We start from the raw sequence: 56151 nt of genomic DNA, 5'->3' as shown, positions 1-56151 counted from the left end.
GATCTGGGTTGTATCGGGCGTATTGCCCAGTGTCACCTGCTCCCTGGCTGAAGCTCCCTGCACGAGTGGCTCACTGACCTGGATGTGGGTGAGCCATTCCTCCATGTAGTCTTGAGCCTTGATGAAATAGTCCTCTTCCAGCCCATCCGGGCTGGCCATCTGCTTTTTGATCTTGTCGATCAGCTCATCCGAAACGTACTGCTTCATCTGCGCAACATCATCGGTCAACGGATCTTTTCCAGCACTGAAGCTTTGCAGGTACCCGCTATAGAAAGCTTCGGCCACGGGCTTGGGGGAGCTGGCGCAGTCGGCGAAGGCAACAGGGGGATGAAAAACCGCTGCGGCGAACAGCAGGGAAAGCCACTTTCTCATGGTTGTGTCCTTACAGACTCGTTGGGATTGGGCGAGGCGTGGGGCATCCGCCGAGCCCGCTCAGGCGCCCGATAGATTGAGCGCTTTGGGGAAGGGCAGTCAATGGACGGCTTATGGGTTGGCGCGGGAATGGTCCGCCTGCACCGGGCTGGCAAGATGGAGCGACCGAGCTGGGTGCAGTGGTCAACTAATACCGGACACCTCGATAGGTGATTTTGACGCCATCGGGGAGGGGAATGCCTGAAACCCCCGCAATAGCCGGGCTATCAAGTGGTTTTATGGGGCAGGATTATTTCAGGCATTAAAAAGCCGGCTTGTGGCCGGCTTCTCGGGGACGGGCTTGGTTTATTTTTGGTAAACCGTACCAGCCTTCAAAACGTACACCCGGATCTTGCGTCCGGCTGTGGGACTTGGCGAGAAAATCATCTGCCTTGTCGGTGCGATCGGACCAGCACAGGGCGGGTCGATGCAAATGTGGGGCGCAGCATACTGATTTTTGTGGGAAATTCCCAGCGTGAAGTGCCGCCCAGAGCGTTGTGCTACTAAAAAGTGCGGTGTGGTATCAGCAAAATGGTACAGGTGGCCGTCGCTTGTTCAGCGTGGACCACCAGAAGACCCAGCCGAGGATTTCGATGTTTTGTTCTTCGATCTGTTTGGCGCTGAAGATTTCGTCGGGGTAGCCATTGCTGTTGTGGCTGCGCAGTCGCAGGGCGCCGGAGGGCAGGCGGTGCAGGTATTTGATTCGCAGCATGCCGGCGTGTTCGAGGGCGTAGATCTGGCCGTCGACGACCTGGGTCAGGCTGCGGTCGATGGCGAGGGTTGAGCCGTCTTCGATTTTTTCCGACATGCTGTCGCCGACCATGGGCACGCAGATGGCTTGGGCCGGTTCGACCTCCAGGCTCTCGAGGTGGCTTCGCGGCAGGCGGATGAACTCACCGGGGATTTCGACGACCTCGGTTTCGCTGGCGCCAGCGGTAATAGGGACTTCTTTATACAGCGGGATTTCTACATCGAGCGAATCGATATTCACGGTGTACACGCCGCGTGTTTCTTGTGCGTCGAAAACGTTGCCGGTCTGATCGGCCAGTTGGCCCGGGCCTGGGCGCCTGGGGCCTTCGCCGTTGAGCAGCCACAGGCTGTTGACGCTTAACAGGCGGGCGATTTCGTCCATGCGCGGATAGGGGACGCCGCGGATGTACCAGTTGTTCACGTGCTGGGGCTCGACGTTGCAGAAAGCCGCGAATGCCGTCGGGGTGATGTTCACCTCTTTCAGGAGCGCTTTGAAGCGTGGGCCGCATTTGTGCTTTTTCATGAATACGGAGTTTACGGGCCGGGGTGGCTGGATTAAATAAACAACCGGATCAATCTTCGCGGGAATATTCTGCTGTGGTGAAGGATATTGTTAGTTCATATTAAACATGTCTAAACGTTAGACTTTGTTTCATTAAACGCACTGTTTAAGTTGATGTTTTAACGCTCATAAAAAAACCCCGGATAACCGGGGTTTCTTCAAGAGGTCAGTGGCATTCAGCCAATGCCGTCTCAGCCTTTATAGGCAGCAACCGACTTCATGATCGCGGCGCGAGCGGCATCTGCGCCGTCCCAGCCTTCGATCTTCACCCATTTGCCTTTTTCGAGATCTTTGTAGTTCGCGAAGAAGTGCTCGATCTGCTGAATCAGCAGCGCTGGCAGGTCAGTGTATTCCTTCACGTCGACGTACAGCTGGGACAGCTTGTCGTGTGGAACAGCGATGACTTTAGCGTCGCCGCCGCCGTCGTCGGTCATGTTCAGGATGCCGACTGGACGCGCGCGGATCACCGAGCCTGGAGCAACCGGGTAAGGGGTCACGACCAGCACGTCGAGGGGATCACCGTCGTCAGCCAGGGTGTTCGGGATGTAACCGTAGTTGGCCGGGTAGAACATTGGGGTGGCCATGAAACGGTCAACGAACAGGCAATCGCTGTCTTTGTCGATTTCGTATTTGATCGGCGCGTGGTTGGCCGGAATCTCGATCGCGACGTAGATGTCGTTCGGCAGGTCTTTGCCAGCCGGAATCTTGCTGTAGCTCATTGGGCGGTGCCCCCGTAAGTGGCCAAATGACTTGGCCGGATTGACCAAAAAGTGGCGGCGATTATAGGCATATTCCGTCGCCTGCGCCACGTACCAGAGGTCGTATAGACCCAGGCAGGAAGCTAGTCGTGTGCCTGATAGCCCGGATGGGTGGCTTGCAGTTGCTCGAGCCTGGCCAGCGGGTCCTGGCGGTAAAACAGCTGCAGTTGCTGATAGACCTGTGGATAAGTTGCGTGCAGCAAATCCGGGGCGCTGAAGAAGTATTCGCTGGTGACGGCGAAGAACTCGGCCGGGTTTTCCGCCGCGTAAGGGTCGATGGCGGTGTTGGCGTGCGGATGGCGATCCAGTTGGCGATTAAGGTCGTCGTAGGCGTGTTGCATGACTTTCGCCCACTCACTGACGCGCATGTCGCTGTGCAGCGGCGGCAAGCCGTTGGCATTGCCGTTGAGCATGTCGAGTTTGTGCGCCAGTTCGTGGATCACCAGGTTGTAGCCTTCCCAGCCCCCACTGGCCATCACGCCCGGCCAGGCCAGAATGATCGGCCCCTGTTGCCAGGCTTCGCCGCTGTGCTCGCCGTTCCATTCATGCTCGACGCCACTGGCATCGCGATGGCGCTGCGGGCTGAGGAAGTCGTCGGGGTAGAGCACGATTTCGTGGAAACCCTGATACCAGTTCAAGTCGCCCAGGTGCAGCAACGGCAATTGCGCCTGAGCGGCGAGCAACAGGCGTTGTTCCTGGTGCAGTTCGACGCCGGGCAGGCAGGTCAGGTGTTTTTCTTGCAGAAAGAGCACGGCGGCTTCGCGCAGCCAGTGGTCTTCGGCCTCGCTGAGGCCGTCGAGGAAACTCAGGTGTTGGCGCACCCGCTGCCAGGTTTCATCGGCAACGGGGTGCTTGGCCAGCGTACGCCGGCGGCGCCAGGCGTTGAGGAACCACATGGACGCTCAGCGCGACGCGGCTTTGGAACTCGCGTTGGCCAGGCGATTGCGGATCACCCCAATGATCATCGGTACCAGCGACAGCAGGATGATGCCCACTACCAGCAACGACAGGTTCTTCTTGATGAACGGCACGTTACCGAAGAAATAACCCAGGGTCACCAGGCCGCCGACCCAGAGGATGGTGCCGAACACGCTGAAGGCGAAGAAACGCGGGTAAGGCATTTTGCCTACGCCGGCGACGAACGGTGCGAAGGTCCGGATGATTGGCAGGAAGCGCGCCAGGGTCACGGTCTTGCCGCCATGCTTGTCATAGAAGTCATGGGTTTGTTGCAGGTAGTCGCGACGGAAGATCTTTGAATTCGGATTGCTGAACAACTTTTCGCCGGCTGTTCGCCCGACAAGGTAGTTGGTGCTGTCACCGAGAATCGCCGCCAGCATCAACAAACCGCCCAGCAGCACCGGGTCCATGCCGCCACCGGCCGCTACCGCGCCGGCGATGAACAACAACGAGTCGCCCGGCAGGAAAGGCATCACGACCAGGCCGGTTTCGCAGAAAATCACCATGAACAGGATGGCGTAGATCCATGGCCCGTAGTTGGTCACCAGCAAATCGAGGTAGACATCGAGATGCAGGATTAAGTCGATCGGGTTGAAATCCATGGTGGGCACCTGTGGTAACGACCCGACTCAGCAGGCCTGTGCGAATATTTTGGAAAATTGGGCTACAGGGCTGTGGAGTTTTTCTTACAACCCGTGAGGTTCGTGATTATACGGACTGAAAGGTGAAAAGCGTGTCGAGTTTGTAGCGAGGGATTTCCAAGGGGAATTCTGGGGTGCCGGCAACTCACATAGATCCTCGTGGCGAGGGGGCTCGCCCCCGTTCGGCTGCGAAGCAGTCGTATTCAGGCAGCGCTATTTATCTGTCATACCGCGAATTCAGGCCCAGGGAGCGCTTCGCACTCCAACGGGGGCGAGCCCCCTCGCCACAAGAGCCCGCCTCACCACAAATAACTCAGAGCTCTTCGCTGATCGGCAAAACGTAGTTCTTGAACTCGGTGTCTTCGCGAAAACCGATGGATTCGTAGGTTTTCTGCGCAATTTTGTTGTCGCTGCTGGTCGAGACGCGCATGCGCACGGCCTGGGTTTCCTTGGCCATTTTCTTTGCGGTGCGCATCAGGTTGTCGGCAACCAGTTGCCGGCGGGCATCTTCGGCGACGTAGATGTCGTTGAGGATCCACACGCGCTTGAGCGACAGCGACGAAAAGCTTGGGTACAGCTGACAAAAGCCCAGCAATTTGTTGTCGTCATCATCGGGCAGGGCCAGATAGATCACCGACTCCTTGCGCCGCAGGCGCTTTTCCAGAAAGGCCCGGGACGAGTCTGGATAAGGCAGCGAGCCATAAAACTCGCGGTACTTGACGAACAACGGCGTCAGAAGGTCCAGGTGCTCGAGGGTTGCTTGAGTAATCCGCATGCTAGGCCTCAACTTTCAAGTAGATAGGGCGGCAGTTTCCAGTGGATACGACGGCAATCGGTTCACTGCTCGGGCAGCCGTTGGTCGACTCTGCCTGAAAGCGGATCAAAAACGCAATTCCAATACGGGTCAGGCATCCGGCAGGCTCAGTAGGAAATTTCCTTTCATATCAGCGTCATCTTTAGACCCAATAGTCTGGACCTTGGCTTCATCTTTCAGGTTAACCCCCGACAACTGCCGTCGACAGGCCTCGCGCATCAAGTACAGCAAACGGTGTGCCGCCATGCCATAGCTCAAACCTTCAAGGCGGACATTGGAAATACAGTTGCGATAGGCGTCCGTCAGGCCGACCTTTGGATTATAGGTGAAATACAAACCGAGACTGTCTGGCGAGCTGAGTCCAGGGCGTTCGCCGATCAGGATCACGACCATTTTTGCGCCGAGCAATTCGCCGATTTCGTCAGCCACGGCGACGCGACCCTGTTCCACCAGAATCACCGGCGACAATGACCAGCCTTCGGCGTGAGTCTGTTCTTCCATGCGCGCCAGAAACGGCAGGGTGTGCCGGTGCACCGCCAGCGCCGACAGGCCATCGGCCACGACGATCGCCAGATCAACGCCGCCCGGGTTGGCCAGCGCGTGTTCGCGCAGTTTTTGCGCGGACTCGTCACTCAACTTGCGGCCCAGGTCTGGCCGTTGCAGATAACTGTGGCGATCGCTGGCGGCGCTGTGCAGCAGCAGGCTGTCGCGTCCGCGCTCGGCCAGTTGCTGGCTGAGCCCGACATGATCGAAGGGCAAGTGCACGGCATCGCGCGCCTCGGCGTGGGCGTACTGGAAATCCAGTTGCGCGCTGGTCGGCATACTGGTGCCGGTACGACCCAGGGCGATGCGTGCCGGGGTCAGGCGGCGCAGTCCCAGCCAGGGGTTTTGCGGATCGACGGTTGGTTTATCCATCAGCAGATTACTCATCCCAGTTGCGCCATGGCCTGGCGGAAGGCCGGCGGCAGGTTGTTGCCGAAGTGCACCTTGCCGTCACCTTGGGTGAAGATGCCCATATGTGCCAGCCACCGCTCAAACTCGGGTGCCGGTTTCAGGCCCAGGGTCTGGCGCGCGTAGAGCGCGTCGTGGAACGAGGTGGTCTGGTAGTTGAGCATGATGTCGTCGGAACCGGGGATGCCCATGATGAAGTTGATCCCGGCTACGCCGAGCAGCGTCAGCAGGGTGTCCATGTCGTCCTGATCGGCTTCGGCGTGGTTGGTATAGCAGATGTCGCACCCCATCGGCACCCCGAGCAACTTGCCGCAGAAGTGATCTTCGAGGCCGGCGCGGATGATCTGTTTGCCGTTGTAGAGGTATTCCGGGCCAATGAAACCGACCACGGTGTTCACCAGAAACGGCTTGAAGTGCCGCGCCACGGCGTAGGCGCGGGTTTCGCAGGTTTGCTGGTCGATGCCGTGATGGGCATTGGCCGAGAGCGCGCTGCCCTGGCCGGTTTCGAAGTACATCAGGTTTTGCCCCAGGGTGCCGCGATTGAGGCTCAAGCCTGCTTCATACCCTTCCTGCAGCACGCTCAGGCTGATGCCGAAACTGGCGTTGGCCGCTTCGGTGCCGGCGATTGACTGGAACACCAGGTCCAGCGGCACGCCACGGTTGATCGCCTCGATGGAGGTGGTGACGTGGGTCAGCACGCAGGCTTGGGTCGGGATTTCGTAGCGCTGGATGACCGCATCGAGCATTTCCAGCATGGCGCAGATCGAGGCGATGCTGTCGGTGGCCGGGTTGATGCCGATCATCGCGTCGCCGTTGCCGTAGAGCAGGCCGTCGAGAATGCTCGCGGCGATGCCGGCGGGTTCGTCGGTGGGGTGGTTGGGTTGCAGGCGGGTCGACAGGCGCCCGCGCAGGCCCATGGTGCCGCGAAACCGAGTCACCACGCGGATCTTCTGCGCCACCAGCACCAGGTCCTGCACGCGCATGATCTTCGACACGGCAGCGGCCATTTCCGGGGTCAGACCAGGGGCTAGCGCGCGCAGGCTCTGCTCGTCGGCCGCATCGCTGAGCAGCCAGTCGCGAAAACCGCCAACGGTCAGGTGGCTGACGGTCTCAAAGGCGCGGGCGTCGTGGGTGTCGATGATCAGCCGGGTGACTTCATCGGATTCGTAAGGAATCAGCACTTCTTGCAGGAAATGCTTGAGCGGGATGTCAGCCAAGGTCATTTGCGCGGCGACCCGTTCGCCATCGTTCAGGGCGGCGACGCCGGCCAGAAAGTCCCCGGAGCGTGCCGGGCTGGCCTTGGCCATGACTTCCTTGAGGCCATCGAAACGGTAAGTCCGGGCGCCGACGGTATGGGCAAATGCAGCCATGAGCGGTGTCCTCTTGAATCTGTAAGTGATGACCCGTAGGAGCAAGGCTCGCCCGAGATCGGATCGCCGCGATGTCTCTGTCAGACCGCGGTGAAGCTATCGCGGGCAAGCCTTGCTCCTACGGGTGTTGCATTGTTTCAGGGCGGGCGCCGGGAAAACTGCCCGGCGCCGGTGCGACTCAGATACCCGTAAGCATCGCATCCGCCGGGGCGTCGAAGCGCTGTTTGGCGGTCAATTGGAAGTAGATGAAGCCGGCGACCATGAAACCGAGGAAAATCATCCCGATCAAGGTATTGAACCAGGCCATCGCCACCAGGCAGACCACCGCCAGGAACAACGCGATGCCCGGCACGATCGGATAACCCGGGGCGCGGAAGGTGCGCTCCAGCAGCGGCTCGGTTTTGCGCAGTTTGAACAGGCTGAGCATGCTGATGATGTACATCACGATAGCGCCGAACACCGACATGGTGATCATCGCGGCGGTCAGGGTCATGCCTTGCAGGTTGACCAGTCCGTCACTGTAGATCGCCGCGATGCCGATCACGCCGCCGGCCAGAATTGCCCGATGCGGGGTCTGGAAGCGCGAGAGCTTGGCCAGGCCGCGAGGCAGGTAGCCGGCGCGAGCGAGGGCGAAGAACTGGCGCGAGTAGCCGAGGATGATCCCGTGGAAGCTCGCCACCAGACCGAACAAACCGATCCACACCAGCATGTGCATCCAGCTGGAGTTGTTGCCGACCACGGCTTTCATGGCCTGAGGCAGTGGATCGTTGATGTTCGCCAGTTGGCGCCAGTCGCCCACACCGCCGGCCATCACCATCACGCCGATGGCCAGGAACACCAGGGTCAGGATGCCGCTGACGTAGGCCCGTGGAATGGTACGTTTCGGGTCCTTGGCTTCTTCGGCAGCCATGGCCGCGCCTTCGATGGCGAGGAAAAACCAGATGGCAAAGGGGATCGCTGCAAAGATGCCGGGGATCGAGGCGACCGTGAACTCATTGGAGCCGGACCAGCCGTTGAGCACGAAATTGCTGAAGCTGAAGCCCGGTGCAACCACGCCCATGAACACCAGCAGTTCGGCTACCGCCAGAACGGTCACCACCAGTTCGAAGGTCGCGGCAATGCTGACGCCGAGAATGTTCAGGCCCATGAACACGAAGTAGGCGCCGACCGCGGCGAGTTTCGGGTCAAGATCCGGGTATTGCACGTTCAGGTAGGCGCCGATGGCCATCGCAATGGCCGGTGGCGCAAAGACGAACTCGATCAGCGTGGCGATCCCGGCGATCAAGCCGCCTTTTTCACCAAAGGCCCGTCGGCTGTAGGCAAAGGGCCCGCCAGCGTGGGGAATCGCGGTGGTGAGTTCGGTGAAACTGAAGATGAAGCAGGTGTACATCGTCGCCACCATCAACGCGGTGACGAGGAACCCCAAAGTGCCTGCGGTGCCCCAGCCGTAACTCCAGCCGAAGTATTCGCCGGAAATCACCAGGCCGACGGCAATGCCCCATAGATGCAAGGTGCCGAGTGTGGGTTTGAGCGTTGTTGAAGAAGTCATAAGTCCTCTCTGTTTTTTATTGTTCGATCTGTTGGACTTTCGGGTGTGGCGGTTTGGGTGGATCGACGCTGTTCACGCAGCGGGTAATCTGTCGAACGGGCACGCAAGGCCCGTGCCAGAGCGGCAGGGCAATGTAGGTTGTGTCAATGAAGGCGCCATCGCTGGCAAGCCATGCTCCTACAGGGGGGTGTGATTTGTAGGAGCAAGGCTTACCCGCGATAGCTGTTACGCGATTTCGCGCGGGGTTAGAAGAAACCCAGTGGATTGATGTCGTAGCTCACCAGCAGGTTTTTGGTCTGTTGGTAGTGGTCGAGCATCATTTTGTGGGTTTCACGGCCGACACCGGACTTCTTGTAACCACCGAACGCGGCGTGGGCCGGGTACAGGTGGTAGCAGTTGGTCCAGACGCGCCCGGCCTTGATCGCCCGGCCCATGCGGTAGGCGCGGTTGATGTCGCGGGTCCAGAGACCGGCACCAAGGCCGAACTCGGTGTCGTTGGCAATCGCCAGGGCTTCGGCTTCGTCCTTGAAGGTGGTGATGCTCACCACCGGGCCAAAGATTTCTTCCTGGAACACGCGCATTTTGTTGGTGCCCTTGAGCAGGGTCGGCTGGATGTAATACCCGGTCGCCAGGTTGCCCTCGAGTTTTTCCACCTTGCCGCCAGTCAGCAACTCGGCACCTTCGCCTTTGGCGATTTCCAGGTACGAGAGGATCTTGTCGAATTGCTGCTCGGACGCCTGGGCGCCGACCATGGTGTCGGTGTCCAGCGGGTCGCCACGTTTGATTTGCAGGACCTTCTTCATCACCACTTTCATGAAGTCGTCGTAGATCGACTCTTGCACCAGTGCGCGGGACGGGCAGGTGCAGACTTCGCCCTGGTTGAAGAACGCCAGTACCAGGCCTTCGGCAGCTTTTTCGATGAAGGTCGGTTCGGCTTGCATGATGTCGGCGAAGAAGATGTTCGGCGATTTGCCGCCCAGTTCCACAGTGGACGGAATGATGTTTTCGGCAGCGCATTTCATGATGTGCGAGCCGACCGGGGTTGAGCCGGTAAAGGCAATTTTGGCAATACGTTTGCTGGTGGCCAGGGCTTCACCGGCTTCTTTGCCGAAACCTTGCACGACGTTCAGCACGCCAGGCGGCAGCAGGTCGCCGATCAGTTCCAGCAGGACGGTAATGCCCAGCGGGGTTTGCTCGGCGGGCTTGAGCACCACGCAGTTGCCGGCGGCCAGTGCCGGGGCAAGTTTCCAGGCGGCCATCAGGATCGGGAAGTTCCACGGGATGATCTGCCCGACCACGCCCAGCGGTTCGTGAATGTGATAAGCCACGGTGTTGCCGTCGATTTCCGCGGCGCTGCCTTCCTGAGCGCGCAGGCAACCGGCGAAGTAGCGGAAGTGGTCAGCGGCCAGCGGGATGTCGGCGTTGAGGGTTTCACGCACGGCTTTGCCGTTGTCCCAGCTTTCGGTGATTGCCAGGACTTCGAGGTTTTGCTCGATGCGGTCGGCGATTTTCAGTAGCACCAGCGAGCGCGCCTGAGCAGAAGTGCTGCCCCAGGCATCGGCGGCTGCATGGGCAGCGTCCAGGGCTTTTTCGATGTCTTCGGCCGTGGAGCGGGGGAATTCGGCAATTGGTTGGCCGTTGACCGGGGAAGTATTGGTGAAGTACTGACCTTTGACAGGCGCGACGAATTCGCCACCGATGTAGTTGCCGTATTTACTCTTGAACGAAACGATAGCGCCTTCAGTACCTGGGTGAGCGTAACGCATGGTGAGTATCTCCTTGGCTTTTGTGCTTATAAGGGAGTACGCGCAGTAAGCGCTTGAGAAGCGTAGAGCAAAGGTCGGGCCAGTGCTTTGCGGATCAGGTAAATCAAGGGCTTACGGTTTTTTTGAGGGGGTGGTGGTACAGAGCCTGTGACAGATGTGGTACAGGCCTTGTGACAGTTTGTACCGCTTGTGGCACAGCCTGTGACCGGGCGGTCTTGCCAGCATTGCAAAGCAATCGAGGCAGGAGGATGCTGGGCGCCACAAGGTGGTGACAGTCCTTCATTGGGCCCAGCACAGTGTTCGGAGAGAATAATAAAAAATGCACAGCAACCATTTGAGTCGCCATGCCCAGCAAGTCTTGACCGTGACCCAGGGCAAATCCCATTTGCACGGTCCCGGTAGCGATCCGTCCATCGCCCGTTCCTGGCTGCGTTGTCTTGAGGACTATCACCTCGACCCGGCCCTGACCATGGCGCCGACGGTGCTTGAACACGGTCGTGTGCTGGAGAGTCGCGAGCGCTTGCAGCAAGTCCTGCAGATTGCCGGTGGCGAAATGACCAGCCTGCATCAACAACTTTCCGGTGCCGGACACGCCGTGCTGTTGACCGACGCCCGCGGGGTGATCCTCAACTGTGTCACCGCGCCTGCCGAACGGAAGATTTTCGAGCGTGCCGGCCTGTGGCTTGGCGCCGACTGGAGTGAAGCCTGCGAAGGTACCAATGGTATCGGCACCTGCCTGGTGGAGCGGCAGTCGCTGACCATTCACCAGGATGAGCATTTTCGGGGACGTCATACAGGGCTGACCTGTTCGGCGAGCCCGGTGTTCGACCCGCATGGCGAACTGCTGGCGGTACTCGACGTTTCGTCGGCGCGCCACGATGTCTCGCGTCAGAGCCAGTTTCACACCATGGCGCTGGTCAATCTCTCGGCGAAGATGATCGAGAGCTGCTACTTCCTGCGTTACTTCGACAATCAATGGCTGCTGCGCTTTCACTTGCAGGCCGAGTCGGTCGGGCTGTTCAGCGAAGGGCTGCTGGCGTTCGACGGCGAAGGGCGGATAAGTGCGGTCAATCAGAGTGCGCTGAACCTGCTGGGGCATATTCGTGGCGGGTTGCTGGGTCAACCGGTCGAGGCATTTTTCGATTGCTCGCTGGACGAACTGCTGGGGCGTGCGAGCGTTAACGCCGCGGCCAGTTGGCCACTGCGCACTCGCGATGGGCGGGTGTTGTTTGCGCTGTTGCGCGGCCAGCCGCGTAACGTACCGACCCCGGTGCTGCAACCGCCGCTCATTGCCGAACGCCCGGTTCTTACGGGTATTTGTCTGGGGGATGAAGGGCTGCAGGCTGATTTTCGCAAAGCCTTGCGGGTCTTCGAACGTGATGTGCCGCTGTTGATCAACGGTGAAACCGGCTCAGGTAAAGAAGCCTTCGCCAAGGCCGTGCACCAGGCCAGTCAGCGCGCCGACAACGCCTTCGTTGCGCTGAACTGTGCAGCGATCCCGGAAAGCCTGATCGAGAGCGAACTGTTCGGCTATCGCGGCGGCAGTTTCACTGGCGCACGCAAAGAGGGCATGCGCGGCAAGTTGCAGCAGGCCGATGGCGGCACGCTGTTCCTCGACGAAATCGGCGACATGCCGCTGGCGTTGCAAACCCGACTATTAAGGGTGCTGGAAGATCGGCAGGTGGTGCCGATCGGTGGCGAGCCGCTGCCGGTCAACGTGCGGATCATCAGTGCCACTCACCGGAATTTGCTCGAACGGGTGCAGGACGGCAGTTTCCGTGAAGATTTGTATTACCGCCTCAATGGTCTGGAAATCGCCTTGCCAGCGTTGCGCGAACGCAGCGACAAGTCGCAGTTGCTGGACTTTTTGCTGGCTGAAGAGTCGGGCGGGGAGGCGGTGCTGATTGACGCTGCGGCGCGACAGGCGCTGCTCGACTACGCCTGGCCGGGTAACGTGCGGCAATTGCGCAATGTGCTGCGGACCCTGGCTGCGTTATGCGATGACGGACGGATCCGAGTTGAGGATTTGCCGGCGATTATTCGCCAGGCTCGACCGGCTCCAGTGTTGGCGCAGGTGGAAGAGGTGTCCGAATATCCGCTGGACGATGCCGAACGCCTGGCGTTGCTCAATGCCCTGGAGCAGCAGCGTTGGCACATGACCCATACCGCGGAACAACTGGGAGTCAGCCGCAACACCCTCTATAGAAAACTGCGCAAGCACGGAATAGCCCGTTAAACCGCACGGAGCACACTTTTGTGGCGAGGGAGCTTGTCGGAACGCCGCACCGTCCCGCTGGGGCGCGAAGCGGCCCTAAAAATGGGACTGCTACGCAGCCCAGCGGGAGCAAGCTCCCTCGCCACAGTGGTCGTGGTCATCTCACTAAAGAGTGCGATTTTCCCCTCCCTACGCTAACCTGCCTCGATGTTTTACGAGGTTGACTATGCACATTCATATTCTGGGTATTTGCGGCACTTTCATGGGTTCGATGGCGGTCCTGGCCAAAGAGCTGGGCCATCATGTGACGGGCTCCGATGCCAACGTCTACCCGCCGATGAGCACTCAGTTGCAGGCGCAGGGCATCGAGCTGACGCAAGGCTATGATCCAGCCCAACTCGATCCGGCCCCGGATCTGGTGGTGATCGGCAATGCGATGTCGCGCGGCAACCCGGCGGTCGAATACGTATTGAACAAAGGCTTGCCGTACGTCTCCGGTCCGCAATGGCTGGCCGACCACGTGCTGCAAGGCCGCTGGGTGCTGGCGGTTGCCGGCACTCACGGCAAGACCACCACCAGCAGCATGCTCGCCTGGGTGCTGGAACACGCCGGCATGAGCCCGGGCTTTTTGATCGGCGGCGTGCCGCAGAACTTCTCGGTATCGGCGCGTCTGGGTGAGACGCCGTTCTTCGTGATCGAAGCCGATGAATACGACAGCGCCTTTTTCGACAAGCGTTCGAAATTCGTTCACTACCGTCCGCGTACCGCGATCCTCAATAACCTTGAGTTCGATCACGCCGACATCTTCCCTGATCTGCCGGCCATCGAGCGACAGTTCCACCATTTGGTGCGGACCATCCCGAGTGAAGGCCTGGTGATCCACCCGACCACCGAACCTGCGTTGCAGCGCGTGATCGAAATGGGTTGCTGGACGCCGGTGCAAACCACCGGCGCCGGCGGGCAGTGGCAGGTCAAGTTGCTCAGCGAAGACGGCTCGAAGTTTGAAGTGATGTTCGAAGGCGTCGCCCAAGGCGTGGTCGAATGGGACATGACCGGCCAGCACAACGTTGCCAACGCCTTGGCCACTCTGGCGGCCGCGCGGCATGTAGGCGTGGTTCCGAGTATGGGCATCGCTGCCTTGAGCGCGTTCAAGAGCGTCAAGCGGCGCATGGAAAAAGTCGCTGAAGTTCACGGCGTCACCATCTACGACGACTTCGCTCACCATCCGACCGCCATTGCGACCACCCTTGACGGTCTGCGCAAACGCATCGGCGACGCCCCGTTGATCGCGATCATCGAGCCGCGTTCCAACTCGATGAAGCTTGGCGCGCACCGTGACGGTTTGCCGGAAAGCGTGGTCGATGCCGATCAGGTGATCTGGTACGCACCGGCCAACCTCGGCTGGGACTTGCCCGCCGTTGCTGCGCTGTGCACCGTGCCGTCGATGGTCTGTGACTCGCTGGATGGCATTATCGAGCAGGTGAAGAGCCAGGCTAAACCCGGCACCCACGTGGTGATCATGAGCAACGGCGGCTTCGGCGGCCTGCATGGCAAATTGGCCGAGGCGCTTAAATGAGTAACGGTCCGGATCGCATCACGCTGGCCATGACCGGCGCTTCCGGCGCCCAGTACGGTTTGCGCCTGCTCGATTGCCTGGTGCGCGAAGACCGCGAGGTGCACTTCCTGATCTCCAAGGCGGCGCAACTGGTGATGGCGACCGAGACCGACGTCACGCTGCCGCCGAAACCGCAGATGATGCAGGCCTTCCTCACTGAATACACTGGCGCGGCTGCCGGGCAGATTCGGGTGTATGGCAAGGAAGACTGGATGTCGCCCGTGGCCTCGGGCTCCGGCTCGCCGGCCGCGATGGTGGTGGTGCCGTGCTCGACCGGGACCTTGTCGGCGATTGCCACAGGTGCCTGCAACAACCTGATCGAGCGCGCCGCCGACGTGACCTTGAAAGAGCGTCGGCAGTTGATTCTGGTGCCACGCGAGGCGCCGTATTCCAGTATTCACCTGGAAAACATGCTCAAGTTGTCGAACATGGGCGTGACCATTCTGCCGGCCTCGCCGGGTTTCTATCACCAGCCGCAGACCATCGATGATCTGGTGGACTTTGTCGTGGCGCGGATTCTCAATCTGTTGAACATCCCGCAAGACATGCTGCCGCGTTGGGGTGAACACCATTTGAGCAGTGATGAATAAGCTATTGAGTCTTCTGCTCGCCCTGCAATTGGGCGGTTGTGCCACCGCACGCACATTGGACGCGGCCAAGCCTGGCGCACCAGTGGTGTACTCGGGGATGCGCCTTGACCTGTACGCGCTCGACGGCGGTTGCTGCGCCAAGGATCGTTTTGGCGCCGAAGCACCGAGCTACCCCGGCCTCGACCTGCCGGCCAGCGCGCTGCTCGACACGCTGCTGTTGCCGCTATCGGTGTTGACGGTGTTAGGGGTAGGGTTTCAGGCAACTGGCGGGTTGTAAGGGCTGACACAATCTTTGTGGCGAGGGAGCTTGTCGGAACGCCGCACCGTCCCGCTGGGGCGCGAAGCACCCCCAAAACTTGCCGCCGTGACTCTTCAGGCAAATCAAATTGACCGGATTACGACTGCTGCGCAGCCGAGCGGGAGCAAGCTCCCTCGCCACAGGGAACCGCGTAGCATCGAAGGTTACTTACCGAGCTTGCGCAATTCGTCCGACTCGACAATCCGCAAGCCATCCTGTTCTTCCAGCGCCAGGCGCCACATGGCGCGGGCCAGTTGGCAGGCTTCGATGCCGTGGTATTTGCCGGGAATCAGTTTGGACAGCGGGCCTGCCAGTTGTTCGGCGAGTCGCGGTTCAAGGCGATCTCCCAGTAGCAGGGAAGGTCGGCAGATAGTCAGTTGCGGCCAGTTCTGTGCGCGCAATGCGTATTCCATCTCGCCCTTGACCCGGTTGTAGAAAACCGAGGATCTGCGGTCAGCCCCCAGGGCGCTGATCACGATCAAGTGCCGTGCGCCCATTTCCCGTGCACGTTTGGCGAACGCCACCACCAGGTCCAGATCGACTGCGCGAAAGGCTTGTTCGGAGCCGGCCTGTTTGATCGTCGTGCCCAGGCAGCAGTAGGCAATGTCGACGCGGCCACTGAGTTGGGGGAGAAGCACCGCCGGATCGCCAACCGGGTTTTCCAGATGAGGATGTTCCGCCAGTGGTCGGCGTGACGGTGCCAGTACGCGGCTGATGGTCGGTTCGTTGAGCAGCCGATCAAGTAAGTGTTCACCGACCAGGCCGGTGGCTCCAGCGAGCAATACATGCTGAGGCGTCAAGTACATAATGTTTCCCCCTTGATACTGTTTCAGCTTAGTTGCTCTTTGCTTCCTTGCTGGTTAATGCAGCACTTTGCAGTGCCTTGCGTGCTTGTTGCTTGCGCAGTAATTGCCAATGCGCCAACACCCCTTTTGGCGCCCAGATCTGTGGTTCCGATGCCTCGAAGCTGTCTGCCAGTTCACGCTCGGCGACCGTGGCCTTGGCCAGTTTGAATGCCTGCTCAAGATCGTCGGTCTGGTTCAGTGCCTGAACGAACAACGCGTCGCCGAAGTAAGTGAAGTCAGCTTCCTCCGAGCAGCCGAACGACACTCGATCGGCGCGCGAGGCGGTCATGATCAGTGTGCGTTCGTCTTTGAGTGCCGGGATAAAACCGCCGGAGTAGCAGGCCGAAATCACGATGATCTTGTCGCGGTTTTTCAGTGGTGCGAGGACGGCGGCCAATTCGTCAGCCGGCAAATCGGCCAGTTCCATGCGCGGTTGGTCGAGCACCAGTTCATGTTCGTGGGTGCCGTGGCTGGTCAGGTAGATGAATATCAGGTCTTCCGGCCCGCTGCGTTCGGCCAGGGTCAGGGCGGCGCGGCGCAGGTTCTCGCGCGTGGCCATCGGCCGGTCGCCGAGGTGGTCGCGATGGTTGACCAGGCGGATCTGGCCGTAGGCGCCGAAGCGGCTGGCGAGCATGTTGCTGACGTAATCGGACTCGCGCAGAAAAACGCTCTGCTTGCCGTCGCCGCCCACGGTCAGGGTGTACAACTCGATCGCCGGGGTCGAGGCCGGCACATTGGCCAGCGCGTCTTCGAGCAGGCGCCCTTGCGCCAGTAACCCCAACTCGAGGGTGTCCGGCAGCAACTTGCCATTGGCATCGCGTACACGCTGGCCATTGATCCAGTCGCCGCTTTGCACGGTGCCATCCGTCAGCACCAGCGTGCCGTGCCCTTGATAGCTGTCGTTATCGAACTCACCGATGTAGAAGCTGCCGTCCGCCAGGTTCAAACGGCCTTGGCCGGTGAAACGCCAATCACTGAATTGGCCGATGTAGTGGCTGTTGTCGGCGCCGATCAATTCGCCTTTGCCGTTCAGCGCGCCTTCCTTGAACTGGCCGACCCACACGTCGCCATCGGCGTTCTCGTAGCGACCTTTGCCGTTCAGCTGATTCTGTTTGAAACCACCGACGTAGCTATCGCCCTCGGCACTGCTGAAGGTGCCGTTGCCTTCCAGCTGGCCGTCGACAAAAGTACCGGTGAACTGGTTGCCGCTGGCATCGCCACGCTGGCCCTCACCGTTGGGTTTGCCGTTGGCGAACTGGCCCTGATACTGGCTGCCGTCTTCAAGTTCGAGACGACCGAGGCCGGAATACTGATCGGCCTTGAACTCTCCACGGTAAGTCATGCCATCTTCTTTGAGGGTGCCTTCACCGTCGCGCCGCCCGAGTTTGAAGCCGCCGGTGTAGCTGCTGCCGTTGGTGGTCAGCGTGCCTTGACCATGGAACAGCCCCTGCTGGAACTCCCCGCGATAAACCTCGCCGTTGCTGCCGTGCCATTCGCCCTGACCGTGCCACTGACCCTTGTCGAACTGGCCGGCGTACCAGCTGCCGTTCGGGTAGTCGATCCGGCCCTGGCCTTGCAGCAACCCATTGACCAGATCACCCCGATAGCGACCGCCATCGGGCAGGCGTGCGTCGGGCGGCAACAGCGATTCGCCGTCACCACACGCGGTGAGCAACAGGGTCAGGGCAAGGGGTGCAAGTGAGCGCATAGCGGGATCCGGGCAATTAGGCGAGGGAGTATGCCGCAGCTATGTGTCTGATATATAGAGACGCGGTGCGAAACAGCAGGAACTCCGACCGCGTAAAAACTACTGCGCTCGGAAATACTGCGTTGAAAAAAGGTTCGGACTGCTCATTTACAGCACGTAAACTCCGCGTCCTCACCTTTTTTCGCCTTGTCTTTCCTTCGCTCGCTACGTTTTTACGCGGTCTGTTCGCTTCGCATCCGGCAGGGGTTACACGAACGCCAGCGACAACGGTTCAGCGATGTATGCCGGTTTTTCCTGGCCTTCGATTTCCAGCGTGGCGGTGGCCTTGAGCAGCCATTGGCCGGGTTTCTTTTCGGTGACGTCGCTCAGTTCGACCTTGAGCCGGACTCTGGAGTCGACCTTCACCGGTTGAATGAAACGCACGCTGTCCAGGCCGTAATTGACGACCATCTTCAAGCCTTGCGGCAGGACCAGGATGTCTTCCATCAGCTTCGGGATCAGCGACAGTGACAGGAAGCCGTGGGCGATCGTGCTGCCAAACGGGGTTTGTGCGGCTTTTACCGGGTCAACGTGGATGAACTGATAATCGCCTGTAGCTTCAGCGAACAGGTTGATGCGGTCCTGATCGATCGTGAGCCATTCGGAACGTCCGAGTTCCTTGCCGACATAATCTTTGAGCTCTGCAACGGGAACATAGGGCATTGAGACTCTCCTTGGGTTCATCGGTTTTATAGTTTTTTCAGGTGGGGGGTTGGCCCCGGAACAACCACTTTAGATCATCATGGCGATTAGGTCCGGTCAAGCTTCCATACCTTTGGCGAATACCCATGCATAGCGAGTGCCATGCTTATAATGTCCGGCCCGCTTGTGGGGACGAGTTTTGCTGGAGATGACGGATGTTGCTACGTGGCCTGACCTGGCTGGTGCTGTTTCAATTGCTCGGCACGGCCCTCAACCATTTGTTATTACCGGTGCTGCCAGGGCCGATTATCGGCCTGTTGCTGCTGCTGGGGTTCCTGGTCATTCGTGGCGAAGTGGCTGAACCCCTGAGCCTGGCGGCTGGTAGCCTGCTGCGTTATTTGCCCTTGCTGCTGGTGCCGCCAGCGGTGGGCGTGATGGTATACGCCGCCGATATCGCGGCGGATTTCTGGGCCATCGTTGGCGCACTGGTGTTGTCGTTGCTGCTGTCCATGGCGTTCGCCGGAGTCTTGATGCAACGGCTGATCAAGCGCCACGTCGTGCGCTCGGAGGAGTCGTGATGATATTCGACTGGCAGGGTGCGCTGGCGGCAGTGATTCATCACCCGCTGTTCGGTATTGGCGTTACCTTGGGCGCCTATCAACTGGTGTTGGCAGCGTTCGAGAAAACCCGCTGGATCTTCCTGCAGCCCGTGCTGGTATCGATGCTGCTGGTGATCGGCGTGTTGCTCGCGTGCGGGCTGACGTATGCCGAATACCGCAAAAGTACCGAGATCCTCAGCATTCTGCTGGGGCCGGCGACCGTTGCGTTGGCGGTGCCGCTCTACCTGAACCTGCGGCGGATTCGGCAGCTGTTCTGGCCGATATTTACTACGCTGGTGATAGGTGGTGTGGTTGCCACCGGCATGGGCGTGCTGCTGGGTTGGTGGTTTGGCGCCGAGCACATGATCCTGATGACCATGGCGCCCAAATCGGTTACCTCGCCGATTGCCATGCTGGTGGCTGAGCAGATTGGCGGAGTGGCGGCGCTGGCGGCGGTGTTCGTGTTGATCACCGGGGTGATTGGCGCCATTTTCGGTCCGAGCCTGTTGAACCGGCTTGGTGTGCACAGCCCGGAGGCCCGCGGTATGGCGCTGGGTATGACCGCTCACGCGGTCGGGACTGCGGTGGCGATGCAGGAAAGTGAGGAGTGCGGCGCCTTCGCGGCGCTGGCGATGAGTCTGATGGGCGTGGCCACGGCGGTGTTCCTGCCGTTGGCGGTGTCGATGGTGGTGTAAGGAAATGTCTATGAGCTTGCCGCTTTTTCCACTGAATACGGTGCTGTTTCCTGGCTGCATCCTCGACTTGCAGATTTTTGAGGCGCGCTACCTGGACATGATCAGCCGCTGCATGAAGCAGGGGACCGGCTTCGGCGTGGTGTGCATTCTCGACGGCGAAGAAGTCGGCATTGCCCCGCAAGGCTATGCGCTGGTGGGATGCGAAGCGCTGATTACCGATTTCAAGCAGCAGGATAATGGTCTGCTGGGTATTCGGGTGCAGGGCGGGCGGCGCTTCCATGTACTGCGTACCGAGACTCAGCGCGATCAGTTGACCGTCGCCGAGGTCGAGTGGCTGGAGGACGAACCGGAGCAACCGCTACAGGACGAAGACGCCGACCTGGTCGCACTGCTCAAGGCCTTGGCTGAACACCCGATGGTCGAAGCGCTGAACATGGGCACCGACGCGGCCGGGCAGCAGTCACTGGCCAATCAATTGGCGTACCTGCTGCCGTTTTCTGAGGTGGACAAGATCGAACTGCTGCAACTCGACAACCCGCAGCAGCGCCTGGATGCGATTCAGGCGTTGCTGGACGAGTTGCAGGGGGAATTGTTTGCCTAACGCTTGTCAGTCTCTGTACGAAAACTACCTGCGCGTCGACCAGACTGCGTTAAAAACAGGCTCGGACGAACGGAGTGAGAACGTCCGAAGGGCGGCCCGAAGGGGCCGCGCAGCGGATAATGCTCATTTAGGGGCCTAAACTCCGCTTCCTCGCCTGTTTTTGCCTTGCCTGATCGCCGCTCGGCGAGTTTTCGTACAGATCCTAGTAGGCATACCGCTGCAATGTATGAGGCAAGTGCCACAGCGCGAAGAACCCGAACAATGCCAGCATTACCGGCAACACCGACCACCAGACCTTGGCCGGCATAGGGCTCAAGGGTGTCTGGCGCTGGGTCACGGCCAGGCTGGCAGCACACACGCACGCCGCCAGCATCGCGCCGGCGGTTATATCGGTTGGCCAATGTGCGCCGAGATAAACCCGCGACAGGGCGATGGCGGCAGGCGGCAGGCAACCGAGCAGCAACCAGGTCAGGCGCATGCGCTGAGGTTGTCCTCGGCCGGCCAGCACCGCGAGGGTCAGGAACAACGCAAACGAACCTGACGCATGACCACTGGGCATGCTGTAGCTGGTCAGTGGGTCGGTCAGTACTTCCGGGCGCATCCGGGCGAACAGGTTCTTGGTTCCGGTGTTCAGCAGCGCGGTGATCAGCAGCGTACAGCCGGCGAAGATCATGTGCCGCCATTGGCGTGTGATCAGTAGCAGGATCGTCAGCGCCGCGCTGATCACAAACATGTTTTTGAAATCGCCGACCTGGGTGAGCACTACCGCGATTTCATCCAGCGCCGGGCTGCGGTGTTCTTGAACCAGCGTCATCAAGCCTTGATCGAAGGCGCTCAGGTGCGGATAGCCTATGAACAGCCCGCCGAGTATCAGCAGGCTGAGGCCGGCAATCAGTGCGGTGGCCTGGCGATGACCGCGCAAGCTGCTGTTGATGCTCAGGCCCACCAATACCGCGATACTGCCGACGACCACTCCGGCTTGAGGCCAGAAACCTTCCGGCAGCGGCAGGCGAATCGCCGCGCCCGTGGCCCAGCCCGGCAGCAGATAGGCCACCGACCAGCCGGCACCCGCCAGCAAGCTGACCGCAAAGAAGCGCGGGAACGGCATGTCGAACATTCCGGCAACCATTGGCAGCATCGGGCGCAAAGGGCCGATAAAGCGCCCGACCAATAAGCTCGCGATGCCATAGCGCTGGAAATAGTTTTCAGCGCCGCTGATCCATTCCGGATGGTGGCGCAGCCCTGGCAAGCGCCGAATGTTCTGGTGGAAGTGCCTGCCCAGGAAGTACGACAGCAGATCGCCGAACAGGCCGCCAAGGAAGCCCAGCAGCAGTGTTTCGCCCAGCGACAACGCGCCGCTGCCGGCCAGTACCGTGATGGCAAACAGCAACACGATGCCGGGCACGATCAGCCCGACAATTGCCAGGCACTCAACGCAGGCCACTATGAATACCGCCACCGCCAGCCATTGCGGATTGACCGTCAACCAGACAGTCAGGCTATCGAGCCATGGGCCCATACGTACAACTCCATCAAATCATCAAATGAACTGAGGGAGCGAGCAAGCTCGCTCCCTCAGTGGGTGTTTTTGCTGCAGACCGCAGCACCAATCAGGGAAGCAGGAAATAGTCGCGGTTTTCGACCTGGCCGCGTCGCAGGGGGTTCCGGGTGCAGTAGGGTGCGTAAGCGCCGTCGACGAAGCGGTACATCAGGTGTTCATCGCGGCCATGAGGAATCCCCAGGCGTGTGGTCTGGATGACATGCGGAGGAGGTGCACCGACGTCTTCGACAAACAGTATTTCATGATCGAAGCGCTTGGCATCCCAGGTCGGTACTTTCAGGCCCAGCGCCTTGCACAGCAAGGTCTGACCGGCGCAGAGCTTTTGCGAGGGGCGCGGTCGGCCCTTGGCGTCGGGATTGTTGAGCAGCATCTGCGCAAGGCTCGCCGGGCCGGAGATTTCATCGACCCACGGGTAAGCCGATTTGATCAGCACCGCATTGCCCGGTCCGTGGGCGCTGAAGTTCAGTGAATCGCCGCCACGGGCGTAGTACATATAGATGTGGCCGCCATCCAGAAACAAAGCCTTACGCTTTTCTGTGTAGCCAAGCGAGGCGTGGCTGCCCTTTTCTTCGCAGTAATAGGCTTCGGTCTCGATGATCCGCGCCGAAAGCCACAGGTCACCGACCCGATGGCGGATCACTTTACCCAGCAATTCACAGGCAAGTAGCTGAGCATCGCGGTTGAAAAAGCTGTCGGGCAGGGCTTTTGGCAATTTCGCTGTGGTCAAAATAGGCATGGCGACCGAAGAGATCAGGTAAATATGACGGAATGATAACAACTGCGGACTTAATCGAGGCTGAACACTGCCCATTTCGACCATCCGCCCGTCACTGCTGTTAGTAGGAGCGCGCGACAGCTATAATCTGCCGCTTTCCTCTTTGCCAAGACCACAGAGACCATGACTGAGTCCGTTCTTGACTACATGACCCGTTTGGGTCGCGCTGCCCGCGACGCTTCCCGCGTGATCGGCCGTGCCAGTACCGCGCAGAAAAACCGCGCCCTGCTGGCTGCCGCCGACGCTTTGGATAACGCTCGCGCCGAGTTGACCGCCGCCAATGAGCTGGATCTGGCCGCAGGCCGGGCCAATGGGCTTGAGCCGGCCATGCTCGAACGTCTGGCCCTGACCCCCGCACGCATCGACGGCATGATCGTCGGTTTGCGTCAGGTGGCGGCGCTGCCCGATCCGGTTGGCGCGATCCGCGACATGAGTTACCGGCCGTCGGGTATTCAGGTCGGCAAGATGCGCGTACCCCTGGGCGTGGTCGGGATCATCTATGAGTCGCGGCCAAACGTGACCATCGATGCCGCGAGCCTGTGCTTGAAGTCGGGTAACGCAACCATCCTGCGCGGTGGTTCCGAGGCCATTCATTCCAACCGTGCGATTGCTGCCTGCATTCAGCGCGGTCTGGCTGAAGCCGGTTTGCCGGCGGCCGTGGTGCAAGTGGTCGAAACCACCGACCGTGCTGCCGTTGGTGCGTTGATCACCATGCCCGAGTATGTCGACGTGATCGTACCGCGCGGCGGCAAGGGCCTGATCGAACGGGTCAGTCGCGACGCTCGCGTGCCAGTGATCAAGCACCTGGACGGTATCTGCCACGTGTATGTCAGTGCCCACGCCGAGTTGCCGAAAGCCCAGCGCATTGCGTTCAACGCCAAGACTTACCGTTACGGCATCTGCGGCGCGATGGAAACCCTGTTGGTCGATCAAGCGGTCGCCAAGCAATTCCTGCCAGCGATGGCTGAACAGTTCCGCGAAAAAGGCGTCGAACTGCGCGGTTGCGAGCGCACCCGGGCGATCATCGACGTCGTGGCCGCGACTGAAGAAGACTGGAGCACCGAATACCTGGCGCCGATCCTGTCGATCCTGGTGGTCGACGGCCTGGACCAGGCAATCGAGCACATCAACCATTACGGCTCGCACCACACCGACTCGATCGTCAGCGAACACCAGGGCGAAGCCCGGCGTTTCGTGGCTGAAGTCGATTCGGCCTCGGTGATGATCAACACCCCGACGTGCTTTGCCGATGGCTTCGAATACGGATTGGGTGCCGAGATTGGCATTTCTACTGATAAGCTGCACGCCCGCGGCCCGGTGGGCCTCGAAGGTCTGACCTGCGAGAAGTACATCGTGGTCGGTGATGGCCAGTTGCGCGGCCAGGAGCCGGTCTGACTTGGGCGATCTCGGCCAGAGCGCCGCAGTGACCGCCAGTGAAACCGGCCCTCGGCGCATTGGCGTCCTGGGCGGGACCTTCGATCCGGTGCACATCGGCCATTTGCGCAGTGCACTGGAAGTGGCTGAATCACTGGCTCTCGATGAGTTGCGCCTGACGCCCAGCGCCAGGCCGCCGCATCGGGATACGCCGCAGGTTTCGGCGCAAGACCGTCTGGCGATGGTCGAGCGCGCGGTGGCCGGTATAGCACCGTTGGTAGTGGATGACCGCGAGCTCAAGCGCGACAAGCCGTCCTACACTATCGACACCCTGGAACTGATGCGTGCGGAACTCGCCGCTGATGACCAGTTGTTTCTACTTTTGGGCTGGGACGCATTTTGCGGCCTGCCCACTTGGCACCGCTGGGAAGAGTTGCTCCAGCATTGCCACATCCTGGTGCTGCAACGCCCGGATGCCGACAGCGAACCGCCGGATGCCTTGCGCAACCTGCTGGCAGCGCGCTCGGTGAGCGACCCGCTGGCCCTCAAAGGGTCGAGCGGACAGATTGCATTCGTCTGGCAGACGCCGCTCGCGGTATCCGCCACCCAGATCCGTCAACTGCTGGCCAGCGGTAAGTCGGTACGTTTCCTGGTGCCCGACGCGGTCCTGGCCTATATCGATGCGCACGGACTTTACCGTGCGTCGAACTGAATAGGAGTGCTTTGAGGCACGTGGCAACAACGTGTATTGAAGCGCCCGAACATACGAGCAAAACGAGTTTTATATGACTGACAAAGACGTAACTAAAGTAAAGCGCAAAGGTTCGTTCAAGAGCGCCCCGCTGCCAGTAGCGGCTGAAACCGGCCCGGCACTCGTCGGCGAAGAGCTGGTCAAGGTCGCCGTAGCGGCTCTGGAAGACGTCAAGGCCCAGGACATTCTGGTGATCGACGTTCGTGAAAAGCAGAGCATCACTGACTTCATGATCATCGCTACAGGTACTTCCAACCGTCAGATCGGCGCGATGCTGGATAAGGTCCGCGAGGCGGTCAAGGCCCAAGGCGTCAAGCCGCTGGGTGAAGAAGGCAAGGGCGACAGTGACTGGGTACTGCTGGATATGGACGATGTCATCGTACACATGATGACCGCCTCGGCCCGCCAGTTCTACGACCTGGAGCGTCTGTGGGAAGGTGCCGAGCTGAGCCGTGCCACCGATGGCAAGCACCACAGCCCTGAAGTCGGTCACGAGCATTTCACCAAGCTCAACAAAGACCAGCAATAAGGGTTCGCTGTGCGACTGCGTCTGATCGCCGTCGGTTCACGCATGCCCAAGTGGGTGGAAGAAGGCTGGCATGAATATGCCAAGCGTCTTCCTTCCGAGCTGGCGCTGGAACTGGTGGAAATTCCGCTCAACACCCGTGGCAAGAACGCTGACGTGGCGCGCTTCATTCGCCAGGAAGGCGAAGCCATGCTGGCCAAGGTCGGCCCGAATGAGCGCATCGTCACCCTCGAGGTTCACGGCAAGCCCTGGAGCACCGAGCAATTGGCGGTCGAACTGGACCGCTGGCGGCTGGACTCGCGTACGGTGAACTTCATGGTCGGCGGTCCCGAAGGGCTGGCGCCGGAAGTCTGCGCGCGGGCTGATCAGCGCTGGTCGTTGTCGCCCCTGACCCTGCCGCACCCACTGGTGCGGATCCTGATCGGTGAACAGTTGTATCGCGCCTGGACCGTGCTGTCCGGGCACCCTTACCACAAGTAGTTCAGCGCCCCCATGTCTCAGCCGATCCGCATCAAGGACCACGAGAAAGACGCCCGTCTGGTGCGCGGCCGGGTCGTGTTCGGGGCAATTGCGGTGGTCACGCTGATCGGCGTGCTGATTGCGCGGCTGTATTTCCTGCAAGTGATTCAGTACGAGTACCACTCGACGCTGTCGGAAAACAACCGCGTTCACGTTCAGCCGATTCCGCCGACTCGCGGGCTGATCTATGACCGTAATGGCGTGGTGGTGGCCGATAACCGGCCCAGCTTCAGTCTGAGCATGACCCGCGAGCGTTCGGGTGACTGGAAGCAAGTGCTCGATGTCATCGTTGAGGTGCTGCAACTGACGCCTGAAGATCGGGCGGTCTTCGAAAAGCGCATGAAGCAGGGGCGCCGACCGTTCGAGCCGGTGCCGATCCTGTTCGAGCTGACGGAAGAGCAGATCGCCCGGATCGCGGTGAATCAGTTCCGCCTGCCGGGCGTCGAAGTGGTTGCGCAACTGGTACGTCACTATCCGCAGGGTCCGCATTTTGCGCACTCGGTCGGGTACATGGGGCGGATCAACGAGAAAGAACTGAAGACTCTGGATCCGGTGGCTTACAGCGGCACCCATCAAATTGGCAAAACCGGTATCGAGCGCTTCTACGAGCCAGAATTGCACGGTCAGGTCGGTTACGAAGAAGTCGAGACCAACGCCCGTGGCCGCGTACTGCGGGTGCTCAAGCGTACCGATCCGATCCCCGGCAAGGACATCGTCCTGAGCCTGGACATCAAGTTGCAGGAAGCCGCGGAAGCCGCATTGGGCGGGCGCCGTGGTGCCGTGGTAGCGCTGGACCCGAACACCGGCGAAGTGCTGGCAATGGTCAGCCAGCCGAGTTTTGACCCGAACCTGTTCGTGACCGGCATCAGCTTCAAGGCTTACGCCGAGTTGCGTGACTCGATCGACCGGCCACTGTTCAACCGCGTGCTGCGCGGCCTGTACCCGCCGGGTTCGACCATCAAGCCGGCCGTGGCAATTGCCGGGCTGGACTCTGGCGTCGTGACGGCCTCGACCCGGGTTTTCGACCCGGGTTACTACATGCTGCCCAACTACGATCACAAATACCGTAACTGGAACCGCACCGGCGACGGCTATGTGGATCTGGACACGGCGATCATGCGTTCCAACGACACCTACTTCTACGACCTGGCGCACAAGCTGGGGATCGATCGGTTGGCGGCCTATATGGGCAAGTTCGGTATCGGCCAGAAGGTCTCGCTGGACATGTTCGAAGAGTCGCCGGGGCTGATGCCATCCCGCGAATGGAAACGCGCGACCCGACGTCAGGCGTGGTTCCCGGGTGAAACGCTGATTCTGGGGATCGGCCAGGGCTACATGCAGTCCACCCCGTTGCAGTTGGCCCAGGCCACGGCGCTGGTCGCCAACAAGGGCAAGTGGAACCGTCCGCACCTGGCGAAAACCATCGAAGGCCAGAAGCCGCAGGACCCGAACCCGATGCCGGACATCGTTCTGCGTGATGCGTCGGACTGGACCAAGGTCAACCACGGCATGCAGCAAGTGATGCACGGTGCCCGCGGCACCGCGCGTAAAGCGGCGATCGGCTCGCAATACCGGATTGCCGGCAAGTCGGGTACCGCCCAGGTGGTCGCGATCAAACAGGGCGAGAAGTACGACCGCTCCAAGGTTCAGGAACGCCACCGCGACCACGCCTTGTTCGTCGGCTTTGCGCCGGCCGACAACCCGAAAATCACCGTGGCGGTGATGGTCGAGAACGGTGAGTCCGGCTCCGGTGTCGCGGCGCCAGTGGTGCGGCAAGTCATGGATGCCTGGCTCCTGGGCCAGGACGGCCGACTCAAACCCGAGTACGACAGCCCTATCAGCGCGGAGGCTACGGCCCGTGAAGAGTAATTTTGATCGCATCCTCTCCAGTGAGGATGTGATGCGTCGCCGCGCGACGCTGTTGCAACGCCTGCACATCGATGGCCCGTTGCTGATCCTGCTGCTGATCCTCGCGGCCGGCAGCCTGTTCGTGCTGTATTCGGCGAGTGGCAAGAGCTGGGACCTGCTGGCCAAACAAGCGACTTCGTTCGGGATCGGCCTGGTGTCGATGATCGTCATCGCCCAGTTCGAACCGCGTTTCATGGCGCGTTGGGTGCCGCTGGGCTATGTGCTCGGGGTGATCTTGCTGGTGGTGGTGGACGTGATGGGCCACAACGCCATGGGCGCGACGCGCTGGATCAACATTCCCGGGGTGATTCGCTTCCAGCCCTCGGAATTCATGAAGATCCTGATGCCGGCGACGATTGCCTGGTACCTGTCCAAGCGCACGTTGCCACCGCAACTCAAGCATGTCGGGGTCAGTCTGTTCCTGATCGGCTTGCCGTTCATACTGATCGTGCGTCAGCCAGACCTCGGCACGTCGCTGCTGATCCTTGCGGGCGGTGCTTTCGTGCTGTTCATGGGTGGCCTGCGCTGGCGCTGGATCCTCAGCGTGGTCGCGGCAGCCGTGCCGGTGGCGGTCGCGATGTGGTTCTTCATCATGCATGACTACCAGAAGCAGCGGATCCTGACCTTCCTCGACCCGGAGAGCGATCCGCTCGGCACCGGCTGGAACATCATTCAGTCCAAGGCCGCCATCGGTTCCGGCGGCGTGTTCGGTAAAGGCTGGCTGCTGGGCACCCAGTCGCACCTGGACTTTCTGCCGGAAAGCCACACCGACTTCATCATTGCGGTGATGGGCGAAGAGTTCGGTCTGGTGGGCATTTGCGCCTTGCTGCTGATTTACCTGCTGTTGATTGGCCGTGGGCTGGTGATTACCGCCCAGGCGCAGACATTGTTCGGCAAATTGCTCGCCGGCAGCCTGACCATGACGTTTTTTGTTTACGTTTTCGTCAACATCGGTATGGTCAGTGGCCTGTTGCCGGTGGTGGGGGTGCCGTTGCCGTTCATTAGCTACGGCGGAACTTCGCTGGTGACGCTGCTGTCAGCGTTTGGGGTTTTGATGTCGATCCATACCCATCGTAAGTGGATCGCACAGGTTTGAATAAGGTGAAGATTTCAATGCAAGTAATGCGTGGCTGGGCGACTCGATACGCTCCGTGGGTCGGCCTGGTAAGCATCCTTGGTGCAGCGCAGGAAGCGCTGGCCGGCGATTATGAAGGCTCGCCCCAAGTGGCCGAATTCGTCGGTGAAATGACCCGCGACTATGGTTTTGCCGGTGAACAGCTGATGGGCGTGTTCCGCGAGGCCGAGCGCAAGCAATCGATTCTCGACGCGATCTCCCGACCGGCCGAGCGGGTCAAGCAATGGAAGGAATATCGCCCGATGTTCTTGACCGACGCGCGGATCGCCCGGGGCGTGGATTTCTGGCGCCAGCACGAAGCGGCGCTGGCTCGCGCCGAGCGGGAATACGGCGTTCCAGCGCAGGTGATCGTCTCGATCATCGGCGTTGAAACCTTTTTCGGCCGAAATACCGGTAATTATCGGGTGATCGACGCGTTGTCGACCCTCAGTTTCGACTACCCTCCACGTGCAGAATTCTTCCGCAAGGAATTGCGTGAGTTCCTGCTGCTGGCGCGTGAAGAGCAGGTCGATCCGCTGACGCTCAAAGGCTCGTACGCCGGCGCCATGGGCTTGCCGCAGTTCATGCCGAGCAGCTTTCGCGCCTACGCGGTGGATTTCGACGGTGATGGCCACATTAATATCTGGACCAATCCGGACGATGCCATCGGCAGCGTTGCCAGCTATTTCAAGCGTCACGGCTGGGAGGCAGGCGAACCGGTGGTCAGCCGGGCCGATGTGCGCGGCGATCAGGTCGACGACGGCTTGACCACCGGCATCGAGCCGACGAAAACCGTCGGGGAGTTGCGGGCGTTGGGCTGGTCGAGTCATGATGCGCTGCGCGATGATATGCCAGTCACGGCTTTCAGGCTTGAAGGTGACAATGGCCCTGAATACTGGATGGGCCTGAAGAATTTTTACGCGATTACGCGTTATAACCGCAGCGTGATGTACGCCATGGCTGTACATCAGTTGTCTGAAATGCTGGTCCAAGCACGGGGCGTCAAGTAATGCTGGCATCGCCAATCCGCAAACCCCTGAAGCTGGTGGCTTTCGCCGCGTTGTCGTTGCTCGTGGTCAGCTGTTCGACCAGTCGTGCACCGCAACAGAAATACACGACCGCAGTACGCGCGACACCAGGCCTGGATATCAACCGTGCCCACAAAGACGGTGCGCCGTGGTGGGATGTGGATATTTCACGGATCCCCGACGCTACGCCGACCCTGCATACCGGCCCGTACAAGGCCAACCCGTATACCGTGCTGGGCAAGACCTACTTTCCGCTGGCCGAATCCAAGCGTTATGTCGCTTCGGGCACGGCGTCCTGGTACGGCACCAAGTTTCACGGGCAGAACACCGCCAACGGCGAAGTGTATGACCTGTACGGCATGAGTGCCGCACACAAGACCCTGCCATTGCCCAGCTATGTTCGGGTCACCAACCTGGACAACAACAAGAGCGTGATCCTGCGGGTCAACGACCGTGGGCCGTTCTATTCGGATCGCATCATCGACTTGTCCTACGCCGCAGCCAAGAAGCTCGGGTATGCCGAGATTGGCACTGCGCGGGTCAAGGTTGAAGGCATCGACCCGCAAGAGTGGTGGGCGGCAAAAGGCCGACCTGCGCCGTTGATGCTCAATGAGCCGCAAGTCGCGCAAAATAGCGCACCGGTGATTACCGCGTCGGCCGGCACCGTCGAGCAATGGACGCCACCGCCGCAGCAACATGCCGCGGCCGTTGTGCCGGTGCAGCTCGATGCAAAAAAAAACGCTTCTGTACCAGCCTCTGGCCAGTATCTGCAGGTGGGCGCGTTCGCCAACCCGGACGCTGCAGAACTCCTGAGATCGAAGTTGAGCGGGATGGTGAGCGCTCCGGTGTTCATCAGCTCGATCGTGCGCAACCAACAGACACTGCATCGGGTTCGCCTGGGGCCAATCGGCTCGCAGGGTGAAATCGCGCAAGTGCAAAACAGCGTGCGCCTGGCCAATCTCGGTTCTCCGAGCCTGGTGACGGCTGAATAAGCAATTCCTGATTCAAGGTTCACTTGCGGTTTGGGGGGTGAACCTGAGTTGTTGGCTCGTTGAACAATAAAAGCCCGGCAAGGGTTAGAGAGTGAACAACTGAACACGCGATAACCCGCAGGCTCCGCGCCAAGCAGGTTGTCTGATTAGTTTTGCCCGTAGGGCAGTTTCCATTAGCGATTTCGAGAGACGGATGAACATCACCACCTTTGCCAAACGCCTGTGCCTGCTAGTCCCGCTGCTCCTCTCACCCGCCGCTTTTGCGGTCGAGATGATGCCGTCGCCACCACAACTGGCGGCTAAATCCTATGTGCTCATGGACGCCAGCAGCGGCAACGTGCTGGTCGAGAACAACGGTGACCAGCGTCTGCCGCCAGCCAGCCTGACCAAGCTGATGACAGCGTACATTGCGACCCTGGAAATCCGTCGCGGCCAGATCGGTGAAAACGATCCGGTGACCGTCAGTGAGAACGCCTGGCGCACCGGCGGTTCGCGGATGTTCATCAAGGTCGGCTCGCAGGTCACGGTCAGCGACCTGCTGCACGGCATCATCATCCAGTCGGGCAACGACGCCAGCGTCGCGCTCTCCGAGCACATCGCCGGCAGCGAAGACGCGTTCGCCGACCTCATGAACAAGACCGTTGCCGACCTGGGCATGAACAACAGTCACTTCATGAACCCGACCGGTCTGCCAAACCCTGAGCACTACTCCACCGCTCACGACATGGCCATTCTGGCGCGTGCGATCATCCACGAAGACCCGGCTCACTATGCGATCTACTCGCAGAAAGAGTTCTTCTGGAACGGCATCAAGCAACCCAACCGCAACCTGCTGCTGTGGCGTGACAAGACCGTTGACGGTCTGAAAACCGGTCACACCGAAGAAGCCGGCTACTGCATGGTGTCCTCGGCGGTACGTGATGGCATGCGCCTGATCGCCGTGGTGTTCGGCACCAACAGCGAAAGCGCTCGCGCTGCTGAAACCCAGAAGCTGCTGACCTACGGTTTCCGCTTCTTCGAAACCCAGACCTTCTATCAGAAAGGCGCCGAGCTGGCTCAGGCTCCAGTCTGGAAGGGCACCACCAACCAGGTCAAAGCTGGCCTGGCTGAAGACCTGACCATGACCTTGCCAAAAGGCCAGCTGAAAAAGCTCGCTGCCAGCATGACCATGAACCCGCAACTGGTCGCGCCGATCGCCAAGGGCGACGTGATTGGTAAAGTCGAAGTGAAACTGGACGACAAGGTCGTGCACAGCGCTGATCTGATCGCGCTGGACGCGGTCGACCAAGGTGGTATCTTCCGCCGCATGTGGGATAGCATCCGTCTATTCTTCTACGGCTTGTTCAACTGATAGTGTGCACCTGCATGGCCACGCGCTGATCCGGCGCGGGGCCATGCCGTCGCCACGGCTTACGCTTACGAGGCCGTTACGCCATGACCGATACCGAAGTAAAGGCACCCAAGATCGAATTCCCCAACGTTGACTACCCGGTTAAGGTGATCAGCGATACCGGTGTGGGCAACAAAGACAAGATCATCGAAATCGTCAAGAAGCACGCGACGATCAATCATGACCGTGTGGACGAACGCCAAAGCACCAATGGCAAGTACACGACGATTCAGTTACACATCGTCGCGACCGACCAGGACCAGCTGTACAACATCAACAGTGAACTGCGGGCCACCGGCTTCGTGCACATGGTGCTGTGATGTCCGAACCGCTGGGCTTTCGCGAGCTCGGCCAGCTGGCTTACGAGCCAGTCTGGCATGCCATGCAACGGTTTACCAACGAGCGCGGCAGCGACCGCGCCGACGAGATCTGGCTGGTCGAGCACCCACCGGTTTTTACCCAGGGGCAGGCCGGCAAGGCTGAGCATCTGCTGCTTCCCGGCGATATTCCGGTGGTGCAGGTCGATCGTGGCGGTCAAGTGACTTACCACGGCCCAGGTCAGTTGGTGGCGTATCTGCTGCTGGATGTGCGCAAGCTGGGTTTCGGCGTGCGCGACCTGGTCAGCCGGATGGAACAGTGCCTGATCGAGCTGCTGGCCAGCTACGGCGTCACCGCCGTGGCCAAGGCCGATGCACCGGGCGTCTACGTCAACGGTGCAAAAATTGCTTCTCTGGGTCTGCGGATCCGCCACGGTTGCTCCTTTCATGGCCTGGCCTTGAACGTGGATATGGACCTGGAGCCGTTTCGCCGGATTAACCCCTGTGGATACGCCGGGCTGGCCATGACCCAGCTGCGCGATCACACCGGGCCGATTGAATTTGCCGAGGTAAGTGCCCGGCTGCGTGCGCAGCTCGTCAAACACCTCGACTATGCTGAGCAGACGACCCTAACGGGCGGAATCGACTGATATGACTACTGCGCAAGACGCTGTGCAAACCATGATCCCGACGCTGGATGTTACCGAGCGCCCGGCCCCGCGAGCCAAAGTGGAAGCTGGCGTAAAGCTGCGCGGCGCCGAAAAGGTTGCGCGTATCCCGGTGAAGATCATTCCAACCACCGAATTGCCGAAAAAGCCTGACTGGATTCGCGTGCGCATCCCGGTTTCCCCGGAAGTCGACCGTATCAAGGCCCTGCTGCGCAAACACAAGTTGCACAGCGTCTGCGAAGAAGCTTCCTGCCCGAACCTCGGCGAATGCTTCTCCGGTGGCACCGCAACCTTCATGATCATGGGCGACATCTGCACCCGCCGCTGCCCGTTCTGCGACGTTGGCCACGGTCGTCCGAAGCCACTGGACGTCAACGAACCGGAAAGCCTGGCCATCGCCATCGCCGACCTGAAACTGAAGTACGTGGTGATCACCTCGGTAGACCGTGATGACCTGCGTGACGGCGGTGCCCAGCACTTCGCCGACTGCATCCGCGAAATCCGCAAGCTGTCGCCGAACGTGCAGCTCGAGACCCTCGTTCCGGACTACCGTGGCCGGATGGACGTGGCGCTGGCAATTACCGCCGCCGAGCCGCCTGATGTGTTCAACCACAACCTGGAAACCGTACCGCGCCTGTACAAGGCTGCACGTCCGGGTTCGGACTATCAGTGGTCGCTGACCCTGCTGCAGAAGTTCAAGCAGATGATGCCGCACATTCCGACCAAATCCGGCCTGATGCTGGGTCTGGGCGAGACCGACGAGGAAGTCATCGAAGTCATGAAGCGCATGCGCGAACACGATATCGACATGCTGACTCTGGGCCAGTACCTGCAACCGTCCCGTAGCCACTTGCCGGTGCAGCGTTTCGTGCACCCGGACACCTTCGCCTGGTTCGCCGAGGAAGGTTACAAGATGGGCTTCAAGAACGTCGCCTCCGGCCCGCTGGTACGTTCCTCGTATCACGCCGACGAGCAGGCGAAACTGGTCAAGGCCGAGTTGATGTCGTCCTGATCTGAAATGCCCGCAAGGCTCACGTCTTGCGGGCATTTTTTTAAAAGCTACTCGGTACCACGTCACACCCGGTTTTTTCCTGCGCCCTGCGGGACAGCTGAACCTCTTCTGTTTATCCCCGTTCCTGACTACTGTGTGCTGAAGCATTCACACAGGGAGAATCACGGATGACCACTCGCTCGACCCCCGTTATTTCCGAGCACGCCCCGGTTCCGGCATTACCTGCCGAGGGGCTGATCGGTGTCATTGCGCCGGCAGGCCCGGCGGCACTGGATACCGAAGCGGCTTTTCAATGGATGCGTGCACGCGGGTATTCGCTGCGGATTTTTCCGGGTGTCCTGGAGAAAGACGGCTACCTCGCCGGCAGTGACGACGTTCGCCTGAAGGATCTGCATGAGGCGTTTGGCGATCCGGCCATTGATGCGATTCTCTGCCTGCGTGGCGGCTACGGCAGCCCGCGCCTGCTGGACCGGATCGACTTCGAGTTGCTGCGGCGCAATGCCAAGCCGTTTGTCGGCTATAGCGACATTACGGCGCTGCACCTGGCCATCAGCCGTTATGCGGGGTTCGTGACCTTTCACGGTCCGATGCTCAACGCCGATCTGCTGGGGAACAAGCTCCAGCCGACCGAGTCTTCGTTGCTCAGCCTGCTCAGAGGCCAGTTGAACGCTGGAAGCCTGTTGGCGCACCCGGTGGCGTACCCTTTGACTACGATCGAGCCAGGCATCGCTCATGGGCGTTTGCTGGGCGGTAATCTGTCGATGATCGCCGCGACCCTGGGCACGCCTTTCGAAATCGATGCCGACGGGATCATTCTGTTCATCGAAGACGTCAACGAGCCGATATATCGCATCGACCGGTTGCTGACCCATCTGCGCCTGGCCGACAAGCTGAGCACGCTGCGCGGGGTGCTGGTGGGGGATGTGGCCGGCGTGGACAGCGATGCATTGGCGAAGTTGCTCAAGCAAACCTTCGAGCCATTGCGGATTCCAGTGCTTGCCGGTTGGCGCAGCGGCCATTGCGACCCGAACCTGACGCTGCCCATGGGCGCGTTGGTGAGGCTGGATGCGGGGAGCAAGGAGTTGGTGTTGGAGCAGGATGTGGTCGTCAGGCGTTAGGTCCTGGTCGCCTGAAAGTCAGTCATCGCGGGCAAGCCTTGCTCCTACATGTTGTATGTCGGTCACGTCATTGTGATTCGACATTGATCTGTAGGAGCAAGGCTTGCCCGCGATGTTTTTAGCGGTTACGCAAACCTTCCAGCAACTTGTGCGTCGGGTAACCATCTGCCGGCCAGCCAAACGACTGCTGGGCGCTGCGAATGGCCTTGCGGGTGTTGGCGCCGATGATGCCGTCGGCGTTCCCCGCATCGTAGTTACTGGCGCTCAGCAAATTCTGCAGTTCGATGCGCTCTGAACGACTCAGGGGCAGGTCATCCTTCGGCCATTCGCCGTTGATCAGGCCCGCTCCGTTAAAGCGTTCAGACAACAGGTTCACCGCCAATGCGTAGGACGACGAATTGTTGTACTTGAGGACTGCGCGGAAGTTATCGAGGATCAGGAACGCCGGGCCACGATAACCGGCGGGCAGCAGCAGGGCGGCTGACAGGTGTTCGGAACCGGGTGGAACGACGCCGCCGTTGGGCAGTTTGATGCCCATTTGCATCCACTCGGAGACGCTTTTGCGAATCGCACCGTCAGCCAGCGAATAGTCGAAACCACTCGCCAGTTGCACTTCGAAGCCCCAAGGCTGACCTTTCTGCCAGCCGGAGCTTTGCAGGTAATGGGCAGTGGAGGCCAGTGCATCGGTCGGGCTGCCCCAGATATCGCGGTGACCGGTACCGTCAAAATCGACCGCGTGGGTGAGGTAGGTGGTCGGGATGAACTGGGTCTGGCCCATGGCGCCAGCCCAGGAACCGAGCATCTTCTCGGGCGTGATATCACCCTGTTGCAGAATTTGTAGAGCGGCCAGCAATTGGGCGTGAGCAAAGCCCGGACGCCGGCCTTCGTAGGCCAGGGTCGCCAGCGAGCGGATCACCGATTTGTCGCCCTGGAAACTGCCGAAGTTGCTTTCCATGCCCCAGACGGCCACGAGCGCCTGGCGATCAACACCATAACGCTGCTCGATGGTGTTCAAGGTCTCGGCGTACTGGCTGAGTAATGCCTGGCCTTTACGCACGCGCGCGGCGGAGAGCGCACCGTCGAGGTATTCCCACACCGGGCGGGTGAACTCCGGTTGGCTGCGGTCGGCACGGATCACGCTCATATCCAGCGTGATGCCGGCAAAGGCGCGGTCGAACACATCCGGACGGATACCGGCGGCGAGGGCATCCTGGCGAAAACCGGCTTCCCATTCCTCGAAGGTCTGGGTCGGCTGGATGTCGAGATTGTCGCCAGTCGGCACTACCGGAGGAATGATGGCCGGAGTAGTCGCAATGGGGGCGGTTTGGAGCGGTTGCGCGTCGGCAGCGGTGGGTTTTTCCGCGCAGGCGACAAGCAAGACAAGGCTGGAGGCAGCAATCAGTTGGCGCAGGTGCCAACGACGGGAAAGACAAAGGGGCATGCACAGGTCCAGATAATACGAATCAGGTGCAGACCTTATCATGCCGAGAGGGAGCGAGGTGATGTTGAAACTTCATGCCGCCAGAAAGTAAGAAGCCTCCCAGCTTTTAGACTGGAAGGCTTCGCGGCGGTAGCTGCCTTTGCCCTTGCCGGGTTGTTCCTGACGGCTGCGGAACAGTGGCTGGGCGACAATGGATTTGGCCTTGTTGGGCCGCTTGTGTTTGCTCATGGGCGGTGCTCTCGTTGAGTGGTTTTCGCGGGGCAAATCATCGGCCGAAGTTGGGGTTCTGTCTAGTCCCTGCGATGCATAGGACCATTCAGCTCTGTTTGGAGTGAACTCGGTTAGTGTGGCGAGGGGGCTTGCCCCCGTTCGGCAGCGAAGCAGCCGTGATTGCTGGGCACGCGGCGTGTGTCTGTGGATATGCGGTTTGCAGATTTCAGGGCCGCTTCGCCCGAACGCGGACCGACCCAGCGGGAGCAAGCTCCCTCGCCACAAAAAAGCGGTTTACTCGGCAGGCAATGCCAGGCGCTGGCCGGCCATCAACAACGCCAAGCGGCTCAGGCTCATCCACGGCGAACCGGCGGCCTGGCCTTTTATTTGTGCGTCGATCCGCTGGGCATCGAGCAGCAGTTGCGCCCAGCGTTGCGCCGAATGGCGTTGCAGGGCTTTACTCATCAGGGGTTTGCGCTTGTCCCAGACGGGCGGTCGGGCCTGGCTGAAGGCTTTGTCCAGCGGCACACCCTGGCTGTATTGCAGCGACAGGTTGGCCAATAGCCGAAGCTCTCGGGCCAGCGCCCAAAGAATCACCGGTGGTTCGACGCCTTCGCCGCGCAAACCTTCAAGCATGCGTAGCGCATGCGCCGCTTCGCCATTAAGAATGGCATCGGTCAACCCGAAAACATCGAAGCGCGCGCTGTCGGCAACTGCCGCTTGCACCGTTTCGAGCGTGATCTGGCCACCTTCGGCCATCAGCTTGAGCTTTTCGATTTCCTGGGCGGCCGCCAGCAGGTTGCCTTCGACCCTTGCTGCGATCAGCTCGACAGCGTCCTGGCTGGCAGCAAGCCCAGCCTGGGACAAACGCTGACGAATCCATTGCGGCAACTGGTTGGCATCCACCGGCCAGATCTGCACGAACTGGGTCTGCGGGCCTTCGACCAGCGCCTTGCCCCACTTGGTTTTTTGCGCGCTGGCGTCGAGTTTTGGCAGGCTGATCAGCAGCAAGGTATCTTCGGCCGGACGCGAGCAATACTCCATCAGCGCTGCTGCACCTTTGTCGCCCGGTTTGCCGGACGGCAAGCGCAACTCCAGCAGGCGCTTTTCAGCGAACAACGACATGCTGGCGCCGGCTTGCAGCAGCGTACCCCAGTCGAAACTGGCGTCTGCGCTGAATACCTGGCGTTCGTCAAAACCTTGCTGGCGGGCAGCAGAGCGGATGGCGTCGGCAGCTTCCTGACACAACAGTGGGTCATCGCCACTGATGATGTAAACGGGCGCAAGGGCGCCTTGCAGGTGTTTGCCGAGCTGGGCGGGGGCTAGTTTCATAAGACAGGGCGAACGGGGCGCCAGAGCGCCCCGTACGACTTACTCGGTCGGTACTTGCATAGGTGACTGGCGCGGAGTGTTCGCTTCGGCTTTACGGGCTGCTTCCAGCGCGTCGGCTTCCGCTTTGGCACGGTCATCGGCAGTCTGTTGCAACTGATCAAGCTGAGCCGGGGTAAGCTGTTGCAGGCGCAGCATCATGCGTTGCACCATATCGCGACGCATTTCCTTGCGCACCTCGGCGGCTTCCTGGTCGGAGCCAGTGATGTTGTTGCCGTCGTGGATGAAGACCTTCTGCACTTGCAGTTTGTCGTCGAGCAGGGACAGCTTGTTGTGGCCCACGATTTGATAGTTCAGCACGTTGGTCAGCTCATACTCGGCCGAATGGCCGCCGCCGGAGTAGCTGAGGCTGCGCTGGCTTTCCTGTTCGTCGGTGAATACCAGCTTGTAAGGTGCGCCGGCATAGACTTTGACGCCACTGCTTTCAAGCACCTGGCGCATCAGCGTCACGGTTTCGCCATATGAGTTGCGTGCGCTCAGGTCGAGTTCCCTGATCGCCAGTTCGGCGGTGCCGGTACCGCGCAGTTGGAAGCCGCAGGCGCTCAGCAAAACAGCGAGCCCCATCACCAGCAGATTGCGTTTGATCATCTTGTTGCTCCCCTTGAAACCATGTGGGCCGAGCGTGCGACCCGAAAGGTTCTGTTCGGCGCCAGGTATGGACCTTGCGCCTGATCCAATTAGCTAGCGACGATATTGACCAGTTTTCCGGGCACTACGATCACTTTACGAATAGTCAGGCCGTCGACAAAGCGCAGCACGTTTTCATTGGCCCGTGCGGCGGCTTCGACTTCTTCGCGGCTGGCACTGGCCGGCATTTCGATCTGGCCGCGCAGCTTGCCGTTGACCTGAATCACCAGTTGCAGGCTGTCTTGAACCAGCGCGCTGTCGTCCAGAACCGGCCAACCGGCATCGATCACCGGATCGGCGTGACCCAGGCGATGCCACAGCTCATGGCTGATGTGCGGGGTGATCGGGGCCAGTAGCAGGGTCACGGTTTCCAGGCCTTCGTGAATCAGCGCGCGGTCCTGTTCGGTGCCTTGCGCGGCTTTTTCCAGCACGTTCATCAGCGTCATCACTTGGGCGATGGCGGTGTTGAATTTGTGGTTCTGGCCCACGTCGTGGCTGGCCTGCTTGATAGCCTGGTGGATTGAACGGCGAATGGCTTTCTGCTCGTCGTTCAAGGTGGCGACGTCCAGTTTGCCCGGCAGGCCCTGGATGACGTGCGCTTGAGCGAGACGCCAGACGCGCTTGAGGAAGCGGTGCGAACCTTCTACGCCGGAGTCGGACCATTCCGCGCTCATGTCCGGTGGCGAGGCGAACATCATGAACAGGCGGCAAGTGTCTGCGCCGAACTGATCGATCATCGACTGTGGATCGACGCCGTTGTTCTTCGACTTGGCCATCTTCTCGGTCCCGCCGATTTCCACCGGCAAGCCGTCTGCGATCAACTTGGCGCTAATGACCTTGGCCTTGCTGTCGCGCTCGAGTACCACGTCCGCCGGGTTGAACCAGGTGTAAGCACCATTGGCTTCGCGACGATAATAAGTCTCGGCGATCACCATGCCCTGGGTCAGCAGGTTCTTGAACGGTTCGTTGGAACTCACCAGGCCTTCGTCGCGCATCAGCTTGTGGAAGAAGCGTGCGTAGAGCAGGTGCAGGATCGCGTGTTCGATACCGCCGATGTATTGATCCACCGGCAACCAGTGGTCGGCCGCGGATTTTTCCACCAGGCCACCTTCATAGTGCGGCGAGGCGTAACGAGCGTAGTACCACGAGGACTCGACGAAGGTGTCCATGGTGTCGGTTTCACGCTTGGCAGGTGCGCCGCATTTCGGGCACGTGCATTCGTAGAACTCGGGCATGCGCGCCAATGGCGAACCGGCGCCATCGGGTACGACGTCTTCCGGCAGCACGACAGGCAGTTGGTCTTCCGGCACCGGCACGTCACCGCAGGTATTGCAGTGGATGATCGGAATCGGGCAGCCCCAGTAACGCTGGCGACTGATACCCCAGTCGCGCAGGCGGAACTGAGTGCGCGAGGCACCGAGGCTTTTCTTGATCAAGGCTACTTCGATGGCGTCGAACGCGCCCGCGAAGTCCAGGCCGTCGAACTCGCCGGAATTGATCAGCGTGCCGTGTTCGCCGTAGGCGTCTTGCCATGGTGTCGGGTTGCTATCACCGGAACTGGTGCGCACGACTGATTTAACCGGCAGGTTGTACTTGTGGGCGAATTCGAAATCGCGCTCGTCGTGGGCCGGAACCGCCATTACCGCGCCGTCGCCGTAGTGCATCAGCACATAGTTGGCGACCCATACCGGCAATTTTTCGCCGGTCAGCGGGTGCTCGACGAACAGGCCGGTCGGCAGGCCTTTTTTCTCCTGGGTGGCAACGTCGGCTTCGGCCACGCTGCCGCCTTTGCATTCTGTGATGAACGCTTGCAGCTCAGGGTTGTTCTTCGCCGCCAGGGTCGCCAGGTGATGTTCGGCAGCCACGGCAACGTAGGTCGCGCCCATCAGGGTGTCCGGACGGGTGGTGAAGACTTTCAGTGCGCCCGTTTCGCCGATCGAGTCGACGTTGTACGGGAACTGCACTTCCATGCCGCGGGATTTGCCAATCCAGTTGCGCTGCATGGTTTTGACTTGCTCAGGCCAGCCCGGCAGGTCGTCGAGACTCTCCAGCAGTTCATCCGCGTAAGCGGTGATCTTGAAGTAGTACATCGGGATTTCGCGTTTTTCGATCAGCGCGCCGGAGCGCCAGCCGCGACCGTCGATCACCTGTTCGTTGGCCAGAACGGTCTGGTCGACCGGGTCCCAGTTCACGGTGCCGTTTTTACGGTAGATCACGCCTTTTTCGAACAGGCGAGTGAACAGCCATTGTTCCCAACGGTAGTAATCCGGCTTGCAGGTGGTGACTTCGCGCGACCAGTCCACCGCCAGGCCCAGGCTGCGCAGCTGGGATTTCATGTAGGCGATGTTTTCGTAGGTCCACTTGGCGGGCGCTACGTTGTTCTTCATTGCGGCGTTTTCCGCCGGCATGCCAAAAGCGTCCCAACCCATGGGTTGCAGGACGTTTTTGCCTTGCATGCGCTGATAGCGGGAGATCACGTCGCCAATGGTGTAGTTGCGCACGTGCCCCATGTGTAGCTTGCCGCTGGGGTAAGGGAACATCGACAGGCAGTAGAAAGTCTCCTTGCCTGGCTGTTCACTGACTTCAAAGGACTTTTGCTCGTCCCAGAACGACTGGGCGGCGGCTTCGATTTCACGGGGCTGGTATTGTTCGTGCATGGCTACTTTTGAACTGAATAGGGGTGGCCTAATCCTCTTCAATGCAACGCTGGACGCTGATGACGCCAAAAGTGGCGTTTTCGATGCCCAGTCGAGCTGGAAGTGGAGTTACAGGAAGCGCCGTAGCATACATGACCGCGCTCTACCGAGGGAAACCTTGATTACACGCGTAGGGCCGTTGGTCGCGGCACCTGAACGGTTTTCTCAGCGAAGCTAAGCTCTAGATGGGGAGTGAGTCTTATCTTCAATGAGGTGAGGGATGGTTGAGTCACAACGAAAAGTAACTAAACCGGAGCTGTACGAAAAGCTGATAGAGCGCCTGGGGCTGGCCCTGGATGCTGCAAGGACAGCTGGCCGGTTACGCGATGAGCGTCCGGTGGAGCTGGAACTTCGCGGGTTGAGCCGCGCAGAGTTCGAACTGATCATGGCTTATCTGGATCGTAGTGAACATGAGGCGCAAGGATGCTTGTCATCAGAAGCAGTGAAGCCTAAGGACGTTCCCCGTTCGGCGAAAATTATCTGGTTGCAAGACAAGCTCTCTCGCAGAGACGCGGTAAAGGTCCGGTCCCTGCTGGTCAAGTAAGCGATCAGGCAAATGTTCGTTGCCCCAAGCGGGCGCATGAAGTCGCCCGAGATGGCTTTTTGAAGGAAAGGCCTTCCATCTTAGTTGTCGCTTTGTTTCAACCCACTTAGGCTTCGGGCATCTCAGGAGATGCCCGATGCCTTTTCGTTATTTCGTTAAACAACTGCTTCTGCCACCCGGTATTTTTTTGCTGTTGCTTGCGCTTGCCTGGTGGTTGCGCCGCTCAAGACCACGCCTTGCAGGGCTGTGTTTTGCCTTGGGCGCCGGTGGGTTCTGGTTGATGAGCTTGCCGGTCGTTGTGCAGTGGAGCGCGAAGGCCCTTGAGCGTGAAGCACCGCTGGCCCGCAGCGAATGGGCGACTCTGGCCGAGCGCGCGGATGTGATCGTGGTGCTGGGGGCGGGGCGCGAACGCGGTGACCTGGCCTGGGGTTCCGATCAGCCAACGGGTGTGGCGCTGGAGCGTGAGCGCTATGCGGCGCGGCTGGCCAAGGCGTCGGGTTTGCCGGTGTTGACCAGCGGTGGTTTGCATTACGGCACGCCGCCGACTGAAGCGAAGTTGATGGCCGATTCGTTACAGGATGATTTTGGGGTCACGGTTCGTTGGCAGGAAGGGCGCAGCCGCACCACCTGGGAAAACGCCCAATTCACTGCCGAACTGCTGGAGCCTTTGGGGTTGAAGCGGGTCGTGGTGGTGACGCAAGCCTGGCATATGCCGCGCAGCGTCTGGAGTTTCGAGCAGGCGGGATTTACCGTGGTGCCGGCTCCGGTGGGCTTTTTAGGCACCGATAATGGCGAGCCGTTGGGTGGCTGGATGCCGACGTTCAAGTCGATCTGGCGATCGGGGCAGCTGTTGAATGAGGCCGTGGGGCAGATCGGCTATTCGATTTTTTATCGCTGATATTGATCGTTCCCACCTCTGTGGCAAGGGAGCAAGCTCCCTCGCCACAAGCGCTTAAACCGTCTTGGCGATCCGGCTGGCCAGCAATGCCCAGCCAAACAGCAGTACACAAAGGATAAGCAGCGGCCACGAGCGCCATTGCAGGTAAGGCGTCAGGTTGTGCATCGGCACCACGTCACCGTAGAGAATGCCGCGTTCGAATTGCGGGATTTGCACGGTGATTTTGCCGAAGGGATCAATCAATCCGGTGACGCCGTTGTTGGTCGCGCGAATCATCCAGCGCCCGGCTTCCAGCGCTCGCATCTGCGCCATCTGCAAGTGCTGCAGCGGGCCGATGGAGGTGCCGAACCAGGTGTCGTTGCTGATGGTCAGCAGCAAATCGCTGCGCGCCGAAAGGCTGGCGGCAAATTCCGGGTAGACCACTTCGTAACAGATGAACGGTGCAATCTGATAACCCTTGGCTTGCAACAACGGCTGATCAGCCGGGCCGCGGGCGAAATCCGACATCGGCAGATCGAAGAACGCAATCAGGCCGCGCAGTAACTCTTGCAGCGGCACGTATTCGCCAAACGGCACCAGTTTCTGCTTGAGGTAAGTGCCATCGCCTTGGCCAACCACCGTGATGCCATTGTAGAAGCGTTTCTCGTGATGCACTTCCTGGCGGATCGGCACGCCGGTAATCAGTGCCGAGTTACGTTCGGCGGCGAAGCTGCCCATCATGTTCAGGTAGCCCTCGGCAGACTCCTTGAGCACCGGGACCGCGGTTTCCGGCCAGATCAGCAGGTCGACACGTTTGGAGGTGAAGCTCATGTCGCGGTACAGCGCCAGTTGCGCGTTGAGCTGCGCCGGGTCCCACTTCATGCTTTGTTCGATGTTGCCCTGAATCGCCGCGACGCTCAGCGGATTGCCCGAAGGGCTGGTCCAGGCGTGGCCTTTGAGCGACAGGCCGATGATCCAAGGCGCAGCCAGCAACAGCAGGCCGGCGACGATAAAGCCTTTGTGTCCGGCCTTGATCAGGCGTGGCAGGTTGTACGCAAGCGCGGCGGTCAGGGCCAGGCTGAAGGAAATCAGCCACATACCACCCAATGGCGCCAATCCGGCGAGCGGACCGTCGAGTTGGCTGTAACCGGAATAAAGCCATGGAAAACCGGTGAGGAACCAGCCGCGAAACGCTTCCTGGCCCACCCACAACGCCGCGAATGCCAAGGCGTCGGCCAATGGCGCTTCGTTACGGCGCAACCAGCGCGCCCAGATCCAGGCGGGCAGGGCGAAGAACCAGGCAATCGCGGCGGTGAACGCCAGCATCAGCAATCCGGCGAGCAGCATCGAAGCGCCACCAAAGTTATGGATGCTGTAGTAGATCCAACTGGTGCCGGCGCCAAACAGGCCGAAACCGAAACACCAGCCGCGACCCAGCGCCTGACGAGGTGTCAGTTCACGCAAGCCCGCATAGAAAAATCCGACCGCCAGCAATGCCAGCGGCCAGATATCGAATGGCGCCAAGGCCAGAGTGGTGAGTGCACCGGCCGCCACGGCCAGCAGGTTACCGGGCCAGCCGGGGCGGGTGATCCAACGCATGTCAGTCCTTAGCGGGCTATAGGGGTCAAGCGCAGCAAGTGAATGCGACGGCTGTCGGCGTTCAGGATGCGGAAGCGATAGGCGCCGATTTCAGTGATTTCGTTGCGTTTTGGCAAGTGCCCGAACGCGCTCATCACCAGGCCGCCAACGGTATCGAATTCGTCGTCGGAGAATTCGCTGTCGAAGAACTCGTTGAAGTTCTCGATCGGTGTCAGGGCCTTGATCAGGAAGTCGCCGCTTGGCAGTGGCTTGATGTAGCTGTCTTCTTCAACGTCGTGCTCGTCTTCGATGTCGCCGACGATTTGCTCGAGCACGTCTTCGATGGTCACCAGACCCGCCACGCCGCCGTATTCGTCGATGACGATGGCCATGTGGTTATGGTTGGCGCGGAACTCGCGCAGCAACACGTTCAGACGCTTGGACTCGGGCACGAAAGTGGCCGGACGCAGCAAATCCTTGATGTTGAAGCTGTCGCCGTTCTCCTTGAGGATCAGCGGCAGCAGATCCTTGGCCAGCAACACGCCCATGACGTCGTCGTGGCTCTCGCCGATTACCGGGTAACGCGAGTGCGCGGACTCAACCACGGCCGGGAGGAATTCACGGGGTGTCTGGGTCGCCTTGATGCTGACCATCTGCGAGCGCGGGACCATGATGTCGCGTACTTGCAGGTCAGCAACCTGGATGGCGCCCTCGACGATGGCCAGCGCTTCGCTGTCCAGCAACTTGTTCTGATGGGCATCACGCAGAAGCTCCAGCAGCTCCTGACGGTTTTTCGGCTCGTGGGCAAAAGCCTGGGTGAGCTTACCCAGCCAGGACTTTTGCCCGTTGCTCGATCGATCTTCGCTCATAGCGATTACTCTGAATCCTTTGTTGTAACGATAGGGGATGTTTCGGTTTCGTCGTCCGCATAGGGGTCAGGATGACCCAACTCTGCAAGCAACGTTCGTTCCAGTGCTTCCATTTCTTCGGCTTCGTCATCATCTATATGGTCGTAACCAAGCAGATGCAAGCAGCCGTGAATGACCAGATGCGCCCAGTGGGCCTTCAACTCCTTGCCTTGCTCGGCAGCCTCGCGCTCGACCACGGCCACGCAGATCACCAGATCGCCCAGCAACGGGATGTCCAGCAATTCATCGGGCACATCGGCAGGGAACGACAACACATTGGTTGCGTAATCCTTTTGACGCCAGGTGTAGTTCAGCTCGCGGCCTTCTTCCTCGTCGACCAGGCGAATGGTCAATTCAGAGTCGGCGGTGCGCTGACGCAGGGCCAGTTCGCACCATTGGCGGAACTCGGCTTCGCTTGGAGCGGGCGCTTCGGTCGCCAGTTGCAGATCAAGCTCAAGCATCGTGACGATTGCCCTTTTCAGCGGAAAGCGTTGCAGGTTCGTCAATCAGGCGATTTTCGAAACGCTCGTAGGCTTCGACAATGCGCTGCACCAGCGGGTGGCGCACGACGTCTTTGGGTTTGAAGTGGGTAAAGCTGATGCCCGGTACTTCCTTGAGCACGTCGATCACATGAATCAGCCCGGACTTGGTGCCTTTCGGCAGGTCGATCTGGGTGATGTCACCGGTGATGACCGCGGTCGAGCCAAAACCGATCCGTGTCAGGAACATCTTCATCTGTTCGACGGTGGTGTTCTGGCTTTCGTCGAGGATGATGAAGCTGTTGTTCAGCGTGCGGCCTCGCATGTAAGCCAGCGGCGCAACTTCGATCACCTGGCGTTCGATCAGCTTGGCGACGTGTTCAAAGCCGAGCATTTCGTACAGCGCGTCATACAGCGGGCGCAGGTACGGGTCGATTTTTTGTGCCAGGTCGCCGGGCAGGAAGCCGAGTTTCTCGCCGGCCTCGACCGCTGGACGTACCAGCAGGATGCGGCGGATCTGCTCGCGCTCCAGCGCATCGACTGCGCAGGCAACGGCCAGATAGGTCTTGCCGGTACCGGCGGGGCCGATGCCGAAGTTGATATCGTTGCCCAGGATTTCCTTCACATAGCGCAGCTGATTCAAGCCGCGAGGGCGAATCATGCCTTTTTTGGTGCGCAGGGCGACTGAGGGTTCGGCGGGCGAATGGTTGTCCATTTCTTCCACGGCCGATTCCTGCAGGAACAGGTGAACCATGTCTGGCGACAGCTCGCTACTCTTGGTTTCACGGTAGAGGCGGCGCAGCAGGTTTTCCGCGGAGATGGTGTGCTTGGGCTCGCCGATCAATTCGAACTGATTGCCGCGATTGCGGATCACGATCGCCAGGCGCTGTTCGATCAAGCGCAAATGCTCGTCGAATTGCCCGCACAGATTGGCGAAGCGATGAGCCTCAAAGGGCTCGAGGATGAAGCGATGTGGTTCTATGGGTGCGTTCAAGGTTGTTTTTAGCCGCCCTGGGGCAATGGAGATAAATCAAGGATAACGCCAGAGGCCTGGGTACGAAAGCTCTTAAACAGACCAACATCAAACACCCATTCCATTCCTGTGGCGAGGGAGCTTGCTCCCGCTGGAGTGCGAAGCGCTCCCAGCCCGGTCACTACGGTTTTTCAGAAGGTACCGAAGCGACTGGTTTGCGGCTGCTTCGCAACCGAGCGGGAGCAAGCTCCCTCGCCACAGGAGCCCGCACTAGCCGGAACTAGCCTTGTTGAATCAACGAGCCACGTAGCGAGTGCGGCTGTGCGGCGTCGATGTGCACGTCGGCGAACTGGCCGATCAAGGTCGGATTGTCGCAGCGGAAGTTTACGATTCGATTATTCTCGGTCCGGCCTTGCAGTTCGCCCGGGTCTTTTTTCGAGTAATCGGTCACCAGGATCCGCTGGGTTGAACCGACCATTTGTCGGCTGATCTCGAAACCTTGCTGGTTGAGGCGATGTTGCAGGGCGTTCAGGCGCTCTTTTTTCAGCTCTTCCGGGGTTTCGTCGGCCAGGTCGGCAGCCGGGGTGCCCGGGCGCTGGCTGTAGACGAACGAGTAGGAGAAGTCGAAACCGACGTCTTCAATCAGCTTCATGGTCTGTTCGAAGTCTTTTTCGGTCTCGCCGGGGAAGCCGACGATAAAGTCCGAACTGATGCAAATGCCCGGCACGGCGGCGCGCAGCTTGCGCAGTTTCGACTTGTACTCGAGTGCGGTGTGGTTGCGCTTCATCGCTGCAAGAATCCGGTCCGAACCCGACTGCACCGGCAAATGCAGGTGTTTGACCAGTTCCGGTACATCGGCGTGGGCCTGGATCAGGCTGTCGGAGAACTCCAGCGGGTGTGACGTGGTGTAGCGAATACGGTCGATGCCATCGACGGCCGCCACCACACGGATCAGCTCGGCCAGATCGGCCAGGCGCCCATCGTGAGTCAGGCCGCGATAACCGTTGACGTTCTGCCCCAGCAGGGTGACTTCACGCACGCCGTTCTCGGCCAGGTGAATGATCTCGGCGATCACGTCGTCGAACGGTCGGCTGACTTCTTCACCGCGGGTATAGGGCACTACGCAGAAAGTGCAGTACTTGCTGCAACCTTCCATCACCGATACATAGGCGCTTGGGCCATCGATGCGCGGTTCTGGCAGGTGGTCGAATTTTTCGATTTCCGGGAACGAGACGTCGACTTGCGGCAGTTTGGTCAGGCGCGCGGCGTCGATCATTTCCGGCAGGCGGTGCAAAGTCTGCGGGCCGAAGACCACGTCGACATAGGGTGCGCGGTCGCGGATTGCCGCGCCTTCCTGGCTGGCCACGCAACCGCCGACGGCGATGACCATTTCCGGGTTGGCGAGCTTCAGTTCGCGCCAGCGGCCAAGCTGGGAGTACACCCGGTCCTGGGCGCGCTCGCGAATCGAGCAGGTGTTGAGCAGGATGACGTCTGCGTCTTCGGCGCGCGCCGTCACTTCCAGGGCCTGATGTTCGCCCAGCAGATCGACCATGCGCGAGCTGTCGTACTCGTTCATCTGGCAACCGTGGGTTTCGATGTAAAGCTTCTTGGCCATGGACGGGTTCATCACGTGATTCAAAGAACCGCGCATTATAGGGAACAAGTCCCCAGGTTCCTACCGTCGTGCGTCCAGCGGCTATGCTATAGTTCGCGCCCTCATTTTTATCCCTCGATGTGTTGTTCGCCCACCATGACCAAACGTGAAGCTCCAATCTACAAGGTGATTTTCCTCAACCAGGGCCAGGTGTTCGAAATGTACGCCAAGCAGATCTATCAAAGTGATCTGTGGGGCTTTCTGGAAGTGGAAGAGTTCGTCTTTGGCGAGCGCACGCAAGTGGTCGTCGATCCGAGCGAAGAGAAGCTCAAGGCTCAATTCGAGGGCGTGGTGCGTAGTTTTGTGCCGATGCATTCGATTGTGCGCATCGACGAAGTCGAGCGTATGGGCACCCCGAAAATCAGCGAAGCCCGTGGCGCGGTCGGCAATGTCATGCCGTTTCCGATGCCGATGCCTGAGAAGTAAGCCTCACTGTGGCGAGGGGGCTTGCCCCCGTTGGGCCGCGAAGCGGCCCTGAAATCAATTTGTCACAACGCGTCAGCCGACTTTACGACTGCTGCGCCCGAACGCGGACCGGCCGACGGGGGCAAGCCCCCTCACCACACTGCCCGCGCTGGATTCAGGGTAATGGCGAGAAAGGCGTACGCCCGTCGGCGCTTTGCAGTTCCATCAGGTATTTACGGAAAATTTGCCCCAGCACCTGGGTCGCAACTTCCAGTTCACTGCGTTGCATGTGTTCGGCGACTTCGTCGGCGGTGTCCAGCGCATCTTCCGCGCCGTTGACCGCGGCCATTTTCAGCACGATATATGCCTGAACGTTATTGGCCGGCACGCCTTCGCCATGGAAGAACATGATGCCGAGTTTGAATTGCGCCTGAGCGTGGCCTTGCAGGGAAGCTTTTTCGAAGTAGCTCAGGGCTTGATTGAGGTCGCGCGGCACGCGTTTGCCGTCGTAGTAGAACTCGCCCAACTCGTATTGCGCTTCCGCATCCCCGGCGTCCGACGCTTTCTGGCAGGCGGCGAGCGCCTCCTTCAGGTCTTCAGGCTGGGTATTGAGGGTGCAACGACCCATCGCTGGGATCAACAACGAGTTGCCGCCTGCTTGTGCATGCGCGAGCAGGGGCTGAAGGAGCAACAGGCAGCCCAGTGCAAGGGCGCGGCCGGTGCGGTTCATGGGAATCGACTTACCTCTGAAGGGCGCGCGGACCCGTCGAGGGATCCAATAAGCGCGCATTATGAAATAAGCAGGACCCACCTTACAAAGTCTTTACTCGTTTTTCTGCCGCGCGGGGAATATATCTGCCGCTTTTGGGGGAATTATCAGTATCGCGTAAGAAATAAGCTAGGCAGGTAGGATAAAGCTGACGCCGACAATCGTCGACGTCAGCGTCTATTGCATTACTTCAATGCAGCGAATGCACGTTCAGCAGCGTCCAGCGTCAGCTTCAGCTCGGCGTCGCCGTGAGCGATCGAGGTGAAACCGGCTTCGAAGGCGCTCGGTGCCAGGTACACGCCACCTTCAAGCATCAGGTGGAAGAAGCGCTTGAACAGGTTGGCATCGCTGGCCATCACGTCATCGAAGGTCACGATGTCGTCGGCGCCGCTGAAGTACAGGCCAAACATGCCACCGGCCTGGGTGGTGACGAACGGGATGCCAGCGGCATCGGCGCGCTGTTGCAGGCCATCGAGCAGGCGACTGGTGTACTCGCTGAGTTCGGCGTGGAAGCCCGGGCGGCTGATCAGGCGCAGGGTGGTCAGGCCGGCGGCCATGGCCAACGGGTTACCCGACAGCGTGCCCGCCTGGTAAACCGGACCCAGCGGCGCGATGTGCGACATGATTTCGCGTTTGCCGCCGAAGCAGCCGACCGGCATGCCACCACCGATAATCTTGCCGAAGGTGCTCAGGTCCGGGGTTACGCCGTAATACGCCTGGGCCCCACCCAGTGCCACGCGGAAACCGGTCATCACTTCGTCGAAGATCAGCACCACGCCGTGTTTGTCACACAGGGTGCGCAGGCCTTCGAGGAAACCTGGCGCTGGCGGCACGCAGTTCATGTTGCCCGCCACTGGCTCGACGATGATGCACGCCACTTCCTGGCCAACTTCGGCGAGCATTTTTTCAACGGCGTCGATGTCGTTGAATGGCAGCGTCAGGGTGTGCTTGGCGAAGGCCGCAGGAACCCCGGCAGAGCTTGGCACGCCATGGGTCAGCAGGCCGGAGCCGGCTTTCACCAACAGGCTGTCGGAGTGACCGTGGTAGCAACCTTCGAACTTGATGATGCTGTCGCGGCCGGTGAAACCACGGGCCAGGCGAATGGCGCTCATGGTCGCCTCGGTGCCGGAGCTGACCATGCGCACCATTTCCATCGACGGCACGATCGAGCAGACCAGGTCGGCCATCTCGGTTTCCATCGCGGTCGGGGCGCCGTAGGACAGACCGTGTTCAAGTTGCTTGCGCACGGCGTCGAGCACGTCCGGGTGACTGTGGCCGAGAATCATCGGGCCCCAGGAGCCGACGTAATCGACATAACGCTTGTCGTCTTCGTCCGTCACATAGGCGCCTTCGGCGTGCTTGAAGAACAGCGGTGTGCCGCCGACGCTCTTGAAGGCACGCACAGGCGAGTTCACGCCGCCGGGAATGTGTTTCTGGGCATTGGCAAACAGGGTTTCGGAACGAGACATGATTGGGCTCTCAAAAATCGGTAATTGAATACTTAAGCTTTGAACAAGTCGTTGAAGGCGCGGGCACGGCGCGTCACTTCTTGAGTGTCTTCGGCACCAAACAGCCCGTGAACCACGGCCAGCAGATCAACCCCGTGGGCCACCAGCGGGGCGGCGTTGTCGAGGGTGATGCCGCCGATCGCGCAGATCGGCAGGTGCAGTTTGCTGCGGGCCTGATCGAGCAGTTCGAGACTGCAGGTCGGCGCGCCGGGCTTGGTGTTGGAGTTGAAGAAGCGGCCGAAGGCGACGTAACTGGCGCCTTCCTTTGCCGCTTGTTCGGCGAGCTCGAGTTGCGCATGACAGGTCGAACCGATGATCGCCTGGCGCCCCAGCAGCGAGCGGGCCGGCGTCAACGGGCCATCGGTCTGCCCCAGGTGTACGCCGACACCCAGGCGCGCGGCCAGTTCGGCGTCGTCATTGATGATCAGCTGGGTCTTGTAGCGTCCGCACAGGTCATGCAGGGCCTCGGCCTCACGCAGTCGGCGGGCCTCGTCGCTGCTTTTGTCGCGGTACTGCAGCAGCGTGACGCCGCCGTCCAGCGCAGCCTCCACGTAAGGCAGGAACTTGCCAGCCAGCAGTTGGCTGTCGGTAATGGCGTACAGGCCACGTAATTTCATCGTGCAGGCCTCATGGCGTTACGAGCAAAAATCCAGCGGCAGACGGCGTGGCACGAACTGGCCTTTGCCCAGCTGTTCGGCGTCTCGCAGGGTGCGCCACGTGTAATTGAGTGCCGACTGTACCGCGCTGGCCAGGTGTTCGCCCTGGGCCAGGCGTCCGGCCAGGGCGCTGGCCAAGGTGCAGCCCGAACCATGATAGCTGCCGGGCAGACGCTGGCAGGTGTAGGTGTGGCGGCTGCCATCGCGGCTGTACAGGCGATTATGCACTTCGTGTTCGTCGCCATGACCGCCGGTGATCAGCAGGTGCTTGACATAAGGCAGGAGTTTTTCTGCGCATTCATCGGCCGTGCCTTCGGGCAATTCGGCAAGGATGCGTGCTTCCGGGAGGTTAGGGGTGGCGATGATCGCCAGTGGCAGCAGGCGCTCGCGCATGGCGTAGCCGACCTCGTCCTTGCCCAGTCGTCCACCACCGCCGGCGCGCAGTACCGGGTCACAGACCACCGGCAGATGCGGATGCGCCTGAAGCAGTTCGACCACGGTGTCGACCATTTCCAGTGAGCCGAGCATGCCCAGCTTGACTGCCGCGACCGTCGAGTCGTTGAGCACGGCGTTGGCTTGCGCCAGCACCCACTCACGGTCGAGAACGCGGAAGTCACTGACGTTGACCGTGTCTTGCACAGTCAGCGCAGTCACTGCCGGGGCAGCATGACAACCCTGAGCGAGCAGGGCTTCGATATCTGCCTGCAAGCCGGCGCCACCACTTGGGTCGTGGCCGGAGAGACAGAGGACAACGGGGCGAGAGCTGTAGATATTCATGGTGCGCGAGCTTACCACCAAACATCTTTTTCGGGTGCTGTGCCAACCTGTTCTGCCGATACATTGTGGCGAGGGAGCTTGCTCCCGCTGGGCGGCGAAGCCGCCCCAAAACGATCTTTCAGTTAGACCGCGTCGGCTGACTTTACGACGGCTACGCCCGAACGCGGACCGGCCGACGGGAGCAATCTCCCTCGCCACAGGTGCGCATCAACCTTGTTGGCATTGTCACAATCTGACCGACTCAACATTTCCGGTTTTGCCATTCGCTCTGAAAGGCCTGTTCTAGAGCCTTTAGACTAAATTTTCCAATGGTGTTCAATGGCCATCAGCGGCTATGCTAGAGTGGATCCAAACCAATAACAGGTAATGCCGGTTTTACGTCTACTCAAAGGGAATGGGGGGGCTTCCTGACACAACCGGACTGGCCACGCTGGGGCTTTATGCGCTATTTGCTGATGTTGCTGTTGAGCTTGCCGATGTTGGCGGCTGCAGCCGATTTTGATGAGCTCACCCAAAGCCTCCCCTTGGGACGAGTCATGCAGGTGTACGAAGATGTCGCCGGCACTGCATCCATCGCCGATGTGCGCGCGCAAGCGGCGGCCGGCAACTTCAAGACCCACGACAAAGACACGCTGAACGCCGGTTACTCGCATTCGGCGTTCTGGTTGAAAGTCGATCTGCACTACCGCCCGAAAGACCCCGACGCTCAACGCAGATGGCTGCTGGAGCTGGCTTATCCGCCGATGGACCATATCGACCTCTATGTGCCGGACAGCACCGGTGAATATCGATTGGTCAGTCGTACCGGCGATACCTTGCCGTTCGCCAGTCGCCAGGTTCGACAAAACAACTACCTGTTCAAACTGGACTTCGTCCCCGATCAGCGCGAAACGCTGTATTTGCGCCTGCAAAGCGAGGGTTCGATCCAGGCGCCACTGACCCTTTGGTCGAGCACCGCCTATCTGGAAGACCAGCCCTTGCGCCTGTATGTGCTCGGTCTGATTTACGGCGTGCTACTCGGGATGCTGGTCTACAACCTGTTCATCTACCTGAGCGTGCGTGACACCAGTTACCTTTATTACATCTTTTATATCGGCTCATTCGGCCTCTACCAACTGTCGGTCAACGGCGCGGCAGTCGAGTATTTCTGGCCGAACAACCCGTGGTGGGCCAACGCCTCGACACCGTTTTTCATTGGCAGCGCCGCCCTGTTCGGCAGCCAGTTCGCCCGCAGCTTCCTGCAAACGGCCAGTTGCAGTCGCTGGCTCGATCGCTTGCTGTTGGTGTTGATTGCGTGCAGCGCAGTGGTGGTTGGGTTGTCGTTGATGACCAGCTACGCCCTGGCCTTGCGCCTGGCGACGGCGTTGGCGTTGATCTTCACCGTAGTGATTTTCTTCGCCGGGATTTTCGCCTGGTGGCGCGGCTTGCGGGTGGCGCGCTACTTCATCATTGCCTGGTCGGCGTTCCTGCTTGGCGGTGTCGTCAATACATTGATGGTGCTCGGCTATCTGCCCAACATGTTCCTGACCATGTATGCCAGTCAGATCGGCTCGGCAATTGAAGTTGCGCTGCTGTCGCTGGCCCTGGCTGACCGGATCAACGCCATGCGCGAGCAGCAGGCGCAGACGCTGTTTGACGCCGGGCAGAAGCTCGAAGTGTTGAACCAGCAACTGGCCCGCAGTAACCAGCTCAAGGATGAATTTCTCGCGACGCTGACCCATGAACTGCGTACGCCGATGAACGGCGTGATCGGTTCGCTGGAGTTGATGCAGACCGTCGACCTCGACCCGGAGCTTGAGCAGTATCAACAAACGGCTGCCGGTTCGGCACGGGACATGATGCGCATGGTCAACGGCATTCTGACTCTGACTGAGTTGCAGGCCGGCCGACTCAAGGTGTACCCCGAAGCATTCAGCTTGCGCGCGATGGTCGAGACCTTGCAGCAGCAGTTCGCCGCCAACGCCGCGAGCAAGGCCTTGGACTTCAAGGTCGATCTGACCCCTGGGCTACCCGACCGTCTGCACGGTGACAGCGCCAAGCTGGCGCAAAGTCTGGAGTGCTTGCTGGATAACGCGATCAAGTTCACCCGGGTGGGGGGACTGGCCTTGCGGGTCAGCGGCAAGTTTGCCGAAGAGGGGCGTCTGGCGCTGTCTTTCGCCGTGATCGACACCGGCATCGGTTTCACCGATCTGGGTGAAGCCACGCTGTATCAGCGGTTCTTCCAGCTCGACGGCTCGATGACTCGCGAATACGGTGGGTTGGGTGTCGGTCTGGCAATTTGTCGGCAATTGGTCGAGCTGCTTGGCGGACGTTTGACTCATCGTTCCGAGCCCGGACGCGGTAGCCGCTTCCAGCTTGATGTCGAGTTTGACGTGGTGAATGTTGTGCAACCGGTTGTCGCTCAATCGCGTCAGGTTCACGGCAGCGTCCGCTTACGCGCACCGCAGGACTGCGCGGTGTTGCTGGTCGACGACAACAGCATCAATCAATTGGTGGTGCGTGGCATGTTGCTCAAGCTCGGCTATCGGGTTCGTAGCGCCGACAGCGGTGAGGCGGCGCTGGAGTTTTTGCGTCGTGAATCGTTCGACGCGGTGCTGATCGACTGTCCGTTGCCGCTGCTCGACGGACTGTCGATCGACAGCCGGATCCGCGCGCTGCCCGGTTATGCCGAGTTGCCGGTGCTGGCGGCGGTGGTCTCGGCACAGGGCCTGGATCTTGAGCAGGGATTGACCGATTACCTTGGCAAACCGGTGAAATTCGAGGAGTTGCAGGCGACGCTCTATCGTCGGGTGCTTTGTCCTAAACAAGGTGAAAGCGCCGATATTTAGGCGGATATGCCACTTTGTTCGGTGGGGAGGCGGTGCTTAACTGAAGGTCTCAACTGACCCAAGGAGGCCCCGCCATGAACCTGCATCAGTTCGCCGAAACCCACGAAGTTACCAACCAGCCGCCATCGCTGGACGGGACCAACCTCTACCGCATCGACCTGCCGTTGCAAGAGTGGGCGCGGCGTTTCGGGGCGGGTTGGGCTGACGCGCGCATCGATGCGTATGGCGCTTTGGCCGGCGGTCCGTTGATGGAAGCGGGGTTCCTGGCCAACCAGAACAAGCCGGTCTTCTCCAGCCATGATCGCTATGGCCACCGCATTGATCTGGTGGAGTTTCACCCGGCCTACCATGAACTCATGCGCACGGCGGTCGAGCACGGCTTGACCTCCTTGCCCTGGACCGA

At 60.2% G+C, this 56151-nt stretch carries 54 protein-coding genes (2 of these 54 cut by a window edge); 25 read left to right on the top strand and 29 right to left on the bottom strand.

From position 1 onward, the window contains the following. From AO353_RS06605 to AO353_RS06560, 10 genes are all read right to left on the bottom strand, one after another. On the bottom strand, positions 1–372 hold the 5' portion of the coding sequence (locus AO353_RS06605) for a DUF3828 domain-containing protein (RefSeq protein WP_054594229.1). Its footprint begins 78 nt before the window's first position; the window shows 372 of its 450 coding nt (coding positions 1–372); its start codon is at positions 370–372; its stop codon lies off the left edge, out of view. Positions 373–934: 562 nt separating this feature from the next. Beyond that, positions 935–1684 carry a S24 family peptidase gene (locus AO353_RS06600; RefSeq protein WP_054594228.1) on the bottom strand — a complete coding sequence of 250 codons (750 nt, stop codon included), beginning with the start codon at positions 1682–1684 and terminating at the stop codon, positions 935–937. A gap of 230 nt (positions 1685–1914) precedes the next feature. After that, complete coding sequence (ppa, locus tag AO353_RS06595; protein WP_019693833.1) at positions 1915–2442, bottom strand: inorganic diphosphatase; 528 nt, start codon at positions 2440–2442, stop codon at positions 1915–1917. 122 nt (positions 2443–2564) lie between these two features. Beyond that, positions 2565–3377 carry a zinc-dependent peptidase gene (locus tag AO353_RS06590; RefSeq protein ID WP_054594227.1) on the bottom strand — a complete coding sequence of 271 codons (813 nt, stop codon included), beginning with the start codon at positions 3375–3377 and terminating at the stop codon, positions 2565–2567. Positions 3378–3383: 6 nt separating this feature from the next. Next, positions 3384–4040, bottom strand: a complete 657-nt coding sequence (locus AO353_RS06585; RefSeq protein ID WP_054594226.1) for a DedA family protein — start codon at positions 4038–4040, stop codon at positions 3384–3386. A gap of 352 nt (positions 4041–4392) precedes the next feature. Beyond that, complete coding sequence (locus AO353_RS06580; RefSeq protein ID WP_054594225.1) at positions 4393–4854, bottom strand: GNAT family N-acetyltransferase; 462 nt, start codon at positions 4852–4854, stop codon at positions 4393–4395. Between the two features lie 129 nt (positions 4855–4983). Continuing rightward, positions 4984–5808, bottom strand: coding sequence for an ethanolamine ammonia-lyase subunit EutC (gene eutC / locus AO353_RS06575; protein WP_054598188.1), 825 nt, complete (start codon positions 5806–5808; stop codon positions 4984–4986). Between the two features lie 11 nt (positions 5809–5819). Next, a complete protein-coding gene (locus AO353_RS06570; RefSeq protein WP_054594224.1) occupies positions 5820–7214 on the bottom strand; it encodes an ethanolamine ammonia-lyase subunit EutB in 1395 nt (464 codons plus the stop codon). A gap of 178 nt (positions 7215–7392) precedes the next feature. Further along, positions 7393–8763 carry an ethanolamine permease gene (eat, locus tag AO353_RS06565; protein ID WP_054594223.1) on the bottom strand — a complete coding sequence of 457 codons (1371 nt, stop codon included), beginning with the start codon at positions 8761–8763 and terminating at the stop codon, positions 7393–7395. Between the two features lie 245 nt (positions 8764–9008). Continuing rightward, positions 9009–10529, bottom strand: a complete 1521-nt coding sequence (locus AO353_RS06560) for an aldehyde dehydrogenase family protein (protein WP_054594222.1) — start codon at positions 10527–10529, stop codon at positions 9009–9011. A 319-nt stretch (positions 10530–10848) separates the two neighbouring features. On the opposite strand from AO353_RS06560, the gene AO353_RS06555 reads away from it, so the two are divergent. The 4 genes from AO353_RS06555 to AO353_RS06540 all read left to right on the top strand — a co-directional run bounded on the left by AO353_RS06555 (position 10849) and on the right by AO353_RS06540 (position 15226). Continuing rightward, positions 10849–12765 carry a sigma-54-dependent Fis family transcriptional regulator gene (locus AO353_RS06555; protein WP_054594221.1) on the top strand — a complete coding sequence of 639 codons (1917 nt, stop codon included), beginning with the start codon at positions 10849–10851 and terminating at the stop codon, positions 12763–12765. A gap of 205 nt (positions 12766–12970) precedes the next feature. Next, a complete protein-coding gene (gene mpl, locus AO353_RS06550; RefSeq protein WP_054594220.1) occupies positions 12971–14320 on the top strand; it encodes a UDP-N-acetylmuramate:L-alanyl-gamma-D-glutamyl-meso-diaminopimelate ligase in 1350 nt (449 codons plus the stop codon). Then, positions 14317–14949, top strand: a complete 633-nt coding sequence (gene ubiX / locus AO353_RS06545) for a flavin prenyltransferase UbiX (RefSeq protein WP_019693823.1) — start codon at positions 14317–14319, stop codon at positions 14947–14949. The genes mpl and ubiX overlap by 4 nt, the downstream gene beginning before the upstream one ends. Further along, positions 14942–15226, top strand: coding sequence for a YceK/YidQ family lipoprotein (locus tag AO353_RS06540; RefSeq protein ID WP_054594219.1), 285 nt, complete (start codon positions 14942–14944; stop codon positions 15224–15226). Before ubiX ends, AO353_RS06540 begins: the two co-directional genes overlap by 8 nt. Positions 15227–15411: 185 nt before the next feature. Here AO353_RS06540 and AO353_RS06535 read toward each other — a convergent pair whose 3' ends face one another. From AO353_RS06535 to AO353_RS06525, 3 genes are all read right to left on the bottom strand, one after another. Further along, complete coding sequence (locus tag AO353_RS06535) at positions 15412–16053, bottom strand: oxidoreductase (RefSeq protein ID WP_054594218.1); 642 nt, start codon at positions 16051–16053, stop codon at positions 15412–15414. A 28-nt stretch (positions 16054–16081) separates the two neighbouring features. Beyond that, on the bottom strand, positions 16082–17800 hold the full coding sequence (locus AO353_RS06530) for a C13 family peptidase (RefSeq protein WP_054594217.1): 1719 nt from the start codon (positions 17798–17800) through the stop codon (positions 16082–16084). A 246-nt stretch (positions 17801–18046) separates the two neighbouring features. Then, entirely contained in the window at positions 18047–18502 is a 456-nt protein-coding gene (locus AO353_RS06525) for a MaoC family dehydratase (RefSeq protein WP_019693819.1), read from the bottom strand. 194 nt (positions 18503–18696) lie between these two features. Here AO353_RS06525 and AO353_RS06520 point away from each other — a divergent pair, with 194 nt between their 5' ends. The 3 genes from AO353_RS06520 to AO353_RS06510 are packed head-to-tail and all read left to right on the top strand — an operon-like array spanning position 18697 to position 20376. Beyond that, positions 18697–19059 carry a CidA/LrgA family protein gene (locus AO353_RS06520; RefSeq protein ID WP_054594216.1) on the top strand — a complete coding sequence of 121 codons (363 nt, stop codon included), beginning with the start codon at positions 18697–18699 and terminating at the stop codon, positions 19057–19059. Continuing rightward, positions 19059–19775, top strand: a complete 717-nt coding sequence (locus tag AO353_RS06515; protein ID WP_054594215.1) for an LrgB family protein — start codon at positions 19059–19061, stop codon at positions 19773–19775. Before AO353_RS06520 ends, AO353_RS06515 begins: the two co-directional genes overlap by 1 nt. A gap of 10 nt (positions 19776–19785) precedes the next feature. Further along, positions 19786–20376, top strand: coding sequence for an LON peptidase substrate-binding domain-containing protein (locus AO353_RS06510; RefSeq protein WP_054594214.1), 591 nt, complete (start codon positions 19786–19788; stop codon positions 20374–20376). A gap of 202 nt (positions 20377–20578) precedes the next feature. Here the strand turns inward: AO353_RS06510 and AO353_RS06505 are convergent, their stop codons facing one another. Both AO353_RS06505 and AO353_RS06500 read right to left on the bottom strand, forming a co-directional pair. Next, positions 20579–21895 (bottom strand): bifunctional DedA family/phosphatase PAP2 family protein, encoded by a 1317-nt coding sequence (locus AO353_RS06505; RefSeq protein WP_054594213.1) that lies wholly within the window; start codon positions 21893–21895, stop codon positions 20579–20581. Between the two features lie 91 nt (positions 21896–21986). Further along, on the bottom strand, positions 21987–22673 hold the full coding sequence (locus AO353_RS06500; protein ID WP_054598187.1) for a DNA-3-methyladenine glycosylase: 687 nt from the start codon (positions 22671–22673) through the stop codon (positions 21987–21989). A gap of 162 nt (positions 22674–22835) precedes the next feature. Here AO353_RS06500 and AO353_RS06495 point away from each other — a divergent pair, with 162 nt between their 5' ends. From AO353_RS06495 to AO353_RS06435, 13 genes are all read left to right on the top strand, one after another. Then, on the top strand, positions 22836–24107 hold the full coding sequence (locus tag AO353_RS06495; protein ID WP_054594212.1) for a glutamate-5-semialdehyde dehydrogenase: 1272 nt from the start codon (positions 22836–22838) through the stop codon (positions 24105–24107). Then, positions 24076–24798, top strand: coding sequence for a nicotinate-nucleotide adenylyltransferase (gene nadD / locus AO353_RS06490; RefSeq protein ID WP_237142966.1), 723 nt, complete (start codon positions 24076–24078; stop codon positions 24796–24798). The genes AO353_RS06495 and nadD overlap by 32 nt, the downstream gene beginning before the upstream one ends. A 73-nt stretch (positions 24799–24871) precedes the next feature. Continuing rightward, entirely contained in the window at positions 24872–25366 is a 495-nt protein-coding gene (gene rsfS, locus AO353_RS06485) for a ribosome silencing factor (protein ID WP_054594210.1), read from the top strand. A gap of 9 nt (positions 25367–25375) precedes the next feature. Further along, positions 25376–25843: a 23S rRNA (pseudouridine(1915)-N(3))-methyltransferase RlmH gene (gene rlmH, locus AO353_RS06480; protein WP_003185785.1), complete on the top strand. Its 468-nt coding sequence runs from the start codon at positions 25376–25378 to the stop codon at positions 25841–25843. Between the two features lie 12 nt (positions 25844–25855). Beyond that, on the top strand, positions 25856–27751 hold the full coding sequence (gene mrdA, locus AO353_RS06475) for a penicillin-binding protein 2 (protein WP_054594209.1): 1896 nt from the start codon (positions 25856–25858) through the stop codon (positions 27749–27751). A gap of 31 nt (positions 27752–27782) precedes the next feature. Further along, entirely contained in the window at positions 27783–28886 is a 1104-nt protein-coding gene (gene rodA / locus AO353_RS06470; protein WP_054594208.1) for a rod shape-determining protein RodA, read from the top strand. Positions 28887–28903: 17 nt separating this feature from the next. Further along, entirely contained in the window at positions 28904–29914 is a 1011-nt protein-coding gene (gene mltB, locus AO353_RS06465; protein WP_054594207.1) for a lytic murein transglycosylase B, read from the top strand. Further along, complete coding sequence (locus tag AO353_RS06460) at positions 29914–30924, top strand: septal ring lytic transglycosylase RlpA family protein (RefSeq protein WP_054594206.1); 1011 nt, start codon at positions 29914–29916, stop codon at positions 30922–30924. Before mltB ends, AO353_RS06460 begins: the two co-directional genes overlap by 1 nt. Before the next feature lie 193 nt (positions 30925–31117). Continuing rightward, positions 31118–32275, top strand: coding sequence for a D-alanyl-D-alanine carboxypeptidase family protein (locus AO353_RS06455; protein WP_054594205.1), 1158 nt, complete (start codon positions 31118–31120; stop codon positions 32273–32275). Positions 32276–32358: 83 nt separating this feature from the next. After that, positions 32359–32634: a DUF493 domain-containing protein gene (locus AO353_RS06450; RefSeq protein WP_003215438.1), complete on the top strand. Its 276-nt coding sequence runs from the start codon at positions 32359–32361 to the stop codon at positions 32632–32634. Next, complete coding sequence (gene lipB / locus AO353_RS06445) at positions 32634–33281, top strand: lipoyl(octanoyl) transferase LipB (protein ID WP_054594204.1); 648 nt, start codon at positions 32634–32636, stop codon at positions 33279–33281. The genes AO353_RS06450 and lipB overlap by 1 nt, the downstream gene beginning before the upstream one ends. A gap of 31 nt (positions 33282–33312) precedes the next feature. Next, on the top strand, positions 33313–34311 hold the full coding sequence (gene lipA / locus AO353_RS06440; RefSeq protein ID WP_162491279.1) for a lipoyl synthase: 999 nt from the start codon (positions 33313–33315) through the stop codon (positions 34309–34311). A gap of 167 nt (positions 34312–34478) precedes the next feature. Next, positions 34479–35429 (top strand): S66 peptidase family protein, encoded by a 951-nt coding sequence (locus AO353_RS06435; RefSeq protein WP_054594202.1) that lies wholly within the window; start codon positions 34479–34481, stop codon positions 35427–35429. 118 nt (positions 35430–35547) lie between these two features. Here AO353_RS06435 and AO353_RS06430 read toward each other — a convergent pair whose 3' ends face one another. From AO353_RS06430 to leuS, 5 genes are all read right to left on the bottom strand, one after another. Then, entirely contained in the window at positions 35548–36870 is a 1323-nt protein-coding gene (locus tag AO353_RS06430) for a lytic murein transglycosylase (protein WP_054594201.1), read from the bottom strand. Positions 36871–36942: 72 nt separating this feature from the next. After that, entirely contained in the window at positions 36943–37098 is a 156-nt protein-coding gene (arfA, locus tag AO353_RS06425; protein WP_019693801.1) for an alternative ribosome rescue factor ArfA, read from the bottom strand. A 276-nt stretch (positions 37099–37374) separates the two neighbouring features. Next, entirely contained in the window at positions 37375–38412 is a 1038-nt protein-coding gene (holA, locus tag AO353_RS06420; protein ID WP_054594200.1) for a DNA polymerase III subunit delta, read from the bottom strand. Positions 38413–38451: 39 nt separating this feature from the next. Beyond that, a complete protein-coding gene (gene lptE / locus AO353_RS06415; RefSeq protein WP_054594199.1) occupies positions 38452–39057 on the bottom strand; it encodes an LPS assembly lipoprotein LptE in 606 nt (201 codons plus the stop codon). Between the two features lie 89 nt (positions 39058–39146). Beyond that, a complete protein-coding gene (gene leuS / locus AO353_RS06410; RefSeq protein ID WP_054594198.1) occupies positions 39147–41753 on the bottom strand; it encodes a leucine--tRNA ligase in 2607 nt (868 codons plus the stop codon). 259 nt (positions 41754–42012) lie between these two features. Here leuS and AO353_RS06405 point away from each other — a divergent pair, with 259 nt between their 5' ends. Both AO353_RS06405 and AO353_RS06400 read left to right on the top strand, forming a co-directional pair. Then, on the top strand, positions 42013–42336 hold the full coding sequence (locus AO353_RS06405) for a hypothetical protein (protein WP_054594197.1): 324 nt from the start codon (positions 42013–42015) through the stop codon (positions 42334–42336). Positions 42337–42472: 136 nt separating this feature from the next. Next, positions 42473–43234, top strand: coding sequence for a YdcF family protein (locus tag AO353_RS06400; protein ID WP_054594196.1), 762 nt, complete (start codon positions 42473–42475; stop codon positions 43232–43234). A 54-nt stretch (positions 43235–43288) separates the two neighbouring features. On the opposite strand, the gene lnt is transcribed toward AO353_RS06400, so the two are convergent. The 5 genes from lnt to miaB form a co-directional block, all read right to left on the bottom strand. After that, complete coding sequence (gene lnt, locus AO353_RS06395; protein ID WP_054594195.1) at positions 43289–44812, bottom strand: apolipoprotein N-acyltransferase; 1524 nt, start codon at positions 44810–44812, stop codon at positions 43289–43291. 8 nt (positions 44813–44820) lie between these two features. Continuing rightward, entirely contained in the window at positions 44821–45660 is an 840-nt protein-coding gene (locus tag AO353_RS06390; protein WP_019691823.1) for an HlyC/CorC family transporter, read from the bottom strand. A 5-nt stretch (positions 45661–45665) separates the two neighbouring features. Next, entirely contained in the window at positions 45666–46160 is a 495-nt protein-coding gene (gene ybeY, locus AO353_RS06385; RefSeq protein WP_019691824.1) for an rRNA maturation RNase YbeY, read from the bottom strand. Next, positions 46153–47172 carry a PhoH family protein gene (locus AO353_RS06380; RefSeq protein WP_054594194.1) on the bottom strand — a complete coding sequence of 340 codons (1020 nt, stop codon included), beginning with the start codon at positions 47170–47172 and terminating at the stop codon, positions 46153–46155. The genes ybeY and AO353_RS06380 overlap by 8 nt, the downstream gene beginning before the upstream one ends. A gap of 259 nt (positions 47173–47431) precedes the next feature. Next, positions 47432–48766, bottom strand: a complete 1335-nt coding sequence (gene miaB / locus AO353_RS06375) for a tRNA (N6-isopentenyl adenosine(37)-C2)-methylthiotransferase MiaB (protein ID WP_054598186.1) — start codon at positions 48764–48766, stop codon at positions 47432–47434. 135 nt (positions 48767–48901) lie between these two features. Here miaB and AO353_RS06370 point away from each other — a divergent pair, with 135 nt between their 5' ends. Continuing rightward, positions 48902–49231, top strand: coding sequence for a DUF1820 family protein (locus AO353_RS06370; RefSeq protein ID WP_008052403.1), 330 nt, complete (start codon positions 48902–48904; stop codon positions 49229–49231). 154 nt (positions 49232–49385) lie between these two features. Here AO353_RS06370 and AO353_RS06365 read toward each other — a convergent pair whose 3' ends face one another. The 4 genes from AO353_RS06365 to AO353_RS06350 all read right to left on the bottom strand — a co-directional run bounded on the left by AO353_RS06365 (position 49386) and on the right by AO353_RS06350 (position 52920). Continuing rightward, a complete protein-coding gene (locus AO353_RS06365; RefSeq protein ID WP_054594193.1) occupies positions 49386–49940 on the bottom strand; it encodes a tetratricopeptide repeat protein in 555 nt (184 codons plus the stop codon). Positions 49941–50164: 224 nt separating this feature from the next. Continuing rightward, positions 50165–51448, bottom strand: coding sequence for a glutamate-1-semialdehyde 2,1-aminomutase (gene hemL, locus AO353_RS06360; RefSeq protein ID WP_054594192.1), 1284 nt, complete (start codon positions 51446–51448; stop codon positions 50165–50167). 32 nt (positions 51449–51480) lie between these two features. After that, positions 51481–52104 (bottom strand): thiamine phosphate synthase, encoded by a 624-nt coding sequence (gene thiE, locus AO353_RS06355; protein ID WP_054594191.1) that lies wholly within the window; start codon positions 52102–52104, stop codon positions 51481–51483. Between the two features lie 18 nt (positions 52105–52122). Next, positions 52123–52920, bottom strand: coding sequence for a hydroxymethylpyrimidine/phosphomethylpyrimidine kinase (locus AO353_RS06350; RefSeq protein WP_019691830.1), 798 nt, complete (start codon positions 52918–52920; stop codon positions 52123–52125). 440 nt (positions 52921–53360) lie between these two features. Between AO353_RS06350 and AO353_RS06345 the strand changes: the two genes are divergently transcribed. After that, a complete protein-coding gene (locus AO353_RS06345) occupies positions 53361–55748 on the top strand; it encodes a hybrid sensor histidine kinase/response regulator (protein WP_054594190.1) in 2388 nt (795 codons plus the stop codon). A 74-nt stretch (positions 55749–55822) separates the two neighbouring features. Continuing rightward, on the top strand, positions 55823–56151 hold the beginning of the coding sequence (locus tag AO353_RS06340) for an acyl-CoA dehydrogenase family protein (protein ID WP_054594189.1). 1321 nt of this gene lie beyond the right edge of the window; only the first 329 of its 1650 coding nucleotides appear in the window; it begins with the start codon at positions 55823–55825; its stop codon lies off the right edge, out of view.

The sequence above is a fragment of the Pseudomonas fluorescens genome (assembly GCF_001307155.1).
Classification (GTDB): Bacteria; Pseudomonadota; Gammaproteobacteria; order Pseudomonadales; family Pseudomonadaceae; genus Aquipseudomonas; species Aquipseudomonas helvetica.
The sequence above is the reverse complement of the archived record's forward strand: the minus strand, read 5'-3'. Positions and strand labels throughout refer to the sequence as shown.

Excerpts from the sequence above, each read along its gene's own strand:
- AO353_RS06600 (WP_054594228.1), bottom strand. The coding sequence starts at position 1,684 with ATGAAAAAGCACAAATGCGGCCCACGCTTCAAAGCGCTCCTGAAAGAG.
- ppa (WP_019693833.1), bottom strand. The coding sequence starts at position 2,442 with ATGAGCTACAGCAAGATTCCGGCTGGCAAAGACCTGCCGAACGACATC.
- AO353_RS06590 (WP_054594227.1), bottom strand. The coding sequence starts at position 3,377 with ATGTGGTTCCTCAACGCCTGGCGCCGCCGGCGTACGCTGGCCAAGCAC.
- AO353_RS06585 (WP_054594226.1), bottom strand. The coding sequence starts at position 4,040 with ATGGATTTCAACCCGATCGACTTAATCCTGCATCTCGATGTCTACCTC.
- AO353_RS06580 (WP_054594225.1), bottom strand. The coding sequence starts at position 4,854 with ATGCGGATTACTCAAGCAACCCTCGAGCACCTGGACCTTCTGACGCCG.
- eutC (WP_054598188.1), bottom strand. The coding sequence starts at position 5,808 with ATGGATAAACCAACCGTCGATCCGCAAAACCCCTGGCTGGGACTGCGC.
- AO353_RS06570 (WP_054594224.1), bottom strand. The coding sequence starts at position 7,214 with ATGGCTGCATTTGCCCATACCGTCGGCGCCCGGACTTACCGTTTCGAT.
- eat (WP_054594223.1), bottom strand. The coding sequence starts at position 8,763 with ATGACTTCTTCAACAACGCTCAAACCCACACTCGGCACCTTGCATCTA.
- AO353_RS06560 (WP_054594222.1), bottom strand. The coding sequence starts at position 10,529 with ATGCGTTACGCTCACCCAGGTACTGAAGGCGCTATCGTTTCGTTCAAG.
- AO353_RS06555 (WP_054594221.1), top strand. The coding sequence starts at position 10,849 with ATGCACAGCAACCATTTGAGTCGCCATGCCCAGCAAGTCTTGACCGTG.
- mpl (WP_054594220.1), top strand. The coding sequence starts at position 12,971 with ATGCACATTCATATTCTGGGTATTTGCGGCACTTTCATGGGTTCGATG.
- ubiX (WP_019693823.1), top strand. The coding sequence starts at position 14,317 with ATGAGTAACGGTCCGGATCGCATCACGCTGGCCATGACCGGCGCTTCC.
- AO353_RS06540 (WP_054594219.1), top strand. The coding sequence starts at position 14,942 with ATGAATAAGCTATTGAGTCTTCTGCTCGCCCTGCAATTGGGCGGTTGT.
- AO353_RS06535 (WP_054594218.1), bottom strand. The coding sequence starts at position 16,053 with ATGTACTTGACGCCTCAGCATGTATTGCTCGCTGGAGCCACCGGCCTG.
- AO353_RS06530 (WP_054594217.1), bottom strand. The coding sequence starts at position 17,800 with ATGCGCTCACTTGCACCCCTTGCCCTGACCCTGTTGCTCACCGCGTGT.
- AO353_RS06525 (WP_019693819.1), bottom strand. The coding sequence starts at position 18,502 with ATGCCCTATGTTCCCGTTGCAGAGCTCAAAGATTATGTCGGCAAGGAA.
- AO353_RS06520 (WP_054594216.1), top strand. The coding sequence starts at position 18,697 with ATGTTGCTACGTGGCCTGACCTGGCTGGTGCTGTTTCAATTGCTCGGC.
- AO353_RS06515 (WP_054594215.1), top strand. The coding sequence starts at position 19,059 with ATGATATTCGACTGGCAGGGTGCGCTGGCGGCAGTGATTCATCACCCG.
- AO353_RS06510 (WP_054594214.1), top strand. The coding sequence starts at position 19,786 with ATGAGCTTGCCGCTTTTTCCACTGAATACGGTGCTGTTTCCTGGCTGC.
- AO353_RS06505 (WP_054594213.1), bottom strand. The coding sequence starts at position 21,895 with ATGGGCCCATGGCTCGATAGCCTGACTGTCTGGTTGACGGTCAATCCG.
- AO353_RS06500 (WP_054598187.1), bottom strand. The coding sequence starts at position 22,673 with ATGCCTATTTTGACCACAGCGAAATTGCCAAAAGCCCTGCCCGACAGC.
- AO353_RS06495 (WP_054594212.1), top strand. The coding sequence starts at position 22,836 with ATGACTGAGTCCGTTCTTGACTACATGACCCGTTTGGGTCGCGCTGCC.
- nadD (WP_237142966.1), top strand. The coding sequence starts at position 24,076 with ATGGCCAGTTGCGCGGCCAGGAGCCGGTCTGACTTGGGCGATCTCGGC.
- rsfS (WP_054594210.1), top strand. The coding sequence starts at position 24,872 with ATGACTGACAAAGACGTAACTAAAGTAAAGCGCAAAGGTTCGTTCAAG.
- mrdA (WP_054594209.1), top strand. The coding sequence starts at position 25,856 with ATGTCTCAGCCGATCCGCATCAAGGACCACGAGAAAGACGCCCGTCTG.
- rodA (WP_054594208.1), top strand. The coding sequence starts at position 27,783 with ATGCGTCGCCGCGCGACGCTGTTGCAACGCCTGCACATCGATGGCCCG.
- mltB (WP_054594207.1), top strand. The coding sequence starts at position 28,904 with ATGCAAGTAATGCGTGGCTGGGCGACTCGATACGCTCCGTGGGTCGGC.
- AO353_RS06460 (WP_054594206.1), top strand. The coding sequence starts at position 29,914 with ATGCTGGCATCGCCAATCCGCAAACCCCTGAAGCTGGTGGCTTTCGCC.
- AO353_RS06455 (WP_054594205.1), top strand. The coding sequence starts at position 31,118 with ATGAACATCACCACCTTTGCCAAACGCCTGTGCCTGCTAGTCCCGCTG.
- AO353_RS06450 (WP_003215438.1), top strand. The coding sequence starts at position 32,359 with ATGACCGATACCGAAGTAAAGGCACCCAAGATCGAATTCCCCAACGTT.
- lipB (WP_054594204.1), top strand. The coding sequence starts at position 32,634 with ATGTCCGAACCGCTGGGCTTTCGCGAGCTCGGCCAGCTGGCTTACGAG.
- lipA (WP_162491279.1), top strand. The coding sequence starts at position 33,313 with ATGATCCCGACGCTGGATGTTACCGAGCGCCCGGCCCCGCGAGCCAAA.
- AO353_RS06435 (WP_054594202.1), top strand. The coding sequence starts at position 34,479 with ATGACCACTCGCTCGACCCCCGTTATTTCCGAGCACGCCCCGGTTCCG.
- AO353_RS06430 (WP_054594201.1), bottom strand. The coding sequence starts at position 36,870 with ATGCCCCTTTGTCTTTCCCGTCGTTGGCACCTGCGCCAACTGATTGCT.
- arfA (WP_019693801.1), bottom strand. The coding sequence starts at position 37,098 with ATGAGCAAACACAAGCGGCCCAACAAGGCCAAATCCATTGTCGCCCAG.
- holA (WP_054594200.1), bottom strand. The coding sequence starts at position 38,412 with ATGAAACTAGCCCCCGCCCAGCTCGGCAAACACCTGCAAGGCGCCCTT.
- lptE (WP_054594199.1), bottom strand. The coding sequence starts at position 39,057 with ATGATCAAACGCAATCTGCTGGTGATGGGGCTCGCTGTTTTGCTGAGC.
- leuS (WP_054594198.1), bottom strand. The coding sequence starts at position 41,753 with ATGCACGAACAATACCAGCCCCGTGAAATCGAAGCCGCCGCCCAGTCG.
- AO353_RS06405 (WP_054594197.1), top strand. The coding sequence starts at position 42,013 with ATGGTTGAGTCACAACGAAAAGTAACTAAACCGGAGCTGTACGAAAAG.
- AO353_RS06400 (WP_054594196.1), top strand. The coding sequence starts at position 42,473 with ATGCCTTTTCGTTATTTCGTTAAACAACTGCTTCTGCCACCCGGTATT.
- lnt (WP_054594195.1), bottom strand. The coding sequence starts at position 44,812 with ATGCGTTGGATCACCCGCCCCGGCTGGCCCGGTAACCTGCTGGCCGTG.
- AO353_RS06390 (WP_019691823.1), bottom strand. The coding sequence starts at position 45,660 with ATGAGCGAAGATCGATCGAGCAACGGGCAAAAGTCCTGGCTGGGTAAG.
- ybeY (WP_019691824.1), bottom strand. The coding sequence starts at position 46,160 with ATGCTTGAGCTTGATCTGCAACTGGCGACCGAAGCGCCCGCTCCAAGC.
- miaB (WP_054598186.1), bottom strand. The coding sequence starts at position 48,766 with ATGGCCAAGAAGCTTTACATCGAAACCCACGGTTGCCAGATGAACGAG.
- AO353_RS06370 (WP_008052403.1), top strand. The coding sequence starts at position 48,902 with ATGACCAAACGTGAAGCTCCAATCTACAAGGTGATTTTCCTCAACCAG.
- AO353_RS06365 (WP_054594193.1), bottom strand. The coding sequence starts at position 49,940 with ATGAACCGCACCGGCCGCGCCCTTGCACTGGGCTGCCTGTTGCTCCTT.
- hemL (WP_054594192.1), bottom strand. The coding sequence starts at position 51,448 with ATGTCTCGTTCCGAAACCCTGTTTGCCAATGCCCAGAAACACATTCCC.
- thiE (WP_054594191.1), bottom strand. The coding sequence starts at position 52,104 with ATGAAATTACGTGGCCTGTACGCCATTACCGACAGCCAACTGCTGGCT.
- AO353_RS06350 (WP_019691830.1), bottom strand. The coding sequence starts at position 52,920 with ATGAATATCTACAGCTCTCGCCCCGTTGTCCTCTGTCTCTCCGGCCAC.
- AO353_RS06345 (WP_054594190.1), top strand. The coding sequence starts at position 53,361 with ATGCGCTATTTGCTGATGTTGCTGTTGAGCTTGCCGATGTTGGCGGCT.